Here is a 49,540-nt window from a genome sequence, read left to right on the forward strand (position 1 = left end):
GGTTAAATCGTATCGTCGTCTCATGTCTTTAATTTAACAGATTTGAGGGCATTCTTGAAGTTTGCGTACAGGCCCTAGTATGCTCGGTGGGTCTCAACAGAATATTTCAAAACATCGTTTGAAGGCACTAGCTTATTTACGCCAATCTATGATTGATTCAGAAGAGAGGGGAGATAAAGATGAGTCAACCTGATCTTATAGGATTGATTGCTAATTTAGGGTTTCCTATTGCTATTACTGCTTATTTACTTCTCCGATTTGAAAAAAAAATAACGGATTTAAGTAGGACAATTGGTAGTTTGAAAGAGGAAATACAAAAAAGAGTAAAGTGAGGGGAATATCAATGCTGTCAGAACTACTAGAGAAAGCTCAAATCAACAATGATCGAGAAGCACTGGCAGAAATTTTAGAATCTTTTTCTCCAAAGATAAAGGCTTCACTTCGTTAAGTTCCTATAGATTTTCGGGAAGATTTAAAGCAACATCTGTATGTCACTATGATAGAAGTTATCCGGCGATTTGATCTTAATTGAAAAATTGTTTTGTACGGTTGTAAAACTGCTTACTTATTTCTCTTTATATAGAGAGCACGAGTTAAGCGGCTAAGTTGAGGGATGCAACTTAGCTCAAAATCCCACTCGCTCAATAAAAATATTGGAGGAATGAATTATGGCTGAATCTTATGAATATACTCAAAACTTACTTTTTCTCTTGACGAACTGGCCAAAGCTGTTGAGGTGCAAGCAGTTCTTGTGCATGGAGCAAGAACTAATCGTGCATCAAATTTAGTGGCAGCTTCCATTTCGAGTTTAGGCGTTGGATCTACTCTTTTGGGCTTGCTTTTCGTCACTTCGACTCCTGTAGGTATTGCTGCTGGTATTGCAAGTCTTACCAGTACGGCTCTTGGTGCCAGCCTGCACAACTACTTCCTAGGCGCCCTTGAGCACGGGCATGAAGCTTTGACAAATCGTCTTGCTGCATTTGCTAAGAGTGCGATCGCTACCAAGTATAAACGTATCGAATTTGAAGTGGCTTTTGTTGAATACAATTCTATTAGTGGGAAAACTCGTTATATCATTGGTGCTGGTCCTATTACTCGTATGCAAACCAATAGCGGAGCTTGGATTAGTTCAACTTAATGAAAAAATGAAAAAGTGAAAATTAAAATAAGTAAAAAAAAGCTATCGGAATTTCCGGTAGCTTTTTTACTTATACATAGATAAATTATTGAAACGAATTCAAGCTTTAGAGAGCAAATAAAATAGCAGCGATAATGGATAGTCCTACCATAATCAATGAAACGATATGCCTCCGAGAGCTTGGAATATATTTTCGCTCGAGAATTGAACACACAGCAAAAGTAATTGTGATTACTAGAAGAATCCAAGTAAAAGGGTGATTAACGAAAATAAGAATAATAATCGCAAGTATGGGCGAACTAATGATCGTCCACTTGTACAAATTGTAACCCGTCGTATCTGACATATACTTTTTAGTTTTACAAATCTTTTTACTAAGAAAAAAGTGGGAAAAACCAAATACAGCGAGTGTGAGAAAAAATAAAGATACACTTTGCATAGTATTCACCTGCTTTTTTTAAAACATCTTACTACGAAGAGTTGGAATTTACGAATATATAGTAGTCATCTTTGAAGTTGGGTTTTGATGTTTTTGTTTTTACTAATTGGAACGATGGGCAGTACGTCCCGTTTGACCGCTATTCCGATATTCCCGAAGAAGCTCGAAACGGCTTACAGAAGCAACAGTAGGCGCTGCTGTTTTCTACGGATCGATAGTTCCGAATAATAGAGAATATGATCTTTCGATCCTCGATTTTTCGAGAACGATTAAGTTAGTGGCCAGAAACCCCCAATGCGAGGGCTCATTTCAAATTCATTTCATACAAACGGGAGCATGCCTATGGGGAAGCACATCATAAAGGGAACGGCCGCGGTCGTGGTGGCCGTAGCGCATCTGGTCGACCAAGCTCTCGGCGATCTGCATATGTTTCGCGATGCGGTGATCTTTTTTTATCTGGCCAATGAATTGTTGAGCGTCATCGAAAACGTCGGCAAAATGGGCTTACCAATGCCGCCGATTCTGCGCAATGCCGTCCGCATCTTTGAGAGCCGGACCAAGTCGGAAGAAAATCCGCTGCTGATCCCGGAAGCCCAGCCGGAAATCGTCAAAGCCGACAAAGCCGAAGAAAACGCCGTAGCCGAAGCCGAAGAGAACAAAACGGCCTTACCTACAGCGAATTCAAATTGAACGCAAGGAGGGAATGTTTTGCAAGCGAACAAATACCCGATCGAGCGCCGCTACATCGCCAAGCGCCCGAACACCAGACCCGGCCTCCGGCTGACAACCGGAACGCCGGCTTTTTTTGTTGCGCACGATACCGGCAATCCCGGAGCGGATGCGGACAGCCATTATCGCTACTTCAATGCGCTCACGGACCGTTCCGCTTCGGCGCACACGTTCATCGACGACAAAAAGATCCTCGAGATCATTCCCGCCGGAACGGATAAGGATCCCGCCGAGAAAGCCTGGCATGTCCTCTACAAGGTGACGAGCGACAACGAGCATTTCGGCTATAACGCCAACGATGCCGCGCTCGGCGTGGAGCTGTGCTATGGAGGGAATATCGATTTCGAAGAAGCCTACAAGAGGTTCGTTTGGTATTTGGCCTACTGCTGCGCCAGATGGAACAAAGATCCCCGCCTATTCATTCCGAGTCACAAGCAGCTGGATCCTGCGCGCAAAATCGACTGCGATAATGGGCTTAAATCCGGCGGGAGAACGCTCAAAGAACTGATCGCTGACGTAACGGCGACACTTGCGGAGCCGCCACTTATACAGGTGCCGCATGGAGATTCATCCAACCCGACGTCACCGGCATTCACGCCGCTGCCCGCCGATCTGGCCCAGGCGCTGATCGGCGAATATGTGCGGCCCGCCTGGGCCGCCGCGCGCGCTTCGCATCAGCAGCCGGAAGCGGAGCATTTTCACCGGCTGGCCGTCAATCTGCGTGCCGCGGCGGGGATCGACGAACGGGGAGTCAGGCTGCCGCAGGCCGTCAAACTGCACAAATCCAACGCCCAGGAGATGATTTTTCGTTGGCTGTCTCCGGCATGGTACCGGGCCCAAGCGGCAGGCGATACGAAAGCGGCCGCTTCCGCCCACGCACGGGCCAATCGTCTGCGCCTGGCCGCAGGGCTTCCCGAACAGTAAAAATAGGTTATCCGTTCGTTCAAGCGGCAGTTCAGTTTATCAAAAGCCGGCATGTCTTCCGATTGCGGAAGCATGCCGGCTTTTTTGCATTCAATCGGTATCTTTGTGGAAGTTGTCCACTCCGCTGTGACCCTTGTCCGCGCGCCGATTCGCATAGAGAAGCTAAGCTTGAGAAAATCCATCTATATAAGGAGAGAACAGCCCATGCCGAATTCTGCTCCTCCAAGATCCTCCATTCCCAAAATTCCGTTCGCCGTCTTCCTGCTCATCGCTCTGCATCTGATCCTGGCCCTCGGCGCAATCGGAGGCGGGGTGATGTTGATTCTCGATCCGGGCGGTACCTCGATGGGGATGCCCGCCGCGCTGCTGGAACGGACCTTTTTTCGCAGCTTTCTGATCCCTGGCATTCTGCTGCTGTCGGTATTCGGTATGTTTCCGCTTATCGTCGCTTACGGACTCTGGCGCCGGCCCGATTGGACATCCGCCGAGGCCTTCAATCCGTACCGCGCCGAACTGCATCCCGTCTGGGCTTTTTCGCTTTATATCGGATTCGGACAACTGGTCTGGATCGCCGTGCAAACGTATATGATGAACAGCGTTTCCGCCATGCAGCTGGCCTATACGGGACTTGCGCTTGCGATTCTGATCGTGACGCTGCTGCCTTCGGTTCGAAGCCGTTTTTTTAAAAAGTGAAAACAGCCGCCGACTCCCGCTTTTTTACAGGCTTCCGTACAATCGTTCCCGGATTCAAATACGCGCCTCTGGTATAATGAATAGCGGACGCCCAAACCTCTTTTATAGGCGGGCGAAAACAGGTATAATCGACTCCAACTGATTCATCAGGCAGAGAGGGCGGGGCTGGAGAGATATGAGTTTGACGGATAAAAGAGAACACCGGCAGCATGCCGAAGACAAACACGAAGCATCGAGGTCCTCGTTCGAACGGGATTATTCGCGGTTGATCCATTCTCCGACATTTCGCCGGCTGCAGGGCAAGTCGCAGGTATTCGGCGCCGGCACGGGAGATTACTACCGCACACGGCTCACGCATTCGCTCGAAGTGGCGCAGATCGCACGGCAGGCGGCGAAAAATCTGGTGTTCCAATACCCGGAGATCACGCTGGAACGTGCCGACAGCCCGGGGCTGGTGCTGGACCCGGAAGTCGTCGAATGCGCGTCGATCGCGCACGATTTCGGTCATCCTCCGTTCGGACACAAAGGCGAGGAAGTGCTGGCCGATATTCTGGACAAGCTGATCGAAGAGAAGACGCGCAAATCGCTCCGGGGCAAGAAAGAGTCGAATGAGCAAAAAAGGGAAAAACACAGCGAAATGCGCTACCGGTACGAACATTTCGAGGGCAACGCGCACAATTTTCGGTTAATGATGTTTTTGGAGAAAAGGGAAAACCTCGACGGGCTCAATCTGTCCGACGCGGTTCTTCTGGGAATCAACAAATATCCGTTCTCCGGACTTGAAAATAAAAAAGGCATGTACCGCAACGAATGGAGCTATATTTCCGCGATCCGCAAAGAGTGGGGAATTCCGGAACGCCGCACCACGCTCGAAGCGCAGCTGATGGATCTGTGCGACGATATCGCGTATTCCGCGCACGATCTGGAGGACGGGATCAAGGCGGGCAAGATCGAGGTGCACGAGCATTTCATGCACGACGAAGGGACCCACCGTCTGATCCTGGAGAAAATCCAGACGCTGGAGGACCGGGTCTGGCAGGGGATGGAACGCGAAGCGATCAGTATGAAAGTCAGCGCGGTGCTGGACGATTACCTCCAGGCTTGGAATTCGAAATGGCCGGTATGCGACCGCGATTTCTCCCGCACACGCCGCGAAGTCAAAGCGTATTGGGTCAATCATTTCGTCAGCAGTCTGGGCGTGATCGACGACGGCGGTTGGAAAAAGGTCACGTTCGTCAAAGACGGCGCGGAAAACGACGACATGCTGCGGACGGTGAGCGTGCTCAAAAGTTTTGCCTGGGTAACCATGATTCGAGACCTTCGCGTCCAGCGCCTGCAAAAACGCAGCGAATGGATTATCCGCCGGCTGTGGGACGCTTTCGTCGATCCGTCGACGGCAACTTCGATTATTCCGAGCGATTGGATTCACCGGTTCGAACGCGATCAGCGCCAAGCCGTGCCCGTCTGGACATGGGAGCGGATGGTCGTCGATTATATTGCGGGCATGACGGACATGTTTGCCGAGAAGATTTACAACGAGCTGTACGGCCTGAAGGTCGGATCCATCTACGATATCGATTAAGCCGGGCGCGGCTCCGCAACGAAAACGAAGATCCCGCGTCGAATAAAGTAAGAGCTTACAGGTCCGGCTGCGGACCAGAGCAATCCGGCCGCCAGGGAAGGGGTACGACATCATGAATAAATTGACATTGGGAATCCTCGATATGTCGCCGCGTCTCGGCGGAGTCTCGGACGAAGAAGCGCTCGCCCAATCAGCCAAATTGGCATCCGGCGCCGAGAACTGGGGGTACAGCCGCTACTGGCTGTCCGAACATCACGGCATGGATTCGCTTGCCTGCACGGCCCCGGAAGTCATGCTGGCGCATATCGGCGCGCGGACCAGCCGGATTCGGATCGGAGCCGGCGCCGTGCTGCTGCCGCATTACAGTCCGCTTAAGGTTGCGGAATGCTTCAACCTGCTGGCGGCTTTGTATCCGGGGCGAATCGACCTCGGCATTGGACGCGCCCCGGGCGGCGATGCGCACACGACGATGGCGCTGAGCGGCAATTTCCTCGCGCATGTAGGCGAAATGCCGGAGAAGGTGCGGCAGCTGTGCGAGCTGATGAGCGGCAGCTACCGCTATGACGGCGAACCGGTCCGGGCACGTCCCAATCCGTCGCAGCCTCCGCAGCTGTGGATGCTGGGTACAAATACGAAAAGCGCGGATATGGCCGCTTCCTGCGGAGCGTATTATGCCTTCGGCCAATTTATGAGTACAAGCGAAGGCCCGGAGATTGTGCAGGCTTACCGCGAAGCGTTTGTACCTTCGCCGGATCGGGAGAAGCCGCATGTGATGGTCGCGGTGCACGCGATCTGCGCGCAGACGGACAGTGAGGCGTTGACGCTGGCGGAACAATTCCGGGCGCAGTTTCCCGAATCTCCGGTCGGCCGGTCGGAGCTCAAAGGCAACGACGACCGCATGTCGCTGATTGTCGGCGATGTACAGCGGGTACGCGAGCGTCTGCTGGAGATCCGCGACTTGTACGAAGCGGATGAGATCATGATCGTCTGCCCGGCGATCCAGTACGAAGATCGGCTGGAATCGTTCCGGCTGACCGCGGAAGCGGCCGGACTTGCCGAGTAAATCGGCGGTGCCGCGCAAGCCGGGCTTAAATAGAGTCCGACAGAACCGAAGATTCTTTCTTTCGGTTCTGTTGGGCTTTTTTGGCGCTGTTCTATCCGTATCGACCTCGCTGCGTCAGCCTGCTCGGTCCCAAGGCGGAGCCGATAAACCGTCCCGCGCCCCATTCGCAGCAGCCTCCGTTTCCTTATACTGGGATAGTAAATAATGAAACGGAGGCGACCGAAATGAGCGGGAAGAAAAAAATCAAAACAGAAGCGGGCGGTAAAAAGACTTTTGCCCGGTTGGCGGTATACATAAGAAACTATAAAGGGCTGTATGCCGGACTTGGCGCCGCAACCCTGGTCAAGATTGCGGTCAGTCTCGGCATCGCCTGGTTCCTGTCGCTGGTGACCGATGCGGCCGTCTACGGTTCGGCTTATGGATGGCCGACTATCCTAGCGATCGGAGGAAGCATCCTGCTGCTCGATGTGATCGTGCATTATATCGATCAGGTGCTGCGTATGAAAGCTTCGGCTTCGATCCGCAAAGACTTGCGCGAAGATACGCTGCATCATGTGCTGCGGCTGCCGGCAGGCTATACGGATAAACGGCATTCGGGCGAGTTTCTGTCCAGAATGACGAGCGACAACCAGGCGGTCGGCGAAGCGATGGGCACCATGCTGTTTGGTCTCATCAGCAATCCGCTGCTGGCGCTGGCTGCTTTTGCTTATCTGCTGACGATCAGCTGGCCGATGGCGCTGCTCTGCTTTGCGATGGGGCCGGTGATGATCGCAATCGGAGCGGTGACGGGCAAAGCGATGCGCCGGAGCGCGGCCGGGCAGCAGGAAGCGATCGGCGAAGCTACCGTATATTTGCAGGACGTATTCGGTGCGCCGTCGGTAGTGAAGGCCTATGGCATGGAGCGCCGGACGTTCGACTCGTTTGTGAAACGCAGCCGGGCGATTCTCGGGTGGGAACTGCGCAGCGGCTGTATTCAGGGCGGCAGTGCGGCGGCCAGCGCTTTTGCGGGGAATCTGATGTTCGTGGGAGCGATCGTCGCCGGAGCTTATCTGGTTCAGGTCGGTTCAATCACGGTCGGTTCGATGCTGGCTTTTATCCAGCTGATGAACTATCTGGTGATGCCTTTTACGACGCTGCCCGGCATGTGGGCAAGCATGCAGCAGGGGCTCGGGGCGGCGGACCGGATCTTCGAAGTGATCGATGCGCCTGCCGAAGCTGAGCAGCTGCGCGAGAACGGGGAGAAGGCCCCGCTGCTGAATGAACTGCGGATCGAGAACCTGAGCTTTTCGTATGTGTCCGAAGGAGAGAATGCCGAAGAAGCCAAAGGGCTGAGAAGATTGAATCTGGAAGCCAAAGCCGGGGAGACGATTGCGTTGGTCGGCGAAAGCGGAGGAGGCAAAACGACCTTGTTCAAACTGCTTCTTGGACTGTATCCGCCCCGGGAAGGCCGGCTGCTGCTGAACGGGGAAGACGCGGAAACGATCGATCCGCAGCGCCGCAGAAGTTATTTTGCCTGGGTGCCGCAGGAAGCGCATCTGTTCTCGGGCACGATCCGCGACAATATCGCCGACGGTCGTCCCGGCGCAGGCGAAGACGAGATCGAGTGGGCGGCCCGGATGGCGGAAGCTTATACGTTTATCAAGGAATTCCCGGAAGGATTCGATACGAAGATCGGCGAGCGCGGCGCCCGGCTGTCCGGCGGACAGCGGCAGCGTATCGCGATTGCCCGGGCACTGCTGCGCGATGCGCCCGTGCTGCTGCTCGACGAAGCGACATCCGCACTGGACAACGAATCGGAACGCAAAGTTCAGAAAGCGCTCGATCTGCTCAAGCAGGGGCGAACGACTTTCGTGATCGCCCACCGCTTGTCGACCATACAAGGAGCGGACCGGATTATCGTCATGGAGCAGGGCTGCGCGGCGGAGAGCGGCACGCACGACGAATTGATGGCGCTTGGAGGCCGATACCAAGCGCTGTACCGGGCGCAGCTGCGGGAAGAAGACAAGGCGGCTGCGGCGGTCGGTTGACGGGAGAAGCGGGAGACCCTAGCGGAGCTGCAGCCGCGCATAGGTCTGCAGCCGTTCGATGCCTTCCGCAATCCGCCGCTCGTTAAGGAGCGAATAGCTGAGGCGGATATGACGGTCCGCCCGGCCCGAAGGATCGAAGAACGAGCCCGGCACAAACGATACGCTGTCGTCTCCGCCGGCATTCAGCGCATCGGCCAACAGCTGTTCGGGTCTGATTCTCTCCGGGAGTTCGACCCACAAGTTCAGTCCGCCTTCGGGCGACTGCCAGCGCCAACCGGAGTCGTTCAGCGCCGTTTCCATCGCTTCCTTGCGAAGCTGAAGCGCGGTACGCAGTTTGTGCAGATGGCGGCGCGAACGTTCCGACTGGAAATGGTGAACGAACACTTTCTGGTTCAATAGAGGAGTTCCGCCGCCGCTGCGGGCTTTGGCGGCCAGCAGACGCCGCATCAGATCGGGCCTTGCGGCCGCACAGCCGATCCGCAGACCGGGAAATACATATTTGCTGAAGCTCCGGATATAAATCGTATGTCCCGACGTATCGTAACCGTAGACCGGCGGCGGAGGCGGCGAACCGAAATGAATATCCCGAAAAGCATCGTCTTCAACCAGGATACAGCCGTAGGTTTCCGCCAGATCGACAAGCTGTTTGCGCTGCTCGGAAGGGACGCACCAGCCGGTCGGATTATGGAAAGTCGGATTCATGTAAAAAAGCACGGGGCGGTATCGGCGCATAAGCGCTTCGATCTCTTCGATCCGGTAACCCTCGGGATGGATATCGACCGGCAGGATTCGGGCGTTGCGATGCCGGAAGATTTCGATCGCCACGCTGTAGCTCGGCCGTTCGATCAGTACCGGATCGCCGGGACGGACAAGCGCTTCGCAGGCGAGATGAATCGCTTCCTGCGCGCCGCCCGTCACGAGCAGTTCCTGCTCTTCCGGCTGGAAGCCGCATTCCGCGGCCAGATAAGTGCGCAGCGCATGCAGCAGTTCGTCGTCGCCGCGCAGAGGAGCGTAGGTGCCCAGTACCCGGGGATACCGATCGAACACCTGCTTGGCATGTTCGGACAGATAGGAATTGGGCAGCAGTAGAGGATCGATCAGCGCCTGAGAGAACTGGTAGCGGCAGTCCAGACTGTGCAGTTCGCCGAGCAGGGCCGGAATCGGGACAGCCGATTCCGATACGCCGCCCGCAGACGGAGCGCCGTACATGCCGCCGAATCCGGGTTCAAGCGATCGGCGGGGAACGGTCAGATAATAACCGGATTTTTCGCGGGCTTCGATCAATCCTTCGGTTTTGAGCATGCCGTAGACTTTGAATACCGTCAGCCGGTGCAGTCCGGTTTCTTCGGACAGCCGGCGCACGGAAGGCAGTTTCTCGCCTTCGATCCAGTCGCCGCGCGCGATACGCATACGCAGTTCGGCGGCCAGTCCGCTTGAGGAGACCGGTGCCCCGGAAACGTTCTGCGCAATTCGTTCGCCGGATTCGCGGCGGGACGGTGGAGCCGGTTCTTTTTTGGAATATCGATGCACGGCAAACTCTCCTTTGGTCAAGTCCGGGTACGGGCGCCGTTTGCAGCGAACTTCGGCGTCGATCCGGTCTGAACCGATTTTAGTCGATCTCGCGGACTGCATTCTATCATCTGTTCTGTTAATTATGATCTGTTCTATAGACTTCCTTTTACAATAAAGCAAACGAAGGAGGAAGAACAGATGATCCTGGTGGGGTATTTGGCTATGTGCCTGATTTTCGGAACGACTTTTCTGGCGATCAAATTGGGCGTTGAAGCGGGCCTTCCGCCTTTCTTCGGTGCCGGCGTACGTTTTTTTGCGGCGGGACTGCTGATGATGCTGTGGATGGCGGTCAGACGCAAAGCGGGATTTTCCCTGCTGCTGCGCAAAGAAACGCTGTTTACCGGATTCGGCTTGACGTTCTGCACCTTCGCGGCGCTTTATTGGGCGGAGCAGTATATTTCGTCGGGCCTTGCGTCGGTACTCTCGGCGACCGGACCGGCTTTTATTCTGCTGCTGCAGGCGGGCGTCTCCCGGGTTCGGATCCCCCGTCTGGCACTGACCGGCACGCTGGTCGGCACGTCGGGCGTGGCGCTGCTGCTTCTGCCCGGAGCGGAGAACGAAGGCGGAAGCCTATGGCTGCTCGCGGGACTGGTGGTCGTGGCAGGTGAAGTCGGCTATGCGGCCGGAGCCCTGCTGGCCAAACATGCGAGCGCCAAGTTTCCCGAAGCTTCGCCCGTTGCGCTGAACGCGGCCCAAATGATGCACGGCGGCTGGCTGCTGCTTCTGCTGTCGCTGCTGACGGAGCGCGGTCCTCTCTTGATCACGGACACGTCCCAGGCGCTGCTGTCGCTGCTGTATCTGACTTTGATCGGCTCTATGGCGGGACATACGTTGTTCTACTGGCTGGTCTCGCGTACGCATCCCGTATTTCCGACAACCTGGCTCTACATCTCACCCTTCATTGCCCTGGCTCTGGGCGCGAAGTTATCCGGAGAAGCGCTGCACTGGAACGCGGCGGTCGGGTCTTTCGTCGTGCTGGCAGGCGTGCTGCTGACCAACTGGGTGCCGGTGCGTTCGCTGCTGCGGCTGCGCAAAGCCGATCCCGGCCTGCGAAGCGATCCCTGAACCTCAACGGAAAACGGAATGGATACCCAAGCAAAAAGGCTCCTGGCGGATATGCCGGGGGCCTTTTTGCTTTTTTTTCTACTATATAATAGACGCAAATCCGAAGCCGACTTTCAATACTTTTTCGAGTAGTCGACCAGGTTGCGCGGAAGTGTCTGTCCCTGAACGAAAGCGCGCAGATTGTCGAGGAAAATCTCGGCGGCGCGGACGTCGTAATGATCCGTGTTGCCCGCGACGTGCGGCGTGATAATGACATCTTCGCGTGCCCACAGCGGGTGATCTTCCGGCAGCGGCTCCTGTTCGAATACGTCAAGCGCGGCGCCCGAGAGGATACCGGAATCCAGGGCTTCGACCATCGCTTCGGTATCGACGCTTTGGCCGCGGCCCACGTTGATAAACAGGGAGGATTTTTTCATATAACCGAAGCTCTCGCGATCGAAAAAGTGGCGGGTCTCGTCGGTCAGCGGAAGAATGTTCACGATCACGTCGCCTTGGGCGAAAGCTTCGCGAATTCCGTCCGTTCGGTACATTTCGTCGATATGCTCTTCCGGCCGGCCCGAGTGGCGAACGCCGATCGTGCGCATACCGAAAGCTTTGGCGAGCTTTGCGGTGGCGCGACCGATATGGCCCGTTCCTACGATGACCATCGTCAGGCCGGAAATTTCTCCATACGATCCGCTTTTCTCCCATTTACCCAAAGCCTGGCTGCGAATATTGCCGTGAAGATTGCGGGACATGGCCAGCAGCACGGCGAAGATATGCTCGGAGATCGGAATCGCGTGTACCCCTCCGGCATTGGTCAGCAGCACCTTTTTCTCGGCAAAACGGTCCATCGGAAAATAATCGACGCCTGCGGACCAGGCTTGTACCCATTTCAGATGTTCGCTTTCCACGGCGGCCGGTTCCAACTTGCGATTCCAGCCTACCAGGATGTCCGCTTCGCGGATTTGTTCGGAAGTGACTTCTTTGATCGGCACGCTTTTCAATTCGTAATCCGGCGCAATCTCCCGAATCTGCTGCATCTGTTCTTCGGGGAATTCGTACAGGGTCAAAATCGTCGGCATTTCGGATACTCCTCCTTCGGGTTCGAAAATCTACCTTTCCATCTTAGCAAAGTTCAATTCATAAATCTTCCCGCCGACTTCGCAAAAAGGGGCATCCGGCCGAAAACGGGTATAATACAAGTAGGCAAGGGAGCGCAGGGAAAAACGCTTGCGGCGATGCAATAGGCCCTGCACGGAAATCCGGCCAAATAACCCTGAAGGAGCTCTCATGATCGGAAAATATGCAACGAATGCTTTTGATTTCGGCTACCGATTGTTTGTCCGTATTCGCGATGACGAAGTCAGCGGAATCGGTGCCCAGCTGGCTTACTATTTACTGCTGTCTTTTTTCCCGTTTCTGATTTTCCTGGTTACCCTCGTCGGCTATGTGGATCTGTCGATCGAGGAAATGCTCCGTCTGGCCCGCCGGGTCGTTCCGGAAGCGGCGATGAATACGGTGGAAGGCATTCTGAGCGAAGTGACGAAAGGCAGCGGCGCCCTGCTGTCGATCGGGATGATCGCCACTTTGTGGACGGCTTCGCGGGGAATCAATGCCGTCATCAAAGGCTTGAACAAAGCCTATGATGTCGAAGAAAACCGTAAATTCTGGCAGATCCGGCTCGTTTCGATGCTGTCCACGCTGGTTCTTGGCGTCGTTCTGCTGGTGAGCGTTCTGCTGCTGGTCTTCGGTCATTGGATCGGAGGTCAGTTGGACCGGCTGCTGTCGTATCCGCCGGGATTCGAGCGGATGTGGAGCCTTATCCAGTATTCGATTCCGCTGGTCGTCCTGACCGCCGTGTTCAGCGCTTTGTACTGGATTGCGCCCAATCGGCAGATCCGGCTGCGTGAAGCAATTCCCGGCGCCATATTTGCCACCGTGGGCTGGATCGTGACTTCGCTTGCTTTTTCCTTCTATGTAAACAATTTCGGCAATTTTACCAAAACGTACGGAAGCCTGGGCGGGATTATCATTCTGCTGACCTGGCTGTATCTGAGCTCGATCATCCTTATTGTCGGAGGAGAGATCAATGCAACCTTGAAAGCGGGCAAAGCCGGAAATCCAACAGGAAGACAGGCGACCAAAAAAACCTGAAGCCGGAAAAAGAGGCAGAGTCTGACGGAAAAGGAGGGGGAAGGATGAACGGAGAGCCGATGAAAAACCCGGATCGGCGTTGGACCGATCCGGGCGAAGCCGGGAAGTGGCGGGTGTTCGCAGCGGTTCCGATCGGCCAAGAAACGGCGGACCGACTCGCCGATTGGGCGCTGAGCCGCTTCGGCCCGGAAACGTTCCGGCGCTGGACCGACCCGCGGGATTACCATCTCACGCTGAAGTTTCTCGGCGATGTGGACAGCGGGCGGATCGCGGCGATCGAGGCCGCGCTCAAGAAAGCTTTTGCGGGCGAGACGCCGTTCGCCCTGACCCTGAACGGCGCGGGCACCTTCGGCCTGCCCGAAGCGCCGCGCGTGCTGTTTGCCGAGCCGGGCGAAGGCTCGGAAGCGCTCAGCCGCCTGGCCGCGGCGGCGGAAGCGGCGCTTGCGCCGCTCGGTTTCGCGCCGGAGAAGCGCAGCTTCCGCGCGCACTTGACCTTGGCCCGCAAATACGCGGCGGGCCGGGAAGTGTTCGAGCCGCCGCTGCTGCAGACGGCTCCGGTCGTGTCGGCCGGTACGCTGGACCGGGCCGTGCTGTACCGGACGCATATGCACAAGCGTCCGATGTACGAGGCGGTTGCGGAGTTTCCGTTGGGCGGAAACTGAACGGCGGCATTTGGCAGTAGGGGCACATCCGGTCCGGACAGTCGGATCAAGACTGACGGATCGGCACGCACAATTCGCAGACGCCTTCCGACAGCAGCGAACCGGTGTAACGCTCGACAGCCGGCCGCTCGTCCAGGAGAATGCCGGCTTCGATCAGGGCGGGAAAAGCGGATGCCCAGACTTCGTTTACGCCTTGGGGCGTATGCGCCGTTTTGAATACGGCATAGATGCCGCCGGGGAATTTTCCCAAACGAAGAGAAGTGTCCTGCAGATCGCCGATTTCGCTGGCGCTGGCTTCCCGGATAATCAGGCAGGCGTCGTAGCGGCATTGCTCGGGCGGCGTAAGCTGCGGATTGTCCTGCGCGATCCCAAGCAGAATCGTCGATTCGCGGAGAAGGTTTCGCCGCCGTGCCCAAGCCTTCAGATGTTCCATGGTTTCTTGATTCTGTGGACCGTAGGGCCCGGTTTTTCTTGCGAAAATCACTCGTGCTTTCGGCATGTGTTCGATTGTAAATACCATTTCTATTCTCCCTTTCCGCGGCTTGAACACGCCGCAAATGAAATCTAACAGGCTATAAAATTAATGAAAAGAATTAGTTTTAAAAAATGGAAAACAAAGAAACGAAAAAGCCCCTGAATCCCAGCCTTTCGGCGTAAGGATTCAGGGGCTTTTGTTCGTTTTCCTGCAGATACTGCCGGGAGAGACCGCAGGGCCCGGAGTCGTCCGGGCCTTACGTCCTGCCCCTTTCGGCTGTTAGCCGTTAAGCTGAGCGGCCAGTACCATGCGTCCTCGCGGTTCTTTGCCTTCGGCATCCGGTTCCAGCGTAATGGCAACCGTATCGTAATCGTCAGGCTCTATCGCGAGCGACAATCCTCCGCTGCCGCTGTCGGACATAAAGGTCCCGGCATTTTGCGGCGGCTGTCCATCCTTGATCAACCAGATCTGGTAAGCTTCGCTGCCGCTGAGCGAAGGCATGTTCTCGGCTTGGACAACCAGACGCATGCCATTTTCGTCGCGGATCATCGAAGCCATGCCGAACGCATCGGGATCGTCTTCGCTGCCTTTTAACCGTACGCTATTTTCGACCTTCGCACCGACGGGAGGCTGCGCTGCAGAAGCCAGCTTCTGCTCCATCGCGGTCATATCCGAGCGCATGTCGCTCATCGAGGCTTGCAGTTGGGCGGAATAGATTCCGAGCACGACCGCAGCCGCCGCCATGACCGTCGCCGCTCCGGCCCACAGGCCGCGGGAAGCGCGTGCCCGGGAAGCCCGGCGCGCCACTTCAGGTTCGGCCGCAGCCGGATCGGCAGAGACGCTGCGCGGCGCTGCGCCGCGCACCGTGTCGTTTCCGGCCGGACGTTCTTCAACCAGCGGAGCCGCGGAACTTCTGTCGGTCTTGACGACAGCCGGCTCGCCGCTTCCGTCGATGCCGCTCTTAACTTCCGCCGCACGGCGGAGTTCGTCGACCTCTATCGTCTGCCTTGCCTGCTCCAGCTGCTGCTGGGTCTGCGGAGCGGCAGGCGCTTCACTGCCCAATACCTGGGCCAGAATTCTTCGTTTCATACCACTCGGGGGAGCCGCCGGCGTCAGGGCCAGGGGCAGCATGCCGACCGTGTCGCGCAGCTCCGCCGCACGCTGCCGTTCGTTGGCGTCATCCAGCAGATAGGCTTCGTATTCCGCCAATTCCGCTTCATCCAATCCTCCGAGCGCATAGGCTTCGGCCTGATCCATTATCGATTCTTTGCGTTCGTTCATACTCGCGATTCCCCCCTTTCCATTCCCGACAGGCGCTTGTGCAGCTGCTTGAGCGCCAGCCTTACCCGGCTTTTGACCGTCCCCAGAGGGATAGAGCAGCGATCGGATACTTCCTGCTGCGTCAATCCCTTGTAATAAATCAATTCGATGACCTGCTGTTGTTCTTCTCCCAGTTCATTCAAAGCGGCTTTGACGGATTCTCCCTGCAGCGTTTGTTCCACTGCAAGTTCCGTATCGGCCGACACGTCCACGATCGCTTTCAAATAGTCGTCTTCCACAGGGACCGATGCCGCGCGTGCGCTTCGTCTGCGGAGCATATCGATCGAAATGTTGCGCGTGAGCGCAAACATCCACGTCGACAGCTTGCCGTAGGACGAATCGTAGCGTTCTGCGTTGTTCCATATCCGAAGGAACAGCTCCTGTACCGCTTCTTCCGCCGCCATCGCGTCGTTTAAAAGGCGGTAAGCCAGAGCGTACAGAGGCCGTTCATAGGCATCGTACAATTGTTCGAGCGCTCCCGCATCTTTGCCGGCAATTTGCCGAATCAGCTGCAGGTCTTCCGATTGTTCATTCATCCAGGAGCTCCTCTCGATATTCATGCTCCTATTATAACGTTCGCAAAATCTTTTGCCATGGATGACACTGTTTCAAAATAAATTTTCCGTAAAATTTTTTGCAAGCTCTCTTTGTCTGCCGGCAAGGGATTGGAATTTGTAAAAATACCAAGGAGAAGCAGTCTGAATTCCGCACAAGGGTCCGTGTCTGTCTCAAAAAAAATTCCGTGCGTCGAAAAAAGAGGGAAGGAGGCGGGAAAAGCGCGGAATTCCGCTGTTTTCAAGCGCGAAGAGAATCGGAAAAAAACGAAAAAACAGAGAAGAAGCCGCCGTGAAAAAACATGAAAATTGAAAAAAAGATGAAAAAAACGCAGAACTGCGTTATAATTGGGTTTGTGCTTTTTTTTGCGCGCCTCTTCCCTTATGTAAAATTACCGAAAAAAGCGAACATGCTTTCGGTAAAAACCGGATTCAAACCGGATTTGAACGGTTACATAGGAAGGGAGTATGCCGAGAGCTAGGAGGATATATATGGAACAACTTAAAAATAATCGTTGGGTCGTGCTGCTGGTCGGCGTGATCTTGATTTTCATTTGTGCAGCGACGGTATGGGTATCGAATGGTGTGCGCCCGTCTTATGCGGAAGCGGCAAGCGTGGGCATGGGGGCCTGCGAGTTGACCGATATCGCATTCGATGAAGTCTTACACCCGGAATTTATAGCAAGACCTACCGCCTGGGTACAAAAAGAAAGTCGTACGGCAAACGTGTCGGCGGACAAAAAAATCCAAAGTTCGGATTCCGCCACCGACAAAAAGGCTGTTTCTTCGAATCAGACTCAGAAATCGCAGTCTCAGAAATCGAAGACGAACAAACAGACCGAGGTTTCTTCGAATGTCTCCGATCAACCGAAAACCAAAACAACCCAATCCAAATCCAAGAGCGACAAAAAAACGGCTGCGACTCCTTCCGTTTCCGCTCAAAAGTCCGCGTCCGCGGTTCAAGCCGATGTCAAAAAAGACAAACCGGCCCAAACCGGCAAAGCTGTCCAAACAGCCGCCAAGGAAGCGGGATCATCCCAAACTCCCCCAAACCAAATCTTCTTCACTACGACCGCGCTGCTCAGCCAGGATCAAGCTTCACAAGCGACCTGGACTTACGCACTGGCCGATGAAGAAGTGCTTCTGCTCCAAAGAATCGTCATGGCAGAAGCCGAAGGCGAACCGTACGCAGGCAAAGTGGCTGTCGCCAACGTTGTCCTGAACCGGCTCCGGTCCGCCAACTATCCCGATACGATCCGAGATGTCATTTATCAGAGATATCAATTCTCGCCTGTTCAGAACGGCCGTTTCGACCGTGTCGTCCCATCCGGGGACTCCGTTAAAGCCGTAGCCGAAGCGCTCAACGGCCGCAAAGAAGTGCCGGATGATACGTATTATTTCGTGTCCCTGGAACTTGCGACCGATATGACGGTTCCGAATACGCGCACACCGGTCAAAAAGATCGGTCATCATACGTTTTTCAAATAAGTCTTATTTCCAATACAAACGAACTCGGCAGCCCTACTCGATTCTTCGATTGCGAATTTGGTATACATACGTTCACGCGATATAATGAAGCGGAAGCCGTATACAAAACCCTGTCTGTGAACACGGAATTTCCATGTCCGAACCGTTCTTCAAACAGGCCAATTCGAACGCGAAAGGAGTATTTCGTTTATGAAAATTACGTATCTCGGACACTCCGCACTGCTCGTGGAAGGCGGAGGGAAATCCGTCATTATCGACCCTTTTCTGACCGGCAATCCGAATTCCGGGGTCAAGCCCGCGGATATCAAAGTGGATGCCGTACTGCTTACGCATGCGCATAACGATCACTTCGGAGACACGATCGGAATTGCCAAAGCCAACGACTGTCCGGTTGTCGCTCCCGTGGAACTTGCGAATTACTGCACGGAGCAGGGAGTAAAGACCGTGGGCATGAATATCGGAGGCTCGCATCAATTCGACGGCTTCAAAGTAAAATACACGCTGGCGTTCCACAGTTCGTCGCTGACCCTGGAAGACCGTATCGTATACGGCGGGGAACCGGCAGGCATCCTGCTGACTCTGGGCGGCAAGACGCTGTATCATGCCGGAGACACGGCTTTGTTCGGCGATATGAAGATCATTTGAGAATTGAACAAGATCGATATCGCGGCGCTGCCGATCGGGGATTTCTTCACGATGGGACCGGAAGATGCGCGGATCGCCGCCAAATGGATCGGCGCACCGAAAGTGCTGCCGCTGCATTACAACACGTTTCCCGCCATCGAGCAGGATGCGGAAGCTTTCTGCGCGGGGCTCAAGGAAGACGGTATCGAAGGAATCATCCTGAACAGCCGGGAAAGTCTGGACGTCTAGTAACTTGTCAACTCTTAATCCGAGGTTTACGTTCCTTTCAAACGCACACGCTTTAGGTGTGTGCGTTTGAAGGGGGCGTAACCTTACCTTTAGCGTTGACAAGGGACTAGTTTCGGGCTTCGGCTTCCGGAGAATACGGCCGAGCGCCGTACGGTTTCCGGAGAAGACCCGGCCGGCGTATCCGTATGCAGAAGGTCCTTTCCGCCGCGGCGGGAAGGGCCTTTTTTGGACGAGGCAGGAAGAGACGCTTATTTGATGAAATCTCTTGCTATTCCGAAAATGATATGATAAATTGAAATTGACCGAATGACCATTTTGTATTTATAGTCAATTACGATAACTTCAAGAAGAAAGAGGAGGGGGAATATGGCTGTCGTCGACCGCCGCGAGCAGGTTCTGCATGCGGCTGCCCAGTCGTTCTCGCTGTTCGGATACAAAGCGACCACGATGGACCAGGTTGCGAAGATCGCCAATGTGGGCAAAGGAACCATTTACACCTTTTTCGAAAACAAGGAAGAGCTGTTCGACGAGATTCTGCTGGGTGCGATCCGTGAGTTGAGACGCAGAGCCGAAGCGGAGATTCATGCGGAACGTCCGTTTTTTGAAAATGCCTACCAGGCGCTGGACGCTATTCTGGAATTCCGGGAAGAGCACGAACTCTTTATCAAGCTGTCCCAGGAGCTGCGGGATATCGGCACGCTTCAGGCCAAAGCCGCTTTGTTCAAAGTCGAGAGCGTCGTGCTGGAATTTCTGGAACGCGTCATTCGCGAATCAATGGACAAAGGCGCAATTCGCCAAGGCAGCCCCGAAGTGATCGCGTTCGGCATGCTGAAGCTGTTCATAGCGCTGACCGGCGAATGGGAAATGCATCACGAACCCATGTCCAAGGAAGAGCTGAAGCGTCATATGTTTACCTTTTTGACCGAAGGATTTACCGCCGCACCTTGAAGGATTCAAAGGCGACGGGCCTGCTGAAGAAGCGGGCCGTTTTTTTGCTCTAAAATGACCATTTGATCGAAATAGTCATTCGGTTCTGTTGAGAGATTGGACAAAGAGAAGAATGAAGTCGAGGAGAGAATCACATTGAAATCTTTAGCTGTATTTTTTAACGATTTGAAAACCCACCTGAAAAATCCGAAGATTCTGATTCCGATTATTGTCGTCTTGTTTATTCCGGTGCTGTACAGCGGGCTGTTCCTAAAAGCATTCTGGGACCCGTACGGAAAAATGGACGAGATTCCGGTAGCCGTCGTCAATCTGGACCGCGGAGCGGAATATGACGGACAGATGCTGCAGGCGGGCAAAGACCTGGTAGACGAGTTGAAGGAGGACGGTTCGTTCGATTGGCAGTTCGTCGATGCGGCCGAGGCGGCCAAAGGCATGGAAGACGAGAAGTATTACATGCGCATCACCGTTCCGGCGGACTTTTCGGAAAAAGCGACGACCGTGCTGGACGAAAAGCCGCAGCCGGCGCAGATCGAATTCTCGCCGAACAAAGGCTATAACTTCCTGGCCGGACAAATCGGCGAGACGGCGATGAAAGAAATCAAAACGAAAGTCTCCGAAGCGGTCACCAAGACGTATACCGAGAAACTGTTTGCCAAGCTGGATACGATCTCGGAAGGCTTTAACGATGCCGGCGAAGGTGCGGGCAAACTCAAAGACGGCGCCGGAGATCTGGGCAGCGGAGCCGGCGAACTCAAAGACGGCGCTTCGAAACTCAAAGACGGCCTCGCCCAAGCCGGAGACGGCGCGGCAGCGCTCAAGAACGGCGCTTCGAAACTGCAAGGCGGAACCCTGCAGCTCAAAGAAGGGGCCGGAGTGCTCCAGACCAATCTGGACAAATTGGCCGCCGGCGCGGTTACTCTGCAGCAGGGCCAGGCCAAACTGCAAAACGGAGCCGCCCAGTTAACGACCGGGGCGGACTCGCTGCAGGCGGGAGCAGGCAAACTGGCCGGCGGATTGGGCCAGCTGTCGGATGCGCACGGGTCGATCGAGACCGGAGCTTCCAAATTGACCGAAGGAGCGAAACAGCTCCAAGCAGGGATCGGTTCGACCGCAGACGGAGCGGGGCAGCTTCGCGATGCGCTTAAACAAACGGCGGCCGGCAGTGCGCAGCTCAAGGAAGGGCTGGCCGCTTCGAGTACGGCAAGCGAACAGCTCACTGCAGGTGCGCAGGGCGTAGCCGACGGTCTGGAGCAGCTGCTTCAAGCAGCGCCCCAGCTGGCGCAGAGTCCCGAAGCGCAGAAGCTGCTGGCCGGTGCCCAAGCGGTAGCTTCCGGCAGCGGACAGCTGAGTGCCGGACAGGCGAAGCTCAGCGCAGGGGCCGCGCAGCTTGACGGTGCCCATCAGCAGATGCTGAGCGGAGCGGAGAAGCTTGCGGCAGGCGGTTCGCAGCTCAAAGCGGGCGCAGACAGCCTGGCCGCCGGCCAAACGCAGCTTGGCAGTGGACTGAAGCAGTTCGGCGCCAAACTGGACGAAGCGGCAGCCGGCGGACAGACGCTGAGCGCCGGCGCCGGCAAACTTGCCGCAGGCGGCAAGCAGCTGCAGGCTGGACTCGGCCAAGCGGCAGAAGGAGCCGGGACATTGGCTTCCGGCGCCCGTCAGCTTAGCGCGGGTGCGGGCAAATTGGGCAGCGGAGCGGGCGAACTCGCTTCCGGTGCGGCGCAGCTCAGCGCAGGTACCGAGACGCTCTCCTCGGGAGCGGTCAAGCTGCAGGACGGAGCGGGCAAGCTTGAGAACGGAGCGGTGCAGTTGAAAGACGGAGCGGGCAAATTGGCCGACGGTTCCGGCGAACTGCAGACCAAGTTGAACGACGCGGCCGTCGAAACGGCCGACGTGAACAAAGGAGACGCCAATGCGCAGATGTATGCGGCTCCGGTCGAACTAAGCGAAACGGTCTACCATGATGTACCGAACTACGGTACGGGCTTTGCTCCGTACTTCCTGTCGCTGGGCCTGTTCGTGGGTGCACTGATTTCGACTCTCGTTGTGCCTCTGCGCGGATCTTCCGTCAAAGACGCGACAGGTTGGAACCGGTTCGTCAGCCGTTTCCTGTCGTTCTTCGGCATGAGTCTGCTGCAGTCCGCACTCGCGGTTGTCGTCACGCTGTTCGTGCTGAAACTTGAAGTTCAGAGTGTAGCCTTGTTCTGCCTTTTCACCTGGGTGACCAGCTTCTCGTTCACCATGATGGTTCAGGCATTCGTCACCTGGTTGGACAATCCGGGACGGTTCATGATGCTGCTCCTGCTGATCTTCCAGCTGACAACCAGCGCGGGAACCTTCCCGCTGGAACTGATTCCCGATTGGATGAAAGCTTTCAACCCTTGGATGCCGATGACCCATACCGTAACTGGCTACAAAGCGGCCATTTCGACGGGAATGACGGATGTGGTCTGGAACCAGTCTATTCTGATGGGCGCGGTCGGTGTCGTATGCGTGCTGCTGACCTTGGTCTACTTCCTGCGCGAACGCGATGTGCGTACGCCGGAGACAAGCACGGGAACAGCTCCCGCGCACGCCTAAACCGCGGGTTGGAACGGCCTTTTCTATTCGCTGTATCCCTTTCAAGAAGTCCGGCTGCTGCCGGGCTTCTTTTTTTGTAGGGAAGGACGGAGAAGCGGTATGCGGGAACCGCACATTTATAATGAAGGTAAACCTTATTGTTAATCGGTATCGGACGAGGGTCCGTACCGGAGGCTTGAATGGCCGTCCGCACTTCGACATCCGCTTTTGCACATTTTGCATCATTGCTTGGACAAATTGCTTCTTCCATAGGCAAAGCGTAAATTTTGTCGTATAATGACTCAAAATCATGCCGCTCCCTGCGCTGCAGCTGCTGCGGCGACGCGATTGTCCGATTCGACACATCAATGCGCTAATGCTTCGCTGCAAAAGGAAGTTTTATCGGGCAGATAAAAGATTTAAATTGCACGGCGTGGAAGCTGAATGTTACAATGGGGAAACCAAAAATCCAACTGCGAACCCGCTTTTCGCGGGATGTGGAAGACTGCTTTTTGACCCCAGCGGAGCATCCGCCGGGTGCGAAAAGGAGTCTGTTCTCTTATATCCGAGGCTTTTCGGTGGTCTGCCACGCGCAAGCGCCTTTACCTCCCGTCGGGATGAATGAATTTCATTATAGAAAGGTTGTTTGATGAAATGACTGGATTGCCTCCGAAACAGGGTCTTTACGATCCCCAGTTTGAAAAAGACGCCTGCGGCATGGGCTTTATCGCCAATATCAAGGGAGCACCCGCACACGATATCGTCAGCCGCGCGCTGACCATGCTCGAGAACATGGAACACCGCGGCGGCCAGGGAGCCGAACCGAACTCCGGCGACGGAGCGGGCATCATGCTGCAAATTCCGCACGAATTTTTCGCTTCCGAGGAGCTCGGATTTACGCTGCCGGCCGCCGGGGATTACGGAGTCGGTATGCTGTTCCTGTCGACCGACGACAAAATCCGCGCCCGTCACGAATATCTGCTCGGCGAGATCATTCAGGCTGAAGGACAGAAGCTGCTCGGCTTCCGCACGGTTCCGACCGACGACAGCACGCTCGGCTTTTCCGCCAAAGCGGCCAAGCCCTGCGTACGCCAGGTGTTTATCGGACGCGGTGCCGTAAACGGCACGGACGATCTGGCTTTTGAACGCAAACTGTATGTCATTCGCCGTCTGGCCGAGATGTCGATCCGCTACGCGGAAGGCGAAGGCGCCGAGTCTTTCTACATTCCGAGTCTGTCGAGCCTCAAGATCGTCTACAAAGGCATGCTGACTACGGCGCAGGTTGGACAGTTCTACCCGGATCTGCGCGACGAGAAGCTCAGTTCGGCGATCGCGCTGATTCACTCGCGTTTCAGCACGAATACGTTCCCGAGCTGGGACCGTGCGCACCCTTACCGTTTCATGATCCACAACGGCGAGATCAACACGATGCGCGGCAATGTGAACTGGATGCATGCGCGCCAGACCCTGTTCGAGAGCGAAGTGTTCGGTCCCGACCTCGACAAGGTCAAGCCGGTCATCAACCCGGACGGTTCCGATACGGCGATGTTCGACAACACGTTCGAATTCCTGTATCTGAGCGGACGCTCGCTGCCGCATGTGGCCATGATGATGGTGCCGGAGCCTTGGAGCAAGCACGAGACGATGGACGATACGAAAAAAGCGTTCTATGAATATCACAGCTGTCTGATGGAACCGTGGGACGGTCCCGCCGCGATGGCGTTCTCGGACGGCGTGCAGATCGGCGCGATCCTCGACCGCAACGGGCTTCGTCCGGCACGCTACTACGTGACCAAAGACGATACGATCATCTTGTCCTCCGAAGCGGGCGTACTTGACGTAGCGCCGGAAGACATCTTGTACAAAGACCGTCTGCGTCCGGGCCGGATGCTGCTGATCGACACCAAACAGGGCCGGATCATTTCCGATGAAGAAGTAAAGCAGCAGATTGCGACGGAGCAGCCGTACCGCGAATGGCTGGACGAGCATATGATCAATCTCGACGAGCTGCCGGATGCCCAGGAACCGCCGGCTCCGAAGCACGAGAACGTGACGCAGCTTCAGCTGTCGTTCGGTTATACGTTCGAAGAACTGCGGAAAGTGCTGGAGCCGATCGCTTCGACAGGAATCGAAGCGACGGGTTCGATGGGCTACGACGCCCCGCTCGCCGTGCTGTCCGACAAGCCGCAGCGTCTGTACAACTACTTCAAGCAGATGTTCGCGCAGGTCACCAACCCGCCGATCGACGCGATCCGCGAAGAAATCGTCACGTCGGCTTCGACGGCAATCGGTGCGGAACGCAATCTGCTGCTGCCGGAACCGGAAAGCTGCCGGATGATTTCGCTCGATACGCCGGTATTGTCGAACGAAGATTTTGCGAAGATCCGCCATGTGCACCGTCACCGTCCGGGCTTCCGCGCGATGACGATTCCGATCTTCTTCGAAGCGGCGCGCGGCGCCGACGGTCTGCGCGATGCGCTGGACGACATGTGCAAAGCGGCTGACCGCGTCATCAAGAAAGGGCATAACATCCTGATCTTGTCCGACAAAGGCGTGAATCGGGACAATGCGGCCATTCCGGCGCTGCTTGCCGTTTCGACTATGCATCACCATTTGATTCGCCAGGGAACACGCACCAAAGTTACCCTGCTGCTGGAATCCGGCGAACCGCGCGATGTGCATCACTTTGCGCTTCTGCTTGGCTACGGCATCAGCGCCGTCAATCCTTATCTGGCGTTCGAGACGCTGCAGGATATGATCGCGCAGGGTATGCTTAGAGGCATCTCGCACGAAAAAGCGGTCAAGAACTTTATCAAAGGCGTAACCAAGGGCGTCGTGAAAATCCTGTCCAAGATGGGCATTTCCACGATCCAATCGTACCGAGGCGCCCAGATCTTCGAAGCGGTGGGCCTCAAGCCCGAATTTGTGGATCGCTACTTCACCTGGACGCCTACGCGCATCGGCGGCATCGGGCTCGAAGAAGTGGCGTTCGATACGCTGCTGCAGCACAACCGGGCTTTCTCCGACAAAGACGGCATCGACAAGGTGCTTGATTCCGGCGGCGAATATCAATGGCGCAGCGACGGCGAAGACCATCTGTTCAACCCGCAGACCATTCACCTGCTGCAGCATGCGGTTCGCACCGGCGATTACGAAACGTACAAGAAGTATGCACGCCTCGTCGAAGGAGAGTCCAAACAGCATCTGACGCTGCGCGCGCTGCTGAACCTCAAACCGGTCGGCGAACCGGTTCCGCTGGACGAAGTCGAACCGGCTTCCTCCATTATGAAACGCTTCAAGACCGGAGCGATGTCGTTCGGTTCGATCAGCAAGGAAGCGCATGAATCGCTTGCGATCGGCATGAACCGCATCGGAGGCAAAAGCAATACCGGCGAAGGCGGCGAAGATCCGGCGCGCTTCATTCCGGATGCCAACGGAGATTCCCGCCGCAGCGCGATCAAACAGGTCGCTTCGGGCCGCTTCGGCGTGACGTCGAACTACCTGGTCAACGCCGACGAGATTCAGATCAAGATGGCGCAGGGGGCCAAGCCGGGCGAAGGCGGACAGCTGCCGGGCCGCAAAGTCTATCCTTGGGTCGCGGAAGTTCGGGGTTCGACGCCGGGCGTAGGTCTCATCTCGCCGCCGCCGCACCACGATATCTATTCGATCGAAGATTTGGCCGAATTGATCTACGATCTGAAAAATGCCAACCCGCGCGCAGATATTAACGTGAAGCTGGTCTCCGAAGTCGGAGTAGGCACGATTGCGGCCGGCGTTGCCAAAGGCCGCGCCGACATTATCCTCGTCAGCGGTTACGACGGCGGAACCGGCGCATCGCCGCAGGGTTCGATCCGTCACGCGGGCATGCCGTGGGAACTGGGGCTGGCCGAGACGCATCAGACGCTGATTCTCAACAATCTGCGCGACCGCGTCGTACTGGAGACGGACGGCAAAATGCTGTCGGGCCGCGACCTGGCTGTCGCCGCTCTGCTTGGAGCGGAAGAATACGGATTCTCGACCGCGCCTCTGATCGCCGTCGGCTGTATCATGATGAGAGTATGCCAGCTGGATACCTGCCCGGTTGGCGTAGCGACGCAGAACCCGGAACTGCGCAAGAACTTTATGGGCGATCCGGAACACGTCGTCAACTTCATGACGTTTGTCGCGGAAGATCTGCGCGAGATCATGGCACAGCTCGGCTTCCGCACGATCCAGGAAATGGTCGGACGCACGGACTGCCTCGATGCGGTGGATGCTTCGCATCATTGGAAGAAAAAAGGTCTCGATCTGACGCCGCTGCTGCATGTGCCGACGCTTCCGGAAGGCAGCACGCCTTTCCGTTCGCAGACCCAGAATCACGGTCTGGAACATACGCTCGACATGCGCGAACTGCTGACGGCCGCCGCTCCCGCGCTTGAACGCGGAGAGAAAGTCGATGCACACTTCAAGATCACGAACGTGGACCGGGCCGCCGGTACGATTCTCGGCAGCGAAGTCACGCGCAAATACGGCGCGGCCGGACTGCCGGACGATACGATCAGCCTGCACTTCACCGGTTCGGCGGGCCAGAGCTTTGGCGCGTTTGTACCGAAAGGTATCACGCTTGAAGTATCGGGCGATTCCAACGACTACGTGGGCAAAGGGCTGTCGGGCGGCAAGTTGATTGTGAGACCTGATCCGAGAGCGACGTTCAAGTCGGAAGAAAATATTATCATCGGCAATACGGCGCTCTACGGCGCGACTGCGGGCGAAGCTTATATCAGCGGAATCGCCGGCGAACGTTTCGCGGTCCGCAACTCGGGTGCGAAAGTGGTCGTGGAAGGTACGGGAGATCACGGCTGCGAATACATGACCGGAGGACGCGTAGTGGTACTCGGCGCGACGGGACGCAACTTTGCGGCCGGCATGTCGGGCGGCGTCGCTTATGTCTATGACGGAGCGGGCGATTTCGTCGACCGCTGCAACCTGGAAATGGTGCTGCTTGAGACGCTTGAAGACGCAGCGGAGAAAGAAGAAGTCCGCGAACTGATTCAGCGTCACGCCGATTTGACCGACAGCGGCGTAGCCAAGCTGATTCTCGACGGTTGGGAACAGACGTCGAGCCGTTTCGTCCGCGTCATTCCAAAAGATTACAAGCGCATGCTGGAACAGATCGAAAAAGCCGAATCGACCGGTCTGACCGGCGAAGCCGCGCTCTTGGCCGCTTTTGAAGCCAATATGCGCGAGCTGGCCCGCGCCGGCGGCTGATTGCTTTTAGGGAAGGCCCACCCGTTTCTTTCAAGAGAAGCGGGTGGGCTTTTTTAATGGGAAATAATAGGATGAGAGAACAAAGCTATGTTACATTGATAACGAAGAGTTCTTTTGAAGAAAAACAGACCCAAGCGAATTGGAGGCGAACGTGGTGGAATCGGAGAACACGAAAGAATCATTAAATGGAATGATTTTCGAGTTTGCTCATTTGATTCATCGAACGCGCAGAGTCGGAATGCTCGGCATTCAAAGACATGAACTGGAAGATTGGTTCGGAAGTGAATGTTCGGTACATTTGACGAGATTCATCGCCAAGGGAATGGGTTCGGTCAGAGAAGGGAGGTTGTACGAGCGGACGGTGGCTTACTTGCGGGCTCAGATTCCGGAAGAGATTCGTAATTCCGACGTCAGCGTGCCGGACTTGAAGGCGATGGAGTATGCTATTCAACTCTTCGAGTTTTGCGTTAGCGGGGATTTGGAATCTTACAACCTATACGTCAACAGCATATGGGCTGACGAATTTCCGGGGCAGGAGATGCTTCAGGAGAAGCAGGTGCTGGAATTTGTCCGAAAGACGGACTGGATCGGACAAGCGATCGATCGTCCAACTTTCGAAGCGGAAAAAAGAAAAGATTACAAACACGAACCTCCTCCAAAAGGGACTTTCCTGGAACAATGGGAAATCAACGAGATGTTGGGACGCAAAGAAAAAGATTGGATAAGACCTTGGTGAGCTTCTTCTTGGGAGCGTTCAGAAAAAACAATAAGGGAATAAAAAACAGGGAATCGCAATGTGAAGGAGGATCATATTTTATATGGAAATCATCAGCGATAAAATGCCTGTTCCGGGCAGCAAAAGCAAGATGACCGGAGACCCCGTCGTCCGTTTCGACAATGTAGTCAAACGGATCGGCCGCAAAACGATTATCGAAGGCCTTACGCTTGACGTACCGCCGGGGCAAGTCTTCGGTTTCCTCGGACCAAACGGTTCGGGCAAAACAACGACGATCCGGATGATGACGGGACTCATGGCGCCAAGTTCCGGAGATATCGTCATCGACGGCCGCAGCATCACGCGGGATTTTGAACAAGCGATTTCCCAAGTGGGAGCGATCGTGGAGAATCCGGAGATGTACAGTTACTTAAGCGGTTACCGCAATCTGAAGCAGTATGCACGTATGCGCTCCGACGTGACGAAGGAACGGATTGACGAGGTCGTTCAGTTTACGGGCCTGGATCGCCGGATTCATGATAAAGTCTCGACGTATTCGCTGGGTATGCGTCAGCGCCTGGGCGTCGCACAGGCTATTCTGCACCGCCCCAAACTGCTGATCCTCGATGAGCCGACCAACGGACTCGATCCCCAGGGAATCCGGGAGCTGCGCGATTACCTGAGAGAGCTGACACGCAAGGAAGGCACCACCGTCTTCGTATCGAGCCATCTGCTCAGCGAAATGGAATTGATGTGCGATACCGTGGCGATTATCCAGGCCGGCAAATTGATCGATGTACGGGAACTGCACGGCGAGGCGGATATCCATGCGACACTCGAGACGATATTCGATGTGGGCGAGCGGATCGAAGAAGCATTGGCTCTGCTCGGAGGCGGAGAAATCCGAAGCGGTCAGCTGGTCGTACGGACGAATCGGGAAGGTATTGCGGAGATCAACAATCTTTTCGTGCAGGCAGGGATCGCGGTTTACGGGATTCGGGCACTGACCCGTACGCTGGAAGATCAATTCCTGGAGATGACGGGAGGCGGCGGAATTGTTTAACTTTTTCAGACTTGTACATAACGAAAATATTAAGATTTATGCAAGAGTGCGTACCTGGATCATGCTCGGCGTATTGGGGCTTGTGGGGCTGTTGATGCCGGTGCTGTTCGGTTACGTCAGCGAAGACATCGGCGTTTGGAGTGCGATGAATACCCTGCTGCAGTTCTGGTTCCTGCCTACGGTCTTCACGATCGCGGTGGCCGCGGATACGGTAGCCGGCGAATTCTCGCGCGGTACGATCAAGCTGCTGCTGATCCGTCCTTGGAGCCGCATCAAGATCCTGCTGTCCAAATATATCGCCGTCGCCTTGTTTATGCTCGCTTTGTATGCTCTCCTCGTGGGTCTCGGTCTGGGGATGTCGGTGCTGCTGTTCGGCCATTCATCGGGAACGACGGACATTCTCGGGCAGCTCTCGGGGAGTTTGTCCGATTACTTCTGGTGGTCGCTGCTGTACCGGCTCGTCGACTGTCTGATTTACGTAACGATGGCGTTTATGTTCTCGTCCGTATTCCGCAGCAACTCGCTGTCGGTGGCCCTGACCATTATCCTGCTGTTTATGGGAGGACTCATTACGCTGCTCGTAAATCCTGCCAAATACGAGTTGGGCCGTTATCTGCTGTTCGCGAATATGGATTTGAGCCAGTATATCTCTGATGAAACAGGGAGCTACGGTGTAAGTTCGCTCGGATTTTCGCTGTCGGTGCTGGCTGCGTATTACGTCTCGTTCCTTATTTTAACGTTCTGGGTATTCCGAAAAAGAGACGTAGCCGCATAAAGCGGACAGGAACGACGCAGCGAAGAGGCTCCCGCCTCCAAACGGATTCGATTTCGACCACCGGCAGACACGGCTGCCGGTGGTTTTTGGAATGTGCGTATTTCGATCCGGACAAAGAGTGCCCGTGCGGATTCTTTTGCGTTATAATGAAAAAATCAATAAAAGGCCGGCTTATCCCCGATAAGCTGCGTTGATAGGAAGCGAAGGTGGAGAAACGTGGATGCACACGAAACAAGCAGCCGGGTATGGATCTCGCGCAATGAAGAGGATACGGCAGCCTTGGCTGCGTACTTTGCCTCGTTGGCGAAGCCGGGAACGGTGATTGCGCTCGACGGGGATCTGGGTGCGGGCAAAACGAAGTTTTCGCAGGGATTTGCCGCCGCATTGGGCGTTCGGGGGATCGTGAACAGCCCGACCTTTACCTTGATCAAGGAATACGAAGGCAGGCTGCCTCTTTACCATATGGACGTCTACCGGATTACGCAGGATGAAGCCGAAGATCTGGGTCTCGACGAATATTTTGAAGGCCGCGGGGTGTCGCTGGTGGAGTGGGCTTCGATCATTCCCGACCTGCTGCCGGCCGGCCGATTGAATCTGCATATCGAGCATAACGGAGAAGCAGCCCGTATGATTCGCTGTGAAGGAATCGGTGCGCCGTATGCGAAATGGGTGGAAGAGATGCCGGATTCCGGTACCGATACAGAATCGGGACCACGAAAATTGAATGAAGATGGGGAATTTGAATATGACAAAAAATAACGCGCAGCCCGGCCGGATTCTGGCGCTCGATACGTCCAGCGCTTCCCAGGCCGTAGCGGTACTGGAAGGAAGCGGGATCCTGTTCGAAAGCAGCAGTCTGGCCGAACGGAATCATTCCGTGAACCTGCTGCCGGAAATCGAGCGGGCGCTTCGGCAGTCCGGTACCGACAAACAGGCACTTGCGGGTATTGCCGTAGGCATCGGACCGGGTTCGTATACGGGCGTTCGTATTGCCGTCACGACGGCGAAGACGCTCGCCTGGGCGCTGAAGCTGCCGGTAGCGGCCGTGTCGAGCCTGGAAGCGCAGGCCGCCTCGGGACTCGAAGCGTCCGGTCTTCAGGGGAAGATCTGGGTCGTTCCCCTGGTCGATGCACGGCGCGGACAAGCCTATACGGCTTTGTTTGAAGCGGATCTTCCGTCGGGCCGCGGCCGAGCGGATGAGCTGCCGCTGAACCGTACCGCGGAAGATGCGATTTTGCAGGTTCAGGATTGGATGGTTCAACTGGCCGCAAGACTGCAGGAACTGCCTGCGGATAAGCGTCCCGATTGTATCCTGTTTACGGGAGAAACGGAAAAGCATGCCGAGACCGTGCAGGGCCTGGCCGAGATGGCCGGACTGCCAGAGGACCGTATTGCCCTGCAGGACTGTGCGGCTGAAGCGAGATGGATCGGCCGGATCGGACTGCGCAAGCTTGAGAGCGGCGATACGGTTGACGCGCATGATCTGCTGCCGAACTATACGCAGGTCACCGAAGCGGAAGCGAATCTGCTGCGCGCCAAGAGCTAGTACCTTGACCGATAATGATGTTAGGTTACGCCCCTCGAAAACCCGCTTGAACCGTGCGTGTTTCCGATGAACGCAAGCCTTGGATTTAATTCGGTCAAGGTACTAGTACCTTGACCGATAAAGATGTTAGGTTACGCCCCTCGAAAACCCGCTTGAACCGTGCGTGTTTCCGATGAACGCAAGCCTTGGATTTAATTCGGTCAAGGTACTAGTAACCTTACCTTTAGTGTTGACAAGGTACTAGAACATCCGGAACCTGCGGGAACCGGGAGATTGAATCGTAGAGGAAAGGGGGCTGCATGGGATGCAGTACCGAGAGACCGAATCTGCACAACCTTCGGGCGAACCTTCTGTTCATTTTCGAACCATGGGGCTCGAAGATATCCCGGACGTTATGGTGATCGAACACGAATCGTTTTCGCTGCCCTGGACCGAGCAGGCCTTTCGCAGCGAGATGACGATCAATCATTTCGCGCGCTACCTCATTATGGAAGTGGACGGCGAAGCAGCCGGTTACGCGGGAATGTGGACGGTTATGGACGAAGCGCATATTACGAATATTGCGGTACGTACCGCTTATCGCGGACGCAAATTGGGCGCCCGTCTGCTGGAGGAGCTGCTCGGCATGGCGGAATCGCTCGGTCTGGAGAGAGCGACGCTGGAAGTGCGGGTCAGCAACGAAGTCGCCCGCCGGTTGTACGTCAAGATGGGATTCCGCGAAATCGGGGTCCGCAAAGGGTATTACTCCGACAACAACGAAGATGCCGTCATTATGTGGATAGACCTGAAAGGCCGTTCCAGAGCGGCGGGGAATACGGAAGGAAGCGTGTAACGGGCATGGATAAGGAACTGCAGCAGGAAGCGCAGGGCAAGACGCGCGAAGGTACGTATATCTTGGCGGTGGAGACCAGCTGCGACGAAACGTCCGTCGCGATTGTCAAAGACGGACAGGAAGTGCTCGTGAATCTGGTTGCCAGCCAGATCGAGACGCACAAAGCGTTCGGCGGCGTTGTCCCCGAAGTGGCTTCGCGCCAGCACGTCGAGTGCATCACGCGCTTGATGGAGCAGGCGATCGAGGAATCGGGGCTTGAAGCACGCGAATTGACGGCGATTGCCGTAACGGAAGGTCCCGGGCTTGTCGGGGCGCTTCTGGTCGGGATTATGGCCGCCAAAGCGCTGGCTTTTGCACTCGACAAGCCGCTGATCGGCACCCATCATATCGCCGGGCATATTTATGCCAACCAACTGACGGATGAGATTCAATATCCGTCGATCGCGCTCGTCGTCTCCGGCGGCCATACCGAGATCGTGCGTATGGAGAGCGAAGGCCGGTTCGAGGTTGTCGGGCAGACGCGCGACGACGCTGTGGGTGAAGCCTACGACAAAGTGGCGCGTTCGCTCGGCTTCCCGTATCCGGGAGGTCCGCACGTCGACAAAGCGGCGCAGGCCGCCGATACGGCTGCCGCGCTGCCCCGGGTGTGGCTGGAAGAAGGCTCGTACGATTTCAGCCTCAGTGGTCTCAAGTCCGCGGTGCTGAATCTGGTTAACCAGAGCCGGATGAAAGGATACGAAGTCGATACGGGCGCAATCGCGCGCGGATTCCAGGAATCCGTCGTGGAGGTGCTGGTCGCCAAGGCGATTCGTGCCGTACATGAATTCGGTGCGAAGCAGCTGCTGCTGTGCGGCGGTGTGGCGGCGAACGGCGGTCTGCGAAGCGAACTGACGGCGCGCTGCGCGGCGGAAAATATTCCGCTTGCGATCCCGCCGCTGAAGTACTGCACGGACAATGCCGCGATGATCGGCGCCGCCGCTTACGTGAAATGGACACGCGGCGAAATCAGCGATCTTTTTATCAAAGGAGAGCCGGGCATGTCGCTGGAAAACTGGTCGGTCGGAGAATCGGCTGCCCGGTAAAACGGAAAGCGCAAAGGCGCGTGACGAATAAAGGTTCTGTCTGCGTAAGCGGCAGCGAGCGTAAAGGGCTTCTTCCAAACGGGAAGAAGCCCTTTACGTGTCGAGAAAGTCGTATTCCAAACAAAGTGAGGAGGCGGAGGGAGAAATTCAGTGAAGGAACGATAGTGTTCGCCTTTGAAATCGAGAAAATTCCGCTGAAATTTAATCTTTTTCTCGATTTCAACACGCGACCGGAACGAATTTCTCCCGCAGCTGACGAGCTTCTACAACGAATAGGACTTTCTCGACAGCCTGAAGGCTTCTTCCAAACGGGAAGAAGCCCTTTTTGTGTGGAAAAGAGTATTTTATACGGAGACGGGATTCGGACTCTTGTAAAGCTGTGTAAAATGTAGAAGTCGGACCCGCCGATGTTTACTCACGCTTAACCTGCCCTTGTCAATCCCTGAATAAACTTATCCACATATCCCCTTATCGTTGTGTACAAGTAGGCTTAACCCGCGCGGAATGCCTGCTTCGAATTTTATGTAAAAGGGGATATGTTTTTCAAAAAGCAAAAGTGAAATCTGTGGATAATGTGCATAACAAAGTGGATAAAATTGGTTTCAAGGTAGAAGTGGCGGTTTAAAAAGCAAAAAACCGGCCATAAAGGCCGGTTAGCAGGAAAAATAAGTGGTGAAACTGTGGATAACGCAGTGGATAACGGGGATAGATCAAAATGTTCACTTGACAAAAAAATTATTCCGCAGCGAGCGTTTCCCATTCTTCGTAGGCCGAGGCAAGCTGGGTTTTGTTCGTATCAATCGCATTTTGCCGTTCCTGGATCGCCATATAGTCTTCGTAAATTTCCGGAAGTGTCAACTCCAGTTCAAGGGCGGCAACCGAGCTCTCGAGTTCCGCAATCAGCGTCTCGAGCTGTTCCATCCGGCGCTGCCGGCTGCGTTCTTCGCGCTTGGCCTGTTTGCTTTCTTCAAAAGCGGCCTGGGCATTCTTGGATTCTTCACTCTCGCCCGCTTGGACGGAAGCCGAAGATTTGCTGCGCGCCGAGCCAAGGACCGCATTCTCGCGTGCGATCTCTTCAAGTTCCTGCTTCTTCTCGACGTAGTCGTCGTAGTTGCCCAGATAGCCGGTGATGCCGCTTGGACTCAACTCGATCACGCGTTCGGCCATTTTGTTGAGGAAATAGCGGTCGTGGGAAATGAACAGCAGCGTCCCGTCGAAATCGATCAATGCCGATTCGAGCACTTCTTTGCTGTACAGATCCAAATGGTTGGTCGGTTCGTCGAGAATAAGCGTGTTGGCTTCGAGCAGCATCAGCTTGGAGAGCAGCACACGGGCTTTCTCGCCGCCGCTGAGTGCGGAGATTCTCTTGAGCACGTCTTCACCGCTGAACAGGAAACTGCCGAGCACCGTCCGGATCCGGGCTTCTTCCATATGCGGATACGCGCTCCACAGTTCTTCCAATACGGTGTTCTGCGGATTGAGCGTATCCTGCTGCTGGTCGTAGTACCCGATTTGGACTTTGGCTCCCCAGGTGATGCGTCCTTCGTCCGGCTTGAGCCGGTCAATCAGCGCTTTGAGCATGGTGGACTTGCCGACCCCGTTGGGCCCGATCAGCGCTACCGTTTCGCCGCGGGACAGGGCAAACGACGCATCGCGGAACAATTTGTTGGCGCCGTCGTAGGAGGCGGATACGCCGTCTACATGCAGGACGTCTTTGCCCGAGGGATAAGCGGCCTGGAACGAGAAGTTGGCCCGTTTCAGATCGCCCGCCGGCCGATCCAGCCGATCCAATTTCTCCAGCGCTTTGCGCCGGCTCTGCGCCCGCTTGGTCGTCGAAGCCCGAACGATATTCTGCTGGATGAACGTTTCCATCTTCGCGATTTCGCCCTGCTGCTTCTCGTACTGTTTCATGTCGGCTTCGTACTCGGCGGCTTTGAGCTCGGTGTAACGGCTGTAATTGCCCGTATAGCGGCGCGCCCGGTGGCGTTCGATCTCCACGATCGCCGTAACCGTCTTGTCGAGGAAGTAGCGGTCGTGGGAGACGATCAACAGTCCGCCGTCGTAACTGCGCAGATAGTCTTCCAGCCAGGTCAGCGTCTCGATGTCCAGATGGTTGGTCGGTTCGTCGAGCATGAGCAGATCCGGAGCCTGAAGCAGCATTTTGGCCAAAGCCAGACGGGTCCGCTGTCCGCCGCTGAGCGTGGAGACGACCGTCGAAGGATCGAAACTGCCGAAGCCCATCCCGTGCAGGACGCTGCGGATCTTGGTACCGATCTCGTAACCGCCGTGGTCGCGGAACCAGTCCGAACGCACCGCATAGCGGTTCAGCAGATCCTGATAGGCTTTGTCCTGTTCGGAATGCGAGGAGCCTTCGGTGATCTCGAGTTCCATCTCGCGGATCTCCCGTTCGGCATCGAGCAGATCGGCAAACACGTCCAGCATTTCTGCCTGGATGGTCCGATCCGACTGCAGCCCGCTGTTTTGGGCAAGATAGCCGATCGTCGTTTCTTTGTTTTTGAAAATTTGACCATCGTCGTGGGACATCTCGCCGGCCAGAATCTTCAGCAGCGTCGACTTGCCCGCCCCGTTGACTCCGACAAGTCCGATTCGTTCGCGTTCCAGGATTTGAAAGGTAATGCCTTCCAGAATGCTCTGGACGCCGTATCTTTTTGCGATTCCCGTTGCTTGAAGCAGCATAATTCAGAGTCCTCCGTGCTGTTGAAATAGTCTAAGATCACTTTATTTTACCGTAGAAACGGCGAAAAACCAAAGAGAGACTGCATAAATTCGGGTGTTCTTTCCCAAAAGCCCAAATCCCCGTCCAAACGGCGGATCTTATTTTCCCCGGAAAAGCCGGATCAAGGCTTCGTGGGACCTTCCCGGCGGTGGTTATTTGCGCAAAACAATGATAAACTTGAGCATGTGAGAACAAAAAAGAGAACAGAAGAGAATGCGGGAGGCGAGCGCTATCGAACCTTTACCGGATAAGGCGGCGTTTCGGCGCCGTATGGAACAGGTGAGAGCGGATTTGTCCGAATCGCTGCGCGCGCGGCAATCCGCTTCCGTCTGCCGAATGGCAGCGGATCGCTTGGAGGTCCTGCGCAGGCGCAAAGGCCAACCGCTGGCGCTGCTCGGCTACCTGCCTTATCGGGGAGAACTGGACCTGCGTCCTCTGCTTCAAGACTGCCGCCGGCACGGAGATATCGTACTGGCGCCGAGGATCGACAAGACTTCGCGCCGTATGCGGCTTCTGGAGATCCGGCGGGCGGAGGACGAAGTTCCCGGCAGTTGGGGAATTCCCGAGCCGGCAGCCGATCTTCCCGAATGGCCGGAAAACAGGCTGGACGGAATCGATGTCGTACTCGTTCCGGGATTGGCATTCGATCTCGCGGGAGGACGAATCGGTTACGGAGGCGGCTTCTACGACCGGCTGCTGGAACGTTTCGGCACTGCCGGAGCCAAGCCGGAGCTGTGGGCGCTCGCTTTTGACGGGCAGATTGTGGATCGAGTACCGATGGAACCGCACGACTTCCTGCTGGATCTTCTGATCGTGCCGGCAGGCATGACGAATATAACGGGCCGTGCCTGAAGAAGCGGCTTCGGCCGTATAGATTGGGAACGGAAAGCAAGAAGAGCGATGGATGAGAAGAGGTGACCTCATGCTGTGGAAAGTGGCAATCTTGACAGCCAGCGACAAGGGAGCACGGGGCGAGCGGGAGGATACGAGCGCGCAGGTGATCCGGGAGCTGGTGGAAGAAGAAGTAGGCGGAGAAATTATCGAGTACCGGATCGTGCCCGATGAATCGGACGAGATCGTGGCGGCATTGATCGAAATGACGGATTATTTCCAGGCGGATCTTGTGCTGACGACCGGAGGAACGGAGCTTGCGAACCGGGATGTGACGCCGGAAGCGACCAAGCGCGTCATCGAACGGGAGGTACCGGGGATGGCCGAAGCGATGCGGATGAACGTCATGCAGAAGAACCGGGCAGCCATGCTGTTTCGGGGCATCTGCGGGATACGGGGCCGTTCGCTGATCGTCAATCTGCCGGGTACGCCCAAGGGCGTACACGAGAATTTGGCGGCGATCATGGATCAACTGCCGGAAGCGCTGCTGATGGTGACGGGGCAGTACCGGCAGTAGACGCAAGACCCGCAGAGCCGCCGGATCGCGGCGGCTTCGGGAGACCTTGGCCGATCCGGCGCGGACGGCACACAAGAAAGACGACCCTGGAGAGCGGGGTGTCTTTTTTTGTGAGAGGGGACTTGAAATTTTGCGCAGAGACTAGTAATATAAGACTTGGCTGTTAGCACTAGACGTCGTCGAGTGCTAACGAAGAAGTTTTGAGGCTTATCAATCTACCTTTACAAGGAGGCTATTTTTCATGATCAAACCGTTGGGTGAACGCGTACTCGTAGAACCGATTCAGCAGGAGGAAACGACTTCGTTCGGTATCGTGCTTCCGGACGCTTCGAAAGAAAAGCCGCAGGAAGGCAAAGTTATTGCCGTAGGCAGCGGGACCCTAAAAGACGGCGTCCGTACTCCGCTCGAAGTGAAGGAAGGCGACGTTGTCCTGTTCTCGAAATATGCAGGCACCGAAGTGAAATACGAAGGCAAAGAGTATCTGATTATGAAAGAAAGCGACATTCACGCCATTCTGGCTTAAGTGTCCCCTTACACATACGTTTTTTGAACGAAAAATCGCAATTCCATATCCCAGGGAGGTTATTCGACCATGGCTAAAGAGATTCTGTTCGGAGAAGAAGCCCGTCGCTCGATGCTTCGCGGCGTAGATGCACTTGCAAATGCGGTAAAAGTAACGCTCGGTCCTAAAGGACGCAACGTGGTGCTGGAGAAAAAATTCGGCAGCCCGCTGATCACGAACGACGGCGTAACGATCGCGAAGGAAATCGAACTGGAAGACGCTTTTGAAAACATGGGCGCCCAGCTCGTCAAAGAAGTCGCAACGAAAACCAACGACGTAGCCGGCGACGGCACGACGACTGCTACCGTTCTGGCTCAAGCGATGATCCGCGAAGGTCTGAAGAACGTAACGGCCGGCGCGAACCCTATGGTTATCCGCAAAGGCATCGACAAAGCGGTCAAAGCTGCGGTTCTCGAACTGCAAAACATCGCGAAGCCGATCGAAGGCAAACAGTCGATCGCTCAGGTTGCGGCAATCTCCGCGGCTGACGACGAAGTTGGCGAACTGATTGCGGAAGCGATGGAAAAAGTGGGTAAAGACGGCGTAATCACCGTTGAAGAATCCCGCGGATTCGCAACCGAACTGGAAGTCGTGGAAGGCATGCAGTTCGACCGCGGTTACATTTCCCCTTACATGATTACCGACACGGACAAGATGGAAGCGGTTCTTGAGAATCCTTACATCCTGATCACCGATAAAAAAATCAGCACGACGCAGGAAATTCTGCCGCTGCTCGAGAAAATCGTTCAGCAGGGTCGCGCTCTCGTGATCGTGGCTGAAGATATCGAAGGCGAAGCGCTTCCTATGCTCGTCCTGAACAAACTGCGCGGAACATTCAACGCGGTTGCCGTTAAGGCTCCGGGCTTCGGCGATCGCCGCGAAGCGATGCTGCAGGATATCGCCGCTCTGACCGGTGGACAAGTGATCACCGAGAAGCTCGGTCTGGAACTGAAAGCGACGACGATCGAGCAGTTGGGTTCGGCTCGCCAGGTTCGCGTAACGAAAGAAAACACGACGATCGTGGACGGTGCCGGCGTGAAGACCGACATCGACGCTCGCGTGAACCAAATTCGTTCGCAGCTGGAAGAAACGACTTCCGAGTTCGATAAAGAAAAACTGCAGGAGCGTCTGGCTAAACTTGCCGGCGGCGTAGCGGTTGTCAAAGTCGGCGCGGCAACGGAAACCGAACTGAAAGAACGCAAACTGCGTATCGAAGACGCGTTGAACGCGACTCGCGCAGCCGTTGAAGAAGGTATCGTATCCGGCGGCGGCACGGCTCTGGTTAACGTATACAAAGCCGTAGCGGCTCTGACGGTAACCGGCGACGAAAGAACGGGCGTCAACATCGTTCTGCGCGCTCTGGAAGAACCAATCCGCACGATCGCGGCTAACGCCGGCGAAGAAGGTTCCGTAATCGTGGACCGTCTCAAAAAAGAAGAAGTGGGCATTGGCTACAACGCCGCTACCGGCGAATGGGTCAACATGTTCGAAGCGGGGATTGTCGATCCTGCGAAAGTCACGCGTTCCGCTCTGCAAAACGCGGCTTCCGTAGCGGCTATGTTCCTGACAACAGAAGCGGTTATCGCTGACAAGCCAGAACCTGCCGGCGCTTCCGCTCCGGATATGGGCGGCATGGGCGGTATGGGCGGCATGATGTAAGCAAGGGCCTTCAGCCCCGGCTTCATCCGGCTCCGGCCAACCGATTCATCCCCATTTAACTTTCATTTAACGCAGGCCGCTTGGAGAGGTTTCCCTCTTCAAGCGGCCTGTTTTTGATAGAGGCACATTTATAGTTAGACATAAAAAAAGTGCCCGCAGAGGCATCATCTTGCTGTCTGCCCGGGCACTATTTACGTTGTTTTCTTTTTCCAGATGCGTTTGACCGCCCATTGGGGCAGAGTGACGATTTCTTCATCGATATGGATATCGAACAACGACGAGTTTTTGGGGTTCCGGGTACAAACTCCTTCATAAAATTCGCCGCTGACCGCATGTAATCGGACGGGTAACGAAATTTGAATTGCCTGATTTAGATTAATCAAAGTCACATTCTCCTCCTGCAATCATAATAACTATGTATACATACCACAAATCCGGCAAAAGGAAACAATTTCCCAGTCAGATTCGTCTTTTTTTGGAAAAAGGATTAAAGTAGAAACAAATCAAATTGATCTTATAGGAGCTGCATGCCGCATCATGAAACGATTGTACGAATCTTTGTCGGCACAGCTTCAGGAAGAGACGTCCCGTTTGGCACGTTTGGTCGATGGACATATCACGCAGGACGGTACGACCGCTTCACGGATTCCCGGCCTCTATCTGAACCGATATTCCCAGCCCGAACCTTCCGAAGAGAAGCATACGATGTATTGGCCGACGGTTGGACTCGCGGCGCAGGGCAGCAAGACGATCAAGATTGGCGCAGAAGTTTCGGAATACTCGGGTGCAAGGCTTCTGATTGCTCCGGTGGCGCTGCCGGTAGCTATCCGGACCGTGCAGGCAAGTCCTTCCGAACCTTTTCTGGGGGTAGGGGTGTATCTCGATCCGCAAAAAATTGCCGCGCTGGTTCCAAAAGTATATCCGAACGGACTGCCGACGGTCGAACAACGCAGAGCCAGCTACGTACTGGAAGCCGAACCGGCACTGATCGCCGCCATGTCGCGCTTGGTCGCCTGTCTGGACGATGCCGAAGATGACGGTCTGCTGGTGTCCCTTGCCGAAGACGAGATTTTTATCCGGCTGCTGCGCAGTTCGGTTGGCGTGTATGTGGCAGAGACCGTATCGGCGGGATCCAGCGTACAGCGAGTAGCCAAAGCGATCGAGTGGCTGCGGAACCATTTTGCCGAATCGTTCAAAATTGCCGAATTGGCGGATCGGGTTCATCTGAGCGAGTCGTCGTTCCGGGAGCATTTCAAATCGGTGACGGCCATGAGTCCGCTGCAGTATCAGAAAGCGCTCCGGCTTCAGGAAGCCCGGCGGTTGATGCTGTCCGGCGAACAGGAAGACGCGACCCGCGCCTGCCGGTTGGTCGGTTATGTCAGCGACTCGCAGTTCAGCCGCGATTACAGCCGGTTTTTCGGAAACCCGCCGAGTCGGGATCTGGCCAAGTGGAAGCGTCTGGGTTCTTCTTGAGTATCTTCCGCCCGGAACAGTAAGACCTGCCGCCTTCGTGCGTCAGGTCTTTTTGCGAGGTGAAGCCCGGCGGCTGTATCCTCTAGGCCTACAAGCGTCGAATCGGGCAATAAGAGGCTTGGAACAGTCAAACTTTCGCCCGATTTTCCTTCTATACTGAGCAGAGAATGAAGCGGGTTAACCGAAAAGTCTTTGTTCGACAAGGAGGAAATGCGATGCGTGTTGTGGTAACGGGAGCAAGCGGATTTATCGGATCGGCCATCGTTGAAGAGTTGATCGGGCACGGCCATGAGGTGATCGGGCTGGTGCGTTCGCGGCAGGCGGCCGAGCATCTGAACGCGATCGGAGCAGCGGCTATTCGGGGATCGGTCGAAGATACGAAGCTGCTGCGGATGGCGGCGGACGGAGCGGATGCCGTTGTGCATACGGCTTTTTTTCATAAGTTCTCGCATGCCGGTCTGCCGGCGCGGCTGCGTATCGCGCTTGGAGGAAATCCTCGCAAGGCGGCAGCGAGATTCATGGCGGCTGCGATCGGAGCCGATCGCAGCGCCATCGAAACGTTCGGAGCAGCGCTGTCGGGCAGGCAGGGAGCGCTCGTCATTGCTATGCCGACAATGACGCTCGGCCCCGGCAGATTGGGAACCGAAGACGACGGAGGTGATCCGGAATCGGTCGGAGGCGGACGCGTCGTATCGGAAAAAGCGCTGTTGGCGCAGGCCGAGCAGGGGGTAAGGGCCTCCCTGGTGCGGCTGCCGCCGATTGTGTACGGACAGGGCGACCGGGGAGGGCTGCTGCCTTCCTTGATTCGGATTGCCCGGACTCGCCAAGCCTCCGCTTATATCGACAAAGGGACCAACCGCTGGCCTGCCGTGCACCGGCTCGATGCGGCCCGATTGTTCCGGATGGCCGTCGAACAGGGGAATGCGGGTGCTCGGTTCCACGCGATTGCGGAAGAAGGTCTGCCTTTTGCACAAATAGCGGAAGCGATTGGCCAGCAGGGAAATCTGCCCGTCCGATCGATTGGTACGGATCAGGCAGCAGCCCATTTCGGGTGGCTCGGTTCATTTGCGTCCGCCGACAATCCGGTATCCAGTGCGCTGACGCAGAAACGGTTGGGCTGGACAGCGGCGCAGCCAGGGCTATTGGACGAATTGAAGCGAGGGTATTATTTTACAAAGTGACATTTCCTCCTCAAGCTCTCCGGCTCAGCCGGAATCGCTCGGGGGTCGTCTGCTCCAGTTTGCGGAAGCACTGAATAAAGTAGCTGCTCTGCGAAAATCCGGAAGCGGCCGCGATTTCTCTAACCGTGAGCGAGGAGGCGACCAGCAGATGTTTGGCATGCAGGACTCTCGACTCCAGCAGGTACGCGCTTGGGGTGCGGCCCATAAGCTGGTGGAATTTGCGGCTGAAGTAAGGCACGCTGTATCCTGTTTCGGCGGCGACTTCGCTCATCGACAGCGAGGGGTCGGTGCAGCGGCTGCGAATCCACTCGGCGGCCGCATGGATTCCGGGAATCGACGGGTCGCTGGGCATTGCAAGCGGAGAAGCCCGGTTGACGAGATGCAGCAGCAGTTCATACAGACGCGCCGAAGCTTCCGCTTCCCGGTTAGGATCGGAAGACCGCCCGAGTTCCAGCAGTTCTTCCATACAGGCATAAGCGCCGGACGGGTCGGGCATCCGAAACAGCCAGGGTTCGCTTAACCCCCGGGCACCGAGCAGCCGGTCCGCCGCAAGGCAGGAGAAATGGACCCAGCGGATATCCCATGGATCGGCGGAACTCGAAGCATAACGTTGGGCCAATCCGGGTCCGTACAGAAATCCGCTGCCCGCCTCCAGCTCGAATACATCGCCGCCGGACCCAACGGTTCCTCTGCCGCCCTGCACCAGATGCAGATTGTACAGACGGTTAAGCTTCAGGTCGTCGCTCCTCGCCGGCCGATCGACCGCGTGCGACGGATATCCACTGTAACCGCCGGTAAAGTCCGGGTAGCAGAGCAGATGGGGGGAAGAAGGCGTAGGGAAGAAAAGATGTTCCTGCATGATCGGACTCCTTTCGAAGAAGAAATAATTGCTATACGTAATGAAATTGTATCATCTTAATAAGGTTTATGAATATTCGGAATCGCAAAAAAGTGATATCTGCGCAAGAACCCGTTATATCGGATCGAACCGAACCCGCTTACAATACAGACAGGAGTCAACGCCCGGAATCGGCCAATCGCCGCAGGCGGATGACGCAAGTCGATCCGGGCAGGATCGGTATTCGACAACGAAAACGGAGGCAGATCGCTATGGGCAAATCGATTCATCTCAAGCAGTTGGAACTGGGTGTATGTTATTATCCGGAACACTGGAAAGAAGAGCTGTGGGAAGACGACTTCAAGCGGATGCGCGAACTGAAGATGTCTACGATCCGCGTCGGCGAATTCGCATGGGCGCTGTTCGAACCGGAAGAAGGCGTGTTCGAGTTCGGACTGTTCGACCGGGCACTGGATGCCGCGCATCGGCACGGACTCAAAGTGATTATGGGAACGCCTACGGCAACGCCGCCCGCCTGGCTGACGCACAAGTATCCCGAAGTGCTGAATGCCGGGCAGGACGGGACACTGTACCGCCACGGCATGCGCCGACACTACAACTATAACAGCCCCAAATACCGCGAACTCTGCGCCATCATTACCCGGGAAATGGCCGCGCATTTCAAAGACCATCCGGCGATTGTCGGCTGGCAGCTCGACAACGAATTCAACTGCGAGACCAGCGTCTTCTATGCCGAAGCCGACCATGCGGCATTCCGCCGATGGGCACAGCGCAAGTATGCAACGCTGGAAGCTTTGAACGAAGCGTGGGGAACGGTGGTCTGGAGTCAGACCTATACCGATTGGGAACAGGTCTATCTGCCGCGCCCGACCGTCACCGATTCACCCAATCCGCATCTGGCCCTGGACGAGAAGCGCTTCATTTCGGACAGCGTGCTGGAGTTCGCGCAGATCCAGGCCGACATTTTGCGCGAGGTCGCACCGCAGCATGAGATCACGACCAACGGCATGTTCGCGCATCTGGACAGTCATACGCTGACGGACCGACTGTTGGATTATTTCTCGTACGATTCGTATCCGCAATTCTCGGCAATCTTTCCGGGAACCGATGAGAAGCCGCTGCTGGACCGCAAATGGAGCCTTCATCTCAGTGCGGTACGCGATGTCTCGCCGAACTTCTGCATCATGGAACAGCAGGCGGGTCCGGGAGGTTGGGTGAACCGTATGGATATGCCGTCTCCGCGTCCGGGGCAGATGCGGCTGTGGACATACCAATCGGTGCTGCACGGCGCCGATCTGGTGATGTATTTCCGCTGGCGCACGGCGACGGTTGGCACGGAAATCTACTGGCACGGCCTAAACGATTACCATAATCGCCCCAACCGGAGAGTACGCGAAGCATCGCAGGTCGGACAGGAATTCGCGGCGGTCGGAGCAAAAATAGCGGGAACCACGTATCAGGCAAAAGTGGCGATTCTGCGCGATTACGACAATGAGTGGGACGGCGAGTTCGATGTCTGGCACGGACCGCTGACCGCCCGCAGCACCAATGCCTGGTACAAGCAGCTGCAGTATCGGCATATTCCGGCAGATATGGTGTATCTTCGCCGGGAATCCCGAGAGAATCTGGAACTGGAGCGGCTGAGTCGGTATGAGCTGCTGATCTATCCCCATGCCGCGATTCTGACAGAGCAGACGGCCAAGCTGTTAACGTCTTATGTCGAAGGCGGCGGCAAGCTGATCTTCGGTGCCCGTACCGGGTACAAAGACGAGCGCGGCCACTGCCGGATGGAGTCTTTTCCGGGACCGGCTGCGCAGCTGTGCGGCATTACGGTGGAAGACTTCACAGTGATCAAAGGCACAGTCCAAGCCCCCGCGCTGCGCTGGACGAAAAGCAGCGAATCCAGAGAAGCTTATGCGGAAAATTTCAACGATATTTTGAATGTGGAAGATCCGGCGGTGGAAGTGATGGCGGAATATGCGGAAGACTATTATGCGGGCCGTCCCGCTTTGACAAAGCGCAGACAAGGGCGGGGCGAAGCGTGGTATTACGGAGCCGCCTTCAGCGAACCGGTCGTGGACACGATCCTCGATCTGCTCGATATTCAGGCGCCGATCAGAGACTGGCTGACCGTGCCGGAGCAGGTCGAGATCGGAATCCGTGCCAATGAACAGGGAAGTTATGTCTTCCTGCTCAATTACGGAGCCGATGCTGCAAGCATTGTGCTGAGCGAACCGCGTACCGACCTGCTGAGCGGAACAACGATTGAAGGGGCGGCCGAGATTCCGGCTTACGGCGTCCTGATTTTGGAATAACGGAAGAAGCTTTCAGACGGCGAGAGCGGATGAATCCCAACAAAAAACCGAGAATTCCCGGCATACTGCGGGCGTTCCCGGTTTTTTTATTGCCCGGCGACAGGACACCTCCCCTTTCGAAGAGAATGTGTTACAGGAGAACCTTTTAAAGGTATTGAGAGATAGAGAAAAAATCCGAAAGGTAGATGACAATGAGCGGAATAGAAGAAAACCCGGATCAATCCCATCCCTTGTTCGAAGAAGCGCAGCAAATTTACCGTTCTTTGTACATCTACAGCACGGAGGCGGTATTTCTGTTGTATGCCGACGGACGAATCGCGGACATCAATCCGAGCGGCGAGCGGGTAAGCGGCTATGAGAGGCAAGAACTGCTCCGAACCCGGTTCAGCAGTTATCTGCTGCCGACCGACTTGTCTCGAGCCCGACGATGCTTTCGGAAAGTATTAACAGAAGGCTGCCCGGAGCAGGTCGGATTTTCTTTTCGGTCAAAAACGGGCGGGCTGATTACGGTGGATGCCCGAGTCGTACCCGTACTCAAAAACGGCGCGGTAATCGGGCTGCTCGGCATTTCGCGGGATATTACCGAGCAGGAGCAGGCCGTCCAGATTCTGGACGATCAGAATCGGGTGCTTGAGATGATCGCCAAATCGACTCCGCTTGAAGATATCCTGGATAAGCTGCTGCGAATGACGGAATACCAGACAGGGGCGAAGTGTTCGATTTTGCGTTACGATCCGAAGCAGAATGCTCTTTTTCATCTGGCCGCACCCAGCCTTCCGCTGGATTATTTGCTGACGATCGACGGCATCACCGCGGATGAGCAGGGAGGTTCGTGCGGAGCTTCCGTCCTGCGCAAAGAAATCGTGATTGTCGAAGATATCGAACGCAGCGAAGTCTGGGAAAAATATCGCATTGTGGCGCTCAAGTACAATTTGCGGGCCAGTTGGTCGCTTCCGATGCTGGACGGCGAAGGCGAAGTCTTGGGCACATTTGCCATGTATTACGAAAAAGCGCGTCTGCCGACCCCCAAAGAATTGGAGCTGACCCGGAAGGTATGCTACCTGGCGAGACTTGCGATCGAACAGAACCGCTCCGACGACATGATCTACCAGATGGCTTATCATGACAGTCTGACCGGACTGCCGAATCGGCGTTTTTTTCAGGAGAAATTAAGCGAGACGATCCGGCAGGTCAAAGCGGATAAGCTCAAACTGGCTATTTTGTACCTGGATCTGGACCGCTTCAAGCTGGTTAACGACTCACTGGGTCACAGCTCTGGAGATACGCTGCTTATGGAGATCGCCCGTCGGCTCTCCGATTCGCTCGGTCCCGACAAATTTGTGGCCCGGCACGGCGGCGACGAGTTTGTGGTTCTGCTGATCGACGGACAGGTGCCCGAGAGCGAACTTATTGCCCAGCGTATACTCGATATTTTCATTCGGCCGTTTGAAGTGGGGGGCTATGAGCTGTTCGTCACGCCGAGTATCGGGATCAGTCTTTATCCGGAGCACGGTACGGACGCGGCTTCCCTCCTGCAAAATGCCGACGCCGCCATGTATGCGGCAAAAGAAGCCGGTAAAGATACGTACGCGGTCTACGATGCCTACAGCGAGACGCAGGACGGAGCCCGTATCCTGCTTGAAAACGATCTGCGCAAATCGCTTGAACGCGGCGAGCTGTATTTGTTCTATCAACCGCAGGTCTCGCTTTTTCCGACCCGGCGGATCGGCGCGGAAGCCCTGCTGCGCTGGCATCGGGGATACAGCGAATGGGTCTCGCCGGCAGATTTCATTCCGCTTGCCGAAGAAACGGGGCTTATTCTCCAGATTGGCGAGTGGGTACTTCGGACCGCCTGCACCCAAGGGAAGAAATGGATCGACAGTGGCTACGAACCGTTTATCATGGCGGTGAATCTATCACCGAGGCAATTCCGGCAGCCGGGATTGGTCGAGCTGATTCGAAGCATTTTGCAGGAAACCGGTTATCCGCCGGAGTATCTGGAGCTGGAGATCACGGAAGGCATGACGCTGGACGTGGAGTCCGCTTCCGGCAAAATGCGGCAGCTGCGCGATCTGGGTGCCCAAATCTCGATCGACGATTTTGGAACCGGATACAGCTCGTTGAATTATCTCAAGCGGCTGCCGATCAGCCGTTTGAAAGTCGACCGGTCTTTTGTCCGGGATATCGAGAGCGATTCGGGCGACCGGGATATCGTCAAAGCGATTATCGCCATGGCCCACAACCTGAAGATCACGGTAATCGCCGAGGGCGTAGAAAACGAAGAACAGCTTGCTTTTCTTGAAAAAAACGGCTGTGACGAAATTCAGGGATATCTGTTCGGACGTCCGGTTCCGCCGGATGAATTCGAGCGGGGGATGAGCTTGGCGCAGCGCCCCGAAGCGGATCCCCAAGCGTAAAAAGAGACCGCCCGCCCGCCGAATCCTGCCTGTTCAATCCGCTGCTGTCTTCTTCATGCGCACACGCACTTTGTCGAACGTGGGCATCTCGACCCCGGCAGAGCCGTTTGGCTGGAGATACCGGTCAAAAAAAGCGAGCGTATAACCGGAGATGATCTCGCGCAGCTGCATGGGATTGCGTCTGCCGAGCAGATTCAACCATTTGAGATGCCCGGCATAAAAGATCAGATCGGTAAAGTCCATATGTTTGGTGCCTTCGACGATAACGAGATACGCGTCGCCGGAATTGGCGAGAAAATGGGGCCGGGCCAGCCATTCCATCAGCTCGCTGCCAAGAATCATGAAGGGTTTCCCCATATCCCGGTCTCCGTAATCGCCATAGGTGGGGGCATCCAGATTGATTCCGCACACGAATCGGGCGTCGTCCAGACAGGCTTGACTCGCCGCACATCCCCCGTACGAATGGCCGATCGCGCCGATTCCGCTTCCAAGCTTTAACTTTCCCGTGAACAGGGAAGGCAGGGTTCCTTCATTTAACTGTTCCAATTTGTCGGCCACGAATCGGTTGTCATCCGCCCAGATCCGTACATGTTCCCACACTTTTGTCGATTTGAAATTCCGGTAGAAGTCGGCGGCCGCCGGTCCGATCTCGGCATCGCTGAACGTCTTTTTTTGCATCGCTTTGAACTGGGGCATCCGGGAACGCAGCGTCTGCGTGATATCTTCGGATAAAGACGGGTTTACCGGTATCTTTCGTCCGTCCGGATACCGCAGCGTACCCGATTCGTAGGGATGTCCGACCGAGACTACCAAGTATCCCCGGCTGGCGAGATCCGAGCACAGCACCGTATTCTGCATCAGATGACCGGCATAACCGTGATTGAACAAGAGGACCGGATACTCGCTTTGCCGCGTAGAGATCGGGATATCCCGATAAGCCGACAGCCGGATCAGGTGGTTTCTGGCGGAAACGAGTCCTTTGGTCTCTTTCTTGAAGCGTTCGGCTTCTTCCTTGAACGAATAAGTGGCCGGCGGACGGTCGTGGTCGGAATCGGCGGGATAGAAGATCAAGACGGGAATTTCACGGAATTCGTCCGGCGCAAAATCGAACAACCCTTTGCGGGACAAGTCAAGAAAAGACATCTCGGTCAAACCGACCGTATAAGTGCCCAGCGGCACAGGGAAAGTGGGAAGTGTTCGCAGCATGGGATGTTCCTCCTTTTCTATCTACCTAAGTATGGTTAAACCAAATGGGAAGACTCGAGACGAATCGGAGCCCGAAGAAACGCTTTCGCATCGAAAAGACCGCCATCTTGGGATGGCGGTCAACGTGTCGAGAAAGGTCTGCTTCCGAGAGAAGCGAGGAGGCGGAGGGAGAAATTCAGTGAAGGAACGATAGTGTTCGCCTTTGAAATCGGGAAAATT

The 49,540-nt window shown here is 55.7% G+C and carries 38 protein-coding genes and 2 pseudogenes; 31 read left to right on the forward strand and 9 right to left on the reverse strand.

The features are described from left to right. The first annotated feature begins 179 nt into the window (after positions 1–179). The 8 genes and pseudogenes from HRQ60_RS20485 to HRQ60_RS20525 all read left to right on the forward strand — a co-directional run bounded on the left by HRQ60_RS20485 (position 180) and on the right by HRQ60_RS20525 (position 8,595). The gene (locus HRQ60_RS20485; protein WP_172199589.1) at positions 180–332 is read left to right on the forward strand and encodes a YvrJ family protein; all 153 of its coding nucleotides are present in this window, start codon (positions 180–182) and stop codon (positions 330–332) included. A 419-nt stretch (positions 333–751) separates the two neighbouring features. Beyond that, a complete protein-coding gene (locus HRQ60_RS20490; protein ID WP_172199591.1) occupies positions 752–1,138 on the forward strand; it encodes a hypothetical protein in 387 nt (128 codons plus the stop codon). Between the two features lie 781 nt (positions 1,139–1,919). Beyond that, complete coding sequence (locus HRQ60_RS20500; RefSeq protein ID WP_425501729.1) at positions 1,920–2,267, forward strand: phage holin family protein; 348 nt, start codon at positions 1,920–1,922, stop codon at positions 2,265–2,267. Between the two features lie 18 nt (positions 2,268–2,285). Next, positions 2,286–2,825 (forward strand): annotated as a pseudogene (locus HRQ60_RS23780) (peptidoglycan recognition protein family protein); the annotation flags it as partial. A 609-nt stretch (positions 2,826–3,434) separates the two neighbouring features. Then, positions 3,435–3,923: a hypothetical protein gene (locus HRQ60_RS20510; protein WP_246281418.1), complete on the forward strand. Its 489-nt coding sequence runs from the start codon at positions 3,435–3,437 to the stop codon at positions 3,921–3,923. Positions 3,924–4,098: 175 nt separating this feature from the next. Further along, complete coding sequence (locus HRQ60_RS20515; RefSeq protein ID WP_172199599.1) at positions 4,099–5,505, forward strand: deoxyguanosinetriphosphate triphosphohydrolase family protein; 1,407 nt, start codon at positions 4,099–4,101, stop codon at positions 5,503–5,505. A gap of 112 nt (positions 5,506–5,617) precedes the next feature. After that, positions 5,618–6,568, forward strand: coding sequence for an MsnO8 family LLM class oxidoreductase (locus tag HRQ60_RS20520; RefSeq protein WP_172199601.1), 951 nt, complete (start codon positions 5,618–5,620; stop codon positions 6,566–6,568). A gap of 224 nt (positions 6,569–6,792) precedes the next feature. Next, positions 6,793–8,595 (forward strand): ABC transporter ATP-binding protein, encoded by a 1,803-nt coding sequence (locus tag HRQ60_RS20525; protein ID WP_172199604.1) that lies wholly within the window; start codon positions 6,793–6,795, stop codon positions 8,593–8,595. 18 nt (positions 8,596–8,613) lie between these two features. Here HRQ60_RS20525 and HRQ60_RS20530 read toward each other — a convergent pair whose 3' ends face one another. After that, the gene (locus HRQ60_RS20530) at positions 8,614–10,125 is read right to left on the reverse strand and encodes an aminotransferase-like domain-containing protein (protein ID WP_343044767.1); all 1,512 of its coding nucleotides are present in this window, start codon (positions 10,123–10,125) and stop codon (positions 8,614–8,616) included. A 180-nt stretch (positions 10,126–10,305) separates the two neighbouring features. On the opposite strand from HRQ60_RS20530, the gene HRQ60_RS20535 reads away from it, so the two are divergent. Then, on the forward strand, positions 10,306–11,232 hold the full coding sequence (locus HRQ60_RS20535; RefSeq protein ID WP_172199611.1) for a DMT family transporter: 927 nt from the start codon (positions 10,306–10,308) through the stop codon (positions 11,230–11,232). A gap of 113 nt (positions 11,233–11,345) precedes the next feature. On the opposite strand, the gene HRQ60_RS20540 is transcribed toward HRQ60_RS20535, so the two are convergent. Beyond that, a complete protein-coding gene (locus HRQ60_RS20540; RefSeq protein ID WP_172199614.1) occupies positions 11,346–12,296 on the reverse strand; it encodes a D-2-hydroxyacid dehydrogenase in 951 nt (316 codons plus the stop codon). Between the two features lie 208 nt (positions 12,297–12,504). Here HRQ60_RS20540 and HRQ60_RS20545 point away from each other — a divergent pair, with 208 nt between their 5' ends. Continuing rightward, on the forward strand, positions 12,505–13,368 hold the full coding sequence (locus tag HRQ60_RS20545; protein ID WP_172199617.1) for a YihY/virulence factor BrkB family protein: 864 nt from the start codon (positions 12,505–12,507) through the stop codon (positions 13,366–13,368). A 44-nt stretch (positions 13,369–13,412) separates the two neighbouring features. Then, a complete protein-coding gene (gene thpR / locus HRQ60_RS20550) occupies positions 13,413–14,030 on the forward strand; it encodes an RNA 2',3'-cyclic phosphodiesterase (protein WP_172199620.1) in 618 nt (205 codons plus the stop codon). Between the two features lie 46 nt (positions 14,031–14,076). On the opposite strand, the gene HRQ60_RS20555 is transcribed toward thpR, so the two are convergent. The 3 genes from HRQ60_RS20555 to HRQ60_RS20565 all read right to left on the reverse strand — a co-directional run bounded on the left by HRQ60_RS20555 (position 14,077) and on the right by HRQ60_RS20565 (position 16,361). Continuing rightward, positions 14,077–14,550, reverse strand: coding sequence for an AraC family transcriptional regulator (locus HRQ60_RS20555; RefSeq protein ID WP_172199623.1), 474 nt, complete (start codon positions 14,548–14,550; stop codon positions 14,077–14,079). Positions 14,551–14,784: 234 nt separating this feature from the next. Beyond that, complete coding sequence (locus HRQ60_RS20560; protein WP_172199626.1) at positions 14,785–15,786, reverse strand: anti-sigma factor domain-containing protein; 1,002 nt, start codon at positions 15,784–15,786, stop codon at positions 14,785–14,787. Beyond that, a complete protein-coding gene (locus HRQ60_RS20565) occupies positions 15,783–16,361 on the reverse strand; it encodes an RNA polymerase sigma factor (RefSeq protein ID WP_172199629.1) in 579 nt (192 codons plus the stop codon). Before HRQ60_RS20565 ends, HRQ60_RS20560 begins: the two co-directional genes overlap by 4 nt. A 510-nt stretch (positions 16,362–16,871) precedes the next feature. On the opposite strand from HRQ60_RS20565, the gene HRQ60_RS20570 reads away from it, so the two are divergent. The 12 genes and pseudogenes from HRQ60_RS20570 (at position 16,872) to tsaD (ending at position 33,504) form a co-directional block, all read left to right on the forward strand. Next, positions 16,872–17,867 (forward strand): cell wall hydrolase, encoded by a 996-nt coding sequence (locus HRQ60_RS20570; RefSeq protein ID WP_246281419.1) that lies wholly within the window; start codon positions 16,872–16,874, stop codon positions 17,865–17,867. Between the two features lie 189 nt (positions 17,868–18,056). After that, a pseudogene (locus HRQ60_RS20575) lies at positions 18,057–18,740 on the forward strand (metal-dependent hydrolase). A gap of 366 nt (positions 18,741–19,106) precedes the next feature. Further along, positions 19,107–19,688 carry a TetR/AcrR family transcriptional regulator gene (locus HRQ60_RS20580; RefSeq protein ID WP_172199632.1) on the forward strand — a complete coding sequence of 194 codons (582 nt, stop codon included), beginning with the start codon at positions 19,107–19,109 and terminating at the stop codon, positions 19,686–19,688. Positions 19,689–19,823: 135 nt separating this feature from the next. Next, the gene (locus HRQ60_RS20585) at positions 19,824–22,265 is read left to right on the forward strand and encodes a YhgE/Pip domain-containing protein (RefSeq protein WP_172199635.1); all 2,442 of its coding nucleotides are present in this window, start codon (positions 19,824–19,826) and stop codon (positions 22,263–22,265) included. 633 nt (positions 22,266–22,898) lie between these two features. Continuing rightward, the gene (gene gltB / locus HRQ60_RS20590; protein WP_172199638.1) at positions 22,899–27,491 is read left to right on the forward strand and encodes a glutamate synthase large subunit; all 4,593 of its coding nucleotides are present in this window, start codon (positions 22,899–22,901) and stop codon (positions 27,489–27,491) included. A gap of 154 nt (positions 27,492–27,645) precedes the next feature. Next, positions 27,646–28,227 (forward strand): hypothetical protein, encoded by a 582-nt coding sequence (locus HRQ60_RS20595; RefSeq protein WP_172199641.1) that lies wholly within the window; start codon positions 27,646–27,648, stop codon positions 28,225–28,227. A gap of 82 nt (positions 28,228–28,309) precedes the next feature. Continuing rightward, the gene (locus tag HRQ60_RS20600) at positions 28,310–29,269 is read left to right on the forward strand and encodes an ABC transporter ATP-binding protein (protein WP_246281420.1); all 960 of its coding nucleotides are present in this window, start codon (positions 28,310–28,312) and stop codon (positions 29,267–29,269) included. Then, positions 29,262–30,044, forward strand: coding sequence for an ABC transporter permease (locus tag HRQ60_RS20605; RefSeq protein ID WP_172199644.1), 783 nt, complete (start codon positions 29,262–29,264; stop codon positions 30,042–30,044). Before HRQ60_RS20600 ends, HRQ60_RS20605 begins: the two co-directional genes overlap by 8 nt. A gap of 216 nt (positions 30,045–30,260) precedes the next feature. Continuing rightward, a complete protein-coding gene (gene tsaE, locus HRQ60_RS20610) occupies positions 30,261–30,803 on the forward strand; it encodes a tRNA (adenosine(37)-N6)-threonylcarbamoyltransferase complex ATPase subunit type 1 TsaE (protein ID WP_172199647.1) in 543 nt (180 codons plus the stop codon). Beyond that, positions 30,790–31,590 (forward strand): tRNA (adenosine(37)-N6)-threonylcarbamoyltransferase complex dimerization subunit type 1 TsaB, encoded by an 801-nt coding sequence (gene tsaB, locus HRQ60_RS20615; protein WP_172199650.1) that lies wholly within the window; start codon positions 30,790–30,792, stop codon positions 31,588–31,590. Before tsaE ends, tsaB begins: the two co-directional genes overlap by 14 nt. A 304-nt stretch (positions 31,591–31,894) precedes the next feature. After that, a complete protein-coding gene (gene rimI / locus HRQ60_RS20620) occupies positions 31,895–32,422 on the forward strand; it encodes a ribosomal protein S18-alanine N-acetyltransferase (protein WP_172199652.1) in 528 nt (175 codons plus the stop codon). 5 nt (positions 32,423–32,427) lie between these two features. Beyond that, positions 32,428–33,504 carry a tRNA (adenosine(37)-N6)-threonylcarbamoyltransferase complex transferase subunit TsaD gene (tsaD, locus tag HRQ60_RS20625; protein ID WP_172199654.1) on the forward strand — a complete coding sequence of 359 codons (1,077 nt, stop codon included), beginning with the start codon at positions 32,428–32,430 and terminating at the stop codon, positions 33,502–33,504. Between the two features lie 735 nt (positions 33,505–34,239). On the opposite strand, the gene HRQ60_RS20630 is transcribed toward tsaD, so the two are convergent. Next, positions 34,240–36,201, reverse strand: coding sequence for an ABC-F family ATP-binding cassette domain-containing protein (locus tag HRQ60_RS20630; RefSeq protein ID WP_172199656.1), 1,962 nt, complete (start codon positions 36,199–36,201; stop codon positions 34,240–34,242). A gap of 253 nt (positions 36,202–36,454) precedes the next feature. Between HRQ60_RS20630 and HRQ60_RS20635 the strand changes: the two genes are divergently transcribed. The 4 genes from HRQ60_RS20635 (at position 36,455) to groL (ending at position 39,870) form a co-directional block, all read left to right on the forward strand. Further along, positions 36,455–37,093 (forward strand): 5-formyltetrahydrofolate cyclo-ligase, encoded by a 639-nt coding sequence (locus HRQ60_RS20635; RefSeq protein WP_281358151.1) that lies wholly within the window; start codon positions 36,455–36,457, stop codon positions 37,091–37,093. Positions 37,094–37,163: 70 nt separating this feature from the next. Continuing rightward, entirely contained in the window at positions 37,164–37,649 is a 486-nt protein-coding gene (locus tag HRQ60_RS20640; protein WP_172199660.1) for a MogA/MoaB family molybdenum cofactor biosynthesis protein, read from the forward strand. Between the two features lie 241 nt (positions 37,650–37,890). After that, positions 37,891–38,172, forward strand: coding sequence for a co-chaperone GroES (gene groES / locus HRQ60_RS20645; RefSeq protein WP_172199662.1), 282 nt, complete (start codon positions 37,891–37,893; stop codon positions 38,170–38,172). 69 nt (positions 38,173–38,241) lie between these two features. Continuing rightward, positions 38,242–39,870, forward strand: coding sequence for a chaperonin GroEL (gene groL, locus HRQ60_RS20650; protein WP_172199665.1), 1,629 nt, complete (start codon positions 38,242–38,244; stop codon positions 39,868–39,870). 191 nt (positions 39,871–40,061) lie between these two features. On the opposite strand, the gene HRQ60_RS20655 is transcribed toward groL, so the two are convergent. Then, complete coding sequence (locus HRQ60_RS20655; RefSeq protein ID WP_172199668.1) at positions 40,062–40,259, reverse strand: hypothetical protein; 198 nt, start codon at positions 40,257–40,259, stop codon at positions 40,062–40,064. A gap of 148 nt (positions 40,260–40,407) precedes the next feature. Here HRQ60_RS20655 and HRQ60_RS20660 point away from each other — a divergent pair, with 148 nt between their 5' ends. Further along, the gene (locus HRQ60_RS20660; RefSeq protein WP_172199671.1) at positions 40,408–41,343 is read left to right on the forward strand and encodes an AraC family transcriptional regulator; all 936 of its coding nucleotides are present in this window, start codon (positions 40,408–40,410) and stop codon (positions 41,341–41,343) included. 215 nt (positions 41,344–41,558) lie between these two features. Next, entirely contained in the window at positions 41,559–42,524 is a 966-nt protein-coding gene (locus HRQ60_RS20665; protein WP_172199674.1) for an SDR family oxidoreductase, read from the forward strand. 10 nt (positions 42,525–42,534) lie between these two features. Here HRQ60_RS20665 and HRQ60_RS20670 read toward each other — a convergent pair whose 3' ends face one another. After that, positions 42,535–43,383: an AraC family transcriptional regulator gene (locus HRQ60_RS20670; RefSeq protein WP_172199677.1), complete on the reverse strand. Its 849-nt coding sequence runs from the start codon at positions 43,381–43,383 to the stop codon at positions 42,535–42,537. 251 nt (positions 43,384–43,634) lie between these two features. Here HRQ60_RS20670 and HRQ60_RS20675 point away from each other — a divergent pair, with 251 nt between their 5' ends. Both HRQ60_RS20675 and HRQ60_RS20680 read left to right on the forward strand, forming a co-directional pair. Then, the gene (locus HRQ60_RS20675; RefSeq protein ID WP_172199680.1) at positions 43,635–45,698 is read left to right on the forward strand and encodes a beta-galactosidase; all 2,064 of its coding nucleotides are present in this window, start codon (positions 43,635–43,637) and stop codon (positions 45,696–45,698) included. 191 nt (positions 45,699–45,889) lie between these two features. Further along, on the forward strand, positions 45,890–48,115 hold the full coding sequence (locus tag HRQ60_RS20680; RefSeq protein ID WP_172199683.1) for a sensor domain-containing protein: 2,226 nt from the start codon (positions 45,890–45,892) through the stop codon (positions 48,113–48,115). A 33-nt stretch (positions 48,116–48,148) separates the two neighbouring features. Here the strand turns inward: HRQ60_RS20680 and HRQ60_RS20685 are convergent, their stop codons facing one another. Continuing rightward, positions 48,149–49,321 carry an alpha/beta hydrolase family protein gene (locus HRQ60_RS20685; protein WP_172199686.1) on the reverse strand — a complete coding sequence of 391 codons (1,173 nt, stop codon included), beginning with the start codon at positions 49,319–49,321 and terminating at the stop codon, positions 48,149–48,151. Between the last annotated feature and the right edge of the window lie 219 nt (positions 49,322–49,540).

Source organism: Saccharibacillus qingshengii (assembly GCF_013185195.1).
Lineage (GTDB): Bacteria > Bacillota > Bacilli > Paenibacillales > Paenibacillaceae > Saccharibacillus > Saccharibacillus qingshengii.

Coding starts and splice junctions, on each gene's coding strand:
- HRQ60_RS20520 (WP_172199601.1), top strand. CDS start 5,618: ATGAATAAATTGACATTGGGAATCCTCGATATGTCGCCGCGTCTCGGC.
- HRQ60_RS20630 (WP_172199656.1), bottom strand. CDS start 36,201: ATGCTGCTTCAAGCAACGGGAATCGCAAAAAGATACGGCGTCCAGAGC.
- HRQ60_RS20570 (WP_246281419.1), top strand. CDS start 16,872: ATGGAACAACTTAAAAATAATCGTTGGGTCGTGCTGCTGGTCGGCGTG.
- HRQ60_RS20555 (WP_172199623.1), bottom strand. CDS start 14,550: ATGGTATTTACAATCGAACACATGCCGAAAGCACGAGTGATTTTCGCA.
- tsaB (WP_172199650.1), top strand. CDS start 30,790: ATGACAAAAAATAACGCGCAGCCCGGCCGGATTCTGGCGCTCGATACG.
- HRQ60_RS20560 (WP_172199626.1), bottom strand. CDS start 15,786: ATGAACGAACGCAAAGAATCGATAATGGATCAGGCCGAAGCCTATGCG.
- HRQ60_RS20525 (WP_172199604.1), top strand. CDS start 6,793: ATGAGCGGGAAGAAAAAAATCAAAACAGAAGCGGGCGGTAAAAAGACT.
- groL (WP_172199665.1), top strand. CDS start 38,242: ATGGCTAAAGAGATTCTGTTCGGAGAAGAAGCCCGTCGCTCGATGCTT.
- HRQ60_RS20485 (WP_172199589.1), top strand. CDS start 180: ATGAGTCAACCTGATCTTATAGGATTGATTGCTAATTTAGGGTTTCCT.
- HRQ60_RS20600 (WP_246281420.1), top strand. CDS start 28,310: ATGGAAATCATCAGCGATAAAATGCCTGTTCCGGGCAGCAAAAGCAAG.
- HRQ60_RS20640 (WP_172199660.1), top strand. CDS start 37,164: ATGCTGTGGAAAGTGGCAATCTTGACAGCCAGCGACAAGGGAGCACGG.
- HRQ60_RS20660 (WP_172199671.1), top strand. CDS start 40,408: ATGAAACGATTGTACGAATCTTTGTCGGCACAGCTTCAGGAAGAGACG.
- HRQ60_RS20565 (WP_172199629.1), bottom strand. CDS start 16,361: ATGAATGAACAATCGGAAGACCTGCAGCTGATTCGGCAAATTGCCGGC.
- HRQ60_RS20500 (WP_425501729.1), top strand. CDS start 1,920: ATGGGGAAGCACATCATAAAGGGAACGGCCGCGGTCGTGGTGGCCGTA.
- HRQ60_RS20515 (WP_172199599.1), top strand. CDS start 4,099: ATGAGTTTGACGGATAAAAGAGAACACCGGCAGCATGCCGAAGACAAA.
- HRQ60_RS20545 (WP_172199617.1), top strand. CDS start 12,505: ATGATCGGAAAATATGCAACGAATGCTTTTGATTTCGGCTACCGATTG.
- HRQ60_RS20685 (WP_172199686.1), bottom strand. CDS start 49,321: ATGCTGCGAACACTTCCCACTTTCCCTGTGCCGCTGGGCACTTATACG.
- HRQ60_RS20510 (WP_246281418.1), top strand. CDS start 3,435: ATGCCGAATTCTGCTCCTCCAAGATCCTCCATTCCCAAAATTCCGTTC.
- HRQ60_RS20680 (WP_172199683.1), top strand. CDS start 45,890: ATGAGCGGAATAGAAGAAAACCCGGATCAATCCCATCCCTTGTTCGAA.
- HRQ60_RS20665 (WP_172199674.1), top strand. CDS start 41,559: ATGCGTGTTGTGGTAACGGGAGCAAGCGGATTTATCGGATCGGCCATC.
- HRQ60_RS20535 (WP_172199611.1), top strand. CDS start 10,306: ATGATCCTGGTGGGGTATTTGGCTATGTGCCTGATTTTCGGAACGACT.
- HRQ60_RS20635 (WP_281358151.1), top strand. CDS start 36,455: ATGCGGGAGGCGAGCGCTATCGAACCTTTACCGGATAAGGCGGCGTTT.
- HRQ60_RS20580 (WP_172199632.1), top strand. CDS start 19,107: ATGGCTGTCGTCGACCGCCGCGAGCAGGTTCTGCATGCGGCTGCCCAG.
- groES (WP_172199662.1), top strand. CDS start 37,891: ATGATCAAACCGTTGGGTGAACGCGTACTCGTAGAACCGATTCAGCAG.
- gltB (WP_172199638.1), top strand. CDS start 22,899: ATGACTGGATTGCCTCCGAAACAGGGTCTTTACGATCCCCAGTTTGAA.
- HRQ60_RS20670 (WP_172199677.1), bottom strand. CDS start 43,383: ATGCAGGAACATCTTTTCTTCCCTACGCCTTCTTCCCCCCATCTGCTC.
- HRQ60_RS20675 (WP_172199680.1), top strand. CDS start 43,635: ATGGGCAAATCGATTCATCTCAAGCAGTTGGAACTGGGTGTATGTTAT.
- HRQ60_RS20540 (WP_172199614.1), bottom strand. CDS start 12,296: ATGCCGACGATTTTGACCCTGTACGAATTCCCCGAAGAACAGATGCAG.
- rimI (WP_172199652.1), top strand. CDS start 31,895: ATGCAGTACCGAGAGACCGAATCTGCACAACCTTCGGGCGAACCTTCT.
- tsaD (WP_172199654.1), top strand. CDS start 32,428: ATGGATAAGGAACTGCAGCAGGAAGCGCAGGGCAAGACGCGCGAAGGT.
- thpR (WP_172199620.1), top strand. CDS start 13,413: ATGAACGGAGAGCCGATGAAAAACCCGGATCGGCGTTGGACCGATCCG.